Source organism: Roseovarius sp. E0-M6 (assembly GCF_037083845.1).
GTDB lineage: Bacteria > Pseudomonadota > Alphaproteobacteria > Rhodobacterales > Rhodobacteraceae > Roseovarius.
The window spans coordinates 447,040-502,297 of the sequence record NZ_JBAPLA010000001.1; the positions used below are offsets into that span (position 1 = coordinate 447,040).

Sequence of the window (55,258 nt, forward strand, 5' to 3'; positions counted from 1 at the left end):
GGGCCGGGCCTTGGGTCTTCGAACGGCTGCTTGCGCGGTTCATCATGCAGGATGTCATGCCCGGACGCGGCTTTGTAGTCGTGATCGTGGTAGGATTGAACGTGGATCGGAGAGGGCAGGTAATCGGACGCACCGGGAGCGTTGGATGTCATATCAATATCCTTTGAAAAATTCTGAAAATATCGGGAGACACGGCAAAGGTTTACTACGGCACAATAGGTGCAGGCTACGTTTATAGTTGACGTAGGGTCAATAGATTAAGCGAGGCCCTGCCTAAGCCCGATAACTCATGAGCAGCCGGGCAGATATGGGTCGGTCCTATCTCGCTTGTGCCGCCAGCGCGGTTGCCAGATCGCCATAGCCGGTGAAGCGGTATTCATAGTCGAGCCCCAGCCTTGCCGCGCATTCCTCGGCCTTGGCCCGGAGCGCCGGGTCGTCGGTCTGGGCCTGATAGACGAGCTTGGTGTAGTGGCCGAAGATCATGTCGCGAAGCTCGGGGTGTTTGTCGAGCCCCATCGGTTTCCACACGAAGGCATCGAACTGTTTGACCAGAAAATCGGTCAGATAGAACGCCGTGATTTCATCCGCGTGGGCGGCGAAAGCATCATTACCTTCGAAAAAGGAATAGCAGTGGGGCCCCGCGATCATCTCAACCCCAAGCTCGGCGCATTTCGCCTCGAGCAGGCCACCGGTGCCACAATCGGCATAGACCACGAATATCGTCTCATACCTTTCGTGATTTTTACGAACCGTGTCTTCGACCGCCTCGACGATCTTTTCGGGATAGAGGTGATACTTCGCGGGCAGGCATTGCAGCACCATGTGATCCCAGCCGTTGGCCTTTTTCAACGCGAGGATTTCGCGCGCCAAGGCACCGCAGGCCACCAGAAGGATGCGGCCACCGCCGGATTCCGTGAAACCGGCCTCGGTCAGTTTCTCATCAGGGGGTAGCAAGGCGCACCGCCGTGCCGTAAGCCACCAGTTCCGACGCACCGCGGGTGATCGCGGAGGTTTCCAGCCGCACCGCCACGACCGCGTTCGCGCCAAGGACCTTCGCCTCTTTGAGCATCCGGTCGATGGCTTGTTCGCGCGCGCCGGCGATAAGCGAGGAATAGCCCTGAAGCTCTCCGCCCACGATCTGCTTGAGCGCCGCGACGATATCGGTTCCCACATGTTTGGCGCGCACCGTTGAGCCGCGCACGAGGCCGAGTGTCTCGACGATGTCGCGGCCCGCGATTGTCGGAGTTGTCACATAGAGCATGTCAGTGTTCCATCTTGTCGTAATGATCGTCTTCGGCGTTGCCAACGCGCTCGGCGATGATGCGAAAAACGACATATCCCACCAGCGCGGCGGGGATCAGGACCAGCCACCCGAAGGGCAGGCTGAACGATGCGGCGATGAGCGTGCCGACCCAGACCGTCGCCGCGGCGGCGGCCATCACGCAGACGATGATGAGAACGAGCTTGTCCAAAGGCATGATACGATTCCTCCGCCCTTCTAGATATACACGCATGCGCCACAAAAAAACCCTGCCGTGGCCGGCAGGGTTCTGATCGTCCATGTCGGCAACGGAGTCAGCCCGTAGCGCCCTGATTGTGCTTGCGACCGCAAAAGTCCTTTGCCGTTTCCACCGCAACGGCGGCGTCGCGGCAATAGGCGTCGGCGCCGATGGCCTTGCCGAACTCTTCGTTGAGCGGCGCGCCGCCGACCAGCACGATATAATCATCGCGCAGGCCTTGTTCGACCATCGTGTCGATAACCACCTTCATGTAAGGCATCGTGGTGGTCAGCAGGGCCGACATACCGAGGATGTCGGGCTTTTCAGTTTCGAGCGCCTCGAGATAGTTCTCGACCGGGTTGTTGATCCCGAGATCGACCACTTCGAAGCCGGCTCCTTCCATCATCATTGACACGAGGTTCTTGCCGATATCGTGGATGTCGCCTTTGACCGTGCCGATGACCATCTTGCCGACGCGGGGCGCGCCGGTTTCGGCCAGAAGCGGTTTGAGGATGAACATGCCACCCTTCATCGCGTTGGCAGCGAGGAGCACTTCGGGAACGAAGAGGATCCCGTCGCGGAAATCCTTGCCGACGATGGTCATGCCACCGACAAGCGCCTTGGTCAGAATGTCGTAGGGTGCCCAGCCGCGTTCGAGAAGGATGTTCACGCCTTCTTCGATCTCTTCCTTGAGACCGTCGTAAAGATCGTCGAACATCTGCTGGACAAGTTCTTCATCGTCCAGTTCCGAGAGGATGATGTCGTCTTCTTCGTCTGACATGAGCGGTTATCCTGATTCTGGGGCGCAAGCACGCGCAGTGTATATCGCGTCACGTTTCGTCAATTTGCCTGTCTGCGACTGTCCAATTACCGACACTTGTCGCAATGGCTGCGACTTGTCACGCGCAAACATGGCAGTTTGAGTTGGGAAATTTGCATGATTATAATGCAGTTATTGCATGTGTTCCCTAAATGTTCTTATATCGGGCCATGTCCAGTGCCACAGTTGATCCAGAATTGAAGCGTCGGGGCCGCGGCGCGACCAGCAATGCCGTTGGCCGGTTCGAGAGTGTCGCACGGCACTTTGAGGACGATGGATGGGACCGCGCACCCGAGGCGCGGGTTCTGCGCACCACGACAAGTGTTGAGCGACCGCGCAGCATCATCAGCTACAACCGGTCGCCCGACCTTCCCTTTGACCGGTCGATCAATCCCTATCGAGGCTGTGAGCACGGCTGCATCTATTGCTTCGCACGGCCAAGCCATGCGTGGCTTGGCCTGTCGGCGGGGCTTGATTTCGAAACCCGCCTGATCGCGCGGCCCGATGCGGCCGAGGTTCTGAGGCGGGAATTGTCACAGCGGCGCTACGAGGTTGCGACCATCGCGATGGGCACCAATACGGACCCGTATCAACCGATCGAGCGCGCGCATGAAGTCGCGCGCAACTGTCTTCAGGTTCTTGAGGAGTTCGGCCACCCGTTAGCCGTCGTCACAAAAGGCGCGTTGATCGAGCGGGACATCGACATTCTATCGCGTATGGCCGAACGGGGATTGGTGCGGGTCGGTATATCGGTGACGACGCTCGACCCTGCGCTGTCGCGCAAGATGGAGCCGAGGGCGCCCGCACCGGCCCGGCGCCTTGCCACCATTGCCCGGCTGAATGCTGCGGGTATCCCGGTGCGCATCATGACCTCGCCAATCGTCCCGGGCCTGACCGATCACGAGCTTGAGGCGATGCTGAGCGCGGGGCGCGATGCCGGGGCCAGCTCGGCAAGTTGGATCATGCTGCGGCTGCCACGCGAGGTTTCGCCGCTTTTTCAGGAGTGGCTTGAGACCCATGTGCCGGATCGTGCGGATCGAGTGATGGGGCTCGTCCGTCAGATGCATGGCGGCAAGGACTATGACGCGAACTGGGGGCGGCGGATGCGGGGCACGGGCCCCTATGCGAAACTGATAGCGGCCCGTTTCGAGGTGGCGCGGCGTCGGCTGAAGCTTGCTGCCGCTTTGCCTCCGCTCCGCAGTGACCTGTTTCGTGTGCCGCCAAAGGCGGGTGATCAGATGGAGCTTTTCCCGGCCTGATATGCCCGGTCAGCGTTTTGGCGGCTTGGCCCACCAGGCAAGACCGAAAAGCGTCGCAACGGTGAGTCCGGGGATAATCAGGAGGATGGTCGCGTCTTCTCCCCGAAGGGTCCAGGGTGCGTTGATCCGGCACGTTTCCGACCCGGAGCTTTCGAAGCCGCAGGCGAGGCCGTGGAGATAAAGATAGCCATAGACCCACAGGCCAAGCGCCGCGAGACCTAGAAGCAGGAGGGCGATGAAGAGGGCCCGGCGCATGCCGCTCAGCCCCGGCGGCGCCCGCGTCGCTTGCGGGTTGGTGCGGCGTCGTCTTCGCCTGTGCCGTCAGCATCCGACGAGAAGGCGCCAAGCCGGGCTACAATCTCTTCGAGCGCGGGAATGTCGCCTTTGGGCCGGGTTTCCAGCGCCTCGCGCATTTTCGAGAGATGTTCCGGCATGGTGCCACAGCACCCACCAATGATCCGCGCGCCGGCATCGCGCGCGAGGCAGGCATAATCCGCCATGAGGTCGGGGGTGCCATCGTAATGGATGTGACCGTCAACGTATTTCGGAATGCCAGCGTTGCCCTTGGCGATGATCGGCCGTTCGGTGCCTTGCGCCACAAAGCCCAGAACGGTGCGCATCAGGTCCGAGGCGCCGACGCCGCAATTGGCTCCGAAGGCCAGCGGCTTGTGATCAAGCTTTTCGACCATTTCCGCCAGATCGGCCGAGGTGAACCCCATCATGGTGCGCCCGGCGGTGTCAAAGCTCATGGTGCCGCACCATGGCATGTCGGCAAGGCGGAATGCCTCGGCGGCTGCGCGGTATTCCTCGGGGGCCGAGATGGTTTCGACCCAGACCACATCGGCGCCACCTTCCTTCAGGCCATCGGCCTGTTCGTGGAATTGCTCGACCGCGATCTCGTGGGTGAGGTTGCCGATCGGCGCCATGATTTCACCCGTGGGGCCCACGGAGCCGGCGACGACGACCGCGCGGTCGGACCGGTCGGCCACATCACGGCCGAGTTCCGCGGCGACGCGGGACAATTCACGCACGCGCTTTTCCGCGCCGTGAAGTTTGAGCCGTGAAGCGGTGCCACCGAAGGAATTGGTGAGGAACAGGTCGCTGCCTGCATCGACGGCCAACTGATAGAGCTTGCGGATGCGGTCAGGGTGATCGACATTCCACAATTCGGGTGCATCGCCGGACTGAAGCCCCATGTTGAAGAGGTTGGTGCCGGTTGCACCATCGGCGAGAATCCAGTCACGCGTGTCGAGAAGATCGCTTAGTGAAGTGCCCATATACCTGTCCTGCCGAGTGTCGAAGGGTTTGGTCTTCTTTTTTCACGTTCGCCGTGGCGGGGCAATTCCATAATCCTCATGATCATGGTGAAGGACGCGGGTGTAAAATGCGCGCGCGGCCCGCATGCCATTGCGGGTCCGCCCCCGAATTCGGGATGCGGACGCCCTTCCGGCAGGGTTCAAAAGGCAAGGCGCAGGGCGCCCGCGGATTATTCCTGCTCTTTGATCAACTGGACTTTGGCCACGCTGATGAGTTCGTTCATCTTGGCGCGGATCGTGTCCGGGTCGGCGCGATCACCCAGATCGGCGGCGACCTTGCGCACCACGTCCTCGTGGCCGGCTTCCTCGAAATCGGCCTTGACCACCTCGCGTGCGTAGGCGTCGGCGTCGTCGCCGGTCTTGCCCATCAGTTCGGCGGCCCAAAGCCCCAGAAGCTTGTTGCGCCGTGCCTCGGCCCGGAACTGCATTTCCTGATCGTGGGCATATTTGTTCTCGAAGGCGTTCTCGCGGTCATCGAATGTCGTCACGGGGCTGCTCCCTTTGCGTCGTGCTGTTGGCTGCTTCTCCAGATATGACGCCAGAGGCCGCCTCGCACAAGACCCCAAGGCTTGTTGACAGGCCTCCGAGACGCTCCCGCCATCTTGCAGCACAACCGCCCTTGCACTAAGGAAGGCGGTAATCGCCGGGGATTCCCCGGAGCCGACCGACGGAGTGGACATGGCGCGGCGCAAGAAAATTTACGAAGGCAAGGCGAAGACCCTGTACGAGGGCCCCGAACCGGGGACGATCGTCCAATATTTCAAGGATGACGCCACCGCCTTCAATGCCGAAAAACGGGACGTGATCGAAGGCAAGGGAGTGCTTAACAACATCCTGAGCGAATACTTCATGACCGGCCTCAACAATGTCGGCATCCCCACGCATTTTCTCAAGCGTCTGAACATGCGCGAACAGCTTGTCCGCGCCTGTGAGATCGTGCCGCTTGAGGTGATCGTGCGCAACTTTGCCGCAGGGTCGATGGCCAAGCGGCTGGGCATGGACGAGGGCACACAGCTACCGCGCCCGATTGTCGAATACTGCCTCAAGGATGATGCTTTGGGCGATCCGCTGGTCACCGACGAGCATATCGCCGCCTTCGGCTGGGCCAGCCAGCAGGACATGGACGACATTCTGAGTCTCGCGCTCAGGGTAAATGATTTCATGAGTGGCGTGATGTTCGGCGTGGGTATCAAGCTTGTTGATTTCAAGATCGAGATCGGTCGCGTCTATGACGGCGATTTCATGCGCCTTATCGTGGCCGATGAGATAAGCCCCGACAGCTGCCGCCTATGGGATATCGAAACCGGTCAGAAGCTTGACAAGGACGTGTTCCGCCGCGATCTGGGCAGTCTCACGGATGCCTATACCGAGGTGGCCAAGCGGCTGGGCGTGATGCCCAAAGGGGTGACGCCGATGGCGAAGCCCACGCTGATCAACTGAGCCTGCGTCCCGCCGGGCTTGGGCAAGAAATCTGCGGTGGGGCCCACCGCGCAATCTGGGGATGAGCAGATGAAAGCACGCGTGCATGTCATGCTTAAGAACGGCGTTCTCGATCCGCAGGGCGAGGCGGTGCGCCACGCGCTGGGAAGCCTTGGCTTTGACGGGGTCGAAGGGGTGCGTCAGGGTAAAGTGATCGAACTGGATCTTGCGTCCGGCACGACAGAGGCCACGGTGCGCGAGATGTGCGAGAAGCTGCTCGCCAATACCGTTATCGAAAGCTACCAAATCGAGATGGTCGGCTGATGCTGGCGGCCCGCCTCACTGGCTGGCGCACGCCGCTTGAGGTGACCGAGACGCCCGCCCCCCGGGCGCCCGAGGGTGGTGTCGTGCTGCGGGTGCTGGCATGTGGTGTCTGTCGCTCGGATTGGCATGTCTGGACAGGCGCGGACCCCGACGTGGCGCTTCCGCATATTCCGGGGCACGAATTCTGTGGAGAGGTGATTGCGGTCGGGCCGGGTGTGCGGCGTTGGCGCACGGGTGACCGGGTGATCGCGCCTTTCATCCTTGCCTGTGGTCAGTGCCATGACTGTGCCGCCGGACATCAGACCATTTGTGCCGATCAGGCACTTCCGGGGTTCACTCAACCCGGTGCTTTTGCCGAGCAGGTGGCCGTTCCCTTCGCCGATGCCAACCTTGCCGCGCTGCCCAATGGGATCGCGCCGGATCTGGCCGCGGCTCTGGGCTGTCGGGCGACCACCGCATGGCAGGCGCTCACCGGACGGGCCAAGCTTTGCGGTGGCGAATGGCTCGCCGTGTTCGGGGCCGGTGGCGTGGGCCTCTCGGCGCTGTTGCTGGGGCGTGCGCTGGGCGCGCGGGTTGCGATGGTCGATGTGGTGCCAGAGCGGCTGAGTTATGCGCGTGATCTGGGCGCCGATGTCACCATCAATGCCAACGAAACGGACGCCCCACGCGCTGTGCGTGAGGCCACCGGCGGCGGCGCACATGTCGCGATAGAGGCGCTGGGCATTGCCGAGACCACCGAGGGCGCGCTCTTGAGCCTGCGCAAGCTGGGCCGCATGGTGCAGGTGGGTATGCCCGCGGGCGATCATGCGCGAATGACCCTGCCGATGGACGCCGTCTATTCAGGTCAGCTTGCGGTATATGGCACACGGGGCATGCCCAGCCATCGCTACCCCGATCTCTTCGCGCTCATGGCCGGGGGACATGTGGACCTGTCGCCGCTGATCGCGCGGCATGTCGCGCTTTCCGATGCCACCGCCGAGCTTGCGGCTTTTGACGCGCCCGCCGCGCCGGGCGTCGCTGTCATAACCGATTTTCTGCACTGAAGGAGCCTCTTCCCATGCACGCAGCCATTATCGTTTTCCCCGGATCGAACTGTGACCGTGATCTTGCCGTGGCCTTCGAAAAGGCCGGCGCCAAGGTGTCGATGGTCTGGCACAAGGATACCGCGCTTCCTGATGGGGTTGATCTGATTGGCGTTCCGGGCGGGTTTTCGTTTGGGGACTACCTTCGTTGCGGCGCGATTGCCGCCAATTCGCCCATCTGCCGCACGGTCAAGGCACATGCCGACAGGGGTGGATATGTCCTGGGTGTTTGCAACGGATTTCAGGTCCTGACCGAGACGGGGCTTTTGCCCGGTGTCCTGTTGCGCAACGCGGCGCTGAGATACATCTGCAAACCCGTGAACCTTCGGGTTGAAACTGCGCAAAGCGCGTTCACCGAAGGCTATGAAAAGGGCAGCACGATCACGGTGCCCATCGCCCATCATGATGGCAATTATTTTGCCGACGACGAGACACTGACACGTTTGAATGCCGAGGACCGCGTGGCCTTCCGGTATGTGGAAAACCCCAACGGGTCGCGCGACGACATCGCCGGTATCCTGTCAGAGAATCGTCGGGTTCTGGGTATGATGCCGCACCCCGAGCGGATGGCCGAGCCGGCGCATGGCGGCACTGATGGGGCGGCGATGTTCCGCGGCCTCGTAGGTGCGCTTGCCAAGGCGTGACGCCGCCGTTGTCCCGCACGTTCTGGAAACCTGTCGCACCCGTCCTGCGAATTGCTGTAGTATGCCGCCCATGACGATGAGCGCTGAACCGGTGACACGCAAGAAAACGCGCACGACAGGCTGGCGTGTAAGGCTGGCCCTTGTCGTTTTGACCGCGCTGGCCGTGGTTACGGTGATCGTGACCAACCGCCTGTTGACCGACCGGTTCACCGAAACCACACGCAACCGGGCCGAACTTCGGCTGGTGCTGTATTCCGGCAACCTTCTGAGCGAGCTGCGGCAGAATGCCATCGTGCCACAGCTTCTTGCGCGGGATCCTACGCTGATCACGGCCCTCAATTCCGGCGATTATCAGCAATCGACTCAGCGGCTTATCTCGTTTCTGGACGAAATCGGGGCGGCGTCGCTCACCTTGCTCGACCGGGACGGGCGCAATGTGGCGTCGACCAACCGCAAATCCCTTGGGGGATCGCACAAGCAAGCGCCTTACTTTGTCGATGCAGTGCGTTCGAAAGACACTGTTTTCAAGGTTTTGCAGCGGGAAACCGGCCGATATGATTTCTATTACTCGCGCCGGATCGAAAGCCAGGGGAGCCTTGTCGGAGTGATCCTCGTGGAGGTTGACCTTGCCAAGTTCGAACGCGCTTGGGCCGGGATATCGGATGCCGTTCTGGTTACCGATTCCGAGGGGCGGATCATTCTTTCGACCGAACCGCGCTGGCGTGGCCTCACCGAGGCCGAGGCGCTGGCCCGGCAAACGCCCCTTGGTGCAATCGAGCGGGCTATTCAGGCGACCGCAGACTGGACCGCACTTCCCGCCGATGCCTATCTGAGGGGCGAGGCCGTGATGCGCGTGGAGGGCCGGGTCGCGTTCCGGGGGTGGCGGATCGCGAGTTTCACCAACTATGCGAGCGTGCGGGAAAAGGTGAACGGCTTTCTCGCGCTCGAGATCATGGGGTTTGCGATCTTTCTTGCGCTGGCCTTCTATTTCCTGAACCGCAAAACTGCGGTGCGGGCGGCGCTGTTTCAGCGCGAGTCGGCAGAGCTTCGCGCATTGAACGCCCGCTTGCAGCGGGAAATCGCCGAACGTGAACGGGTTCAGGAGAACCTGGCCGTGGCCGAACAGACGCTGGCGCAAAGCTCGAAACTGGCGGCGCTTGGTGAGATGTCGGCGGCGGTCAGCCACGAGTTGAACCAGCCGCTTGCCGCGATGAAGACCTATTTGGCCGGTGCGCGGCTTCTGCTTAACCGTAACCGCCCTGACGAGGCCCTTTCGTCGTTTCAGCGGATCGACGACCTGATCGGTCGGATGGGCGCGATCACCCGTCAGCTCAAGAGCTATGCGCGCAACGGCGGAGACCAGTTTGCCCCTGTAAACATGGCCGATGCGATCAATTCTGCGCTGGGGCTGATGGAGCCGCAATTGCGCCAGAGGCATGTGCGGATCACCCGGACATTGCCGGATCATCCGGTGATGGTGATGGGCGACCGGGTGCGTATCGAGCAGGTGATGATCAACCTTTTGCGCAATGCGATGGATGCCACACAAGGGGTCGAAGACGCACGTATCGACCTGCTTCTTGCCGCAGGCGAGACCGCAACCCTGACGGTGCGCGACAACGGTCACGGAATTCAGGATATCGACAACCTCTTCGAGCCCTTCTACACCACCAAGGCCCCTGGCGACGGTGTCGGGTTGGGGCTTGCCATTTCGTCGGGCATCGTCAACGACCTAGGAGGTCGCCTGACGGCGCGGAACGCCGCGGACGGGGGGGCTGTATTCGAGATGCAACTGCCTATCTTGCCAGAAGAGACGCGAGCAGCGGAGTAGACCAGATATGCCCAAGGCCATGAAAATTGCCATCGTGGACGACGAAAAAGACATGCGGCAGTCGATCAGCCAGTGGCTGGCGCTGTCCGGTTACGACACCGAGACCTTCGCCAGCGCCGAAGACGCGCTCAAGAAGCTGGGTCCTGATTATCCCGGTATCGTGGTGAGTGACATCAAGATGCCCGGCATGGACGGGATGCAGTTTCTCAAGAAGCTTATGGGCGCGGATTCGACCCTGCCGGTGATCATGATCACAGGGCATGGCGATGTGCCCATGGCCGTCGAGGCGATGCGTGTGGGGGCCTTCGATTTTCTGGAGAAACCCTTCAACCCGGACCGCATGAACGAACTTGCCAAGAAGGCGGCCAATGCCCGGCGGATGACTCTGGACGCGCGTGCGCTCAGACGCGAGTTGTCCGACGGCGGGCAACTGATCAAAAAGCTTATCGGCTCGAGCCCGGTGATGGAACGTCTCAAGGAGGACATCCTCGATCTGGGGCAGGCCGATGGCCATGTCCTGATCGACGGCGAAACCGGCACCGGCAAGACGCTCGTGGCGCATGCGCTGCATGCGGTGGGGGCCCGCGCGGGCAAGAAATTCGTGCTCGTCTCCTGTGCCGCGTTCGAGGAAGACACGCTGATGCGGCGGCTTTTCGGGCCGATGCAGCCCGACGACACCCGGCTACCGGCAGTCGAGGAGGCGCGGGGCGGCACACTCGTGCTTGAGGATATCGAAGCCCTGAGTGATACGGCGCAGGCAAGGCTTCTGACCTTCATGAATGACGAAGGCACGCCGCCCGAGACGCGCATCATCGCCATTTCCAACCTTCAGGACGAAGGCCGCACCAGCGAAGACGCGCTCCGCTCGGACCTGTTTTACCGACTCGCCAGCCTGCGGATCACTGTGCCGCCACTGCGGCAGCGGGGCGAAGATATCCTGACGCTTTTCACCCGGTTCGCCGATGAGTTCGCCGACGATTACGGCTGTGACGCCCCGCAGGTGAGTGCGCAGGAGGCGGCGCAGCTTTTGCAGGCACCGTGGCCGGGCAATGTCAGACAGCTTTTCAACGTGGCCGAGCGCGCGGTGCTGCAATCGCGGCGCGGCAGTGGCACCATCGTGTCGCTGTTGATGTCGGACCATCAGGAGATGCAGCCGGTGATGACCACCGAGGGCAAGCCGCTCAAGGAATATGTCGAAGCGTTCGAGCGGATGCTGATCGACAACACGATGCGGCGCCACAAGGGCAGTATCGCCAGCGTCATGGACGAACTGTGCCTGCCGCGCCGGACCCTGAACGAGAAGATGGCGAAATACGGGCTGCAACGGTCGGATTACCTCTGACCGCTTTGCCGCGTGGCCCGTGGCGCTATAGATCGTCGAGCCAGATCGGATTGGTCCAGGCGCGGTGCCCTGCGCGGTCGATCACCGTGACGCGGAGCCACGGGCTGTTGGCGAAGCGATCAAGACGCAGGCGCGCGCTGGTCATAGATGTGCCGTGAGTGGCCTGCGCCGCCGATCCCTGACCCGCCACGATGAGTGCGGACGCGGCCGAGCATTCGACAGCGATGTGATTTTCCTCGATCCTGACCGAATGAAGTTCGGGGCCTTGAGAGGAATAGAAATCACCGGCCTTGAGCGCGGTCAAAAGCTGATCCGGGTCGTTCTGTTGCGCCTTGACCATGACCCAGCCGCCGAAATGATCGGGTTCCGAGAAATGCGCATCATCGGTGGCACAGAGGGTGAGGCGACGGCCCTCGGTCAGCAACAGATCAAGCGTGTGGAGCCCGTCAGGACGGTCGCAGCCCGTGGCACAACCGTGATTGTAGATTTCGACCGCGTGTGCGGCCTCGATACTGCGCGCATCCGCAAGCGTGAGCCCTGACCATTGCGGGTGCGCAATGGCCACGAAGGCACCCGCGTCGCGCGCACGCGCGGCAATCTCGGGGCCGGTTTCCTGTCCGTCCACAGGCAGGAACGAGGGTGAGTCGGGCGGCGCGAAATCCGCCGGAAGCCCCACGGCGAGGATGTGCCAAAGCTCTCCGTTTTCCTGAGCACCGGAATGCAGTTCCGCCCCGAGGATCGTGGTGAAGCTCTCGTCGCGAAAGGGCAGTGTGTCGGTCACGGGAAATCGGTACTGGCCGAGAAAGTGATCCGTGAGGGCGATGAAATCATAGCCCTCGGCGCGGTAACGGCGGCAAACCTCGTCGGGGTCAAGCACGCCGTCCGACCGCGTCGAATGGGTGTGCAGGTTGCCGCGCCAGAACCGGCCGGGGGATGTGAATGCACTGAGCTCCATGAGGCGCGTCCTTTTATGCCTGATAGGTGATCTGCCCGTTGCAGATGGTCGTGATGGGGCTGGCTTGGGCCACTTCGTCGGGCGCCAGCATGTCGAGGTTGCGTGACATGATCACGACATCTCCGAACAAGCCGGGCATCAACTGTCCTTTGCTGTTTTCGCTGAACTCGACCCAGGCGGCGTCGCGCGTATAGGCGGCCAGCGCCTCGTCCAGGGTTTGACGCTGATCGTGGCCCCAATCCTCGCCCAGAGCATGCGGGGCGATGGCCCCCTGAATTGTTGGCATCACCGGCACCGGGACCACCGGCCAGTCGGTCGAGAAAATGAGATGTGCGCCACTGTCGCGAATTTCGCGCCATGCGAAGGCGTGGGGCCGCTGATGAGGGTGCAATGTCTCACCGGGTCCGTAGGCCGGAAAAAACCCCGCGCGCGGCGAATGTAGCGGCTGCATCGAGGCCACGACGCCGAGCTTGGCAAAGCGCGGAAGATCGTTGGGGTGAAGCGATTCGATATGCTCGATCCGGTGGCGGCTGTCGCGCGGGCCGTTGACGCGCGCGGCATTCTCGTAGGCGTCAAGCACTTGCCGCACCGCGCCGCACCCGACACAATGGACCGACACCTGAAGGCCCATTGCATCGGCCCGCGCAACAAGGTCATTCATGTGATCGGGGGCGAAAATCTGTTGCCCGGTGCCCGGATGGTCCGGGTAGGGCTCGGTCATCAGGGCGGTGCCACTGTCGAGCACGCCATCGGCAAACAGCTTGAGCCGCCGCGACCAGAGCCATTCAGAGGCATAGCGCCCCATCTCATGTGCTTCCTCGATGCGAGTGACCGGATCGACATTGGTGATGTGCAAAGGCACCTCGCCGCGCACGATGCGGTGGCCGTCGTCCAGAAGTTCTTGAAGCAGTTCAAGCTGATAGAGATTTCCATCCATGTTGTGAAAGCTGGTGATGCCGTTCTGTGCCAGATGCTTGAGACCGCGCAGTATCGCGGCCTTGTCCTTGGCCCGCGCGGCAGCATCAGGGCGCGGTTGTGGGTCGCGTCCGACCGTCAGGCCAAGATATTCGCGCCCGCCGGTGGGCATATGCGCCAGAAGTGGCTGAAACGCCGCGAACTCAAAAAGCGCGCCGGTGGCGGTTCCGTCGCTGGCCATTTCCACCGTGCTTCCGGCGGGCATGTCCGCCCCGTGCAGAAGGTCGGCCATCTTGAGCGCGGCGGTATTGGCCCAGACCGTATGGTGATCGGCGGCCATGATCGCCAGTGGCCGGTCCGCGATGATCGCATCGAGTGCGTGCCGCGTGATCGGGGCGCCGCCAAGCAATGTGTATTCGGTGCCGACCCCGAAGATCAGAGGCATATCCGGCTCTTGAGCGGCGCGCTCACGGATCAGGGTCGCCGCGCTCTCCGCGGTCGAGATCCCGGCGAGATTGAGAAGGTCAAGTTCAACCGCGCCGCTAAAGAGGTGAATGTGACTTTCGATGAAACCGGGCAGGACGGTGCCGCCCTGCGCATCGATCATCGTCGTCTCGGGCCCTGCCAGCGCGGTGATCTCATCCTCATCCCCAACGGCCGTGATGCGCCCGCCACTGATGGCCAGCGCGCGGGCCGTGGGCTGTGCCGTGTCAAAGGTCTTGAGGTGGCCGTTGATGATGATGAGGTCGGCTGACATGGCGTGAATGCTCCTTCTTGACGCGTCAGGACGCACTGTGCTGCGCGCTCACGCATGGTGCAAGCCGTTAGCGGGCGCGCAGAGCCTCGTAGACGTCGGCGATGCCGTTCGCTTCGGTTTCGATGCTGAAGCGTGTTTCGGCAAGGTGGCGTGCGGCCTTTGCCATCGCGGCGTGGCGTTCGGGATCGGACAAGAGCGTGTCGAGAGCCGCCACAGCACTTTCGGGTGTGTCGTCTAGCGTGATCAGTCCCGCCTGACCTTGGGCCGAGAAGCTTTGGTAATAGCCCGCATCGGTCGCGACGAAGGGCACGCCCGAAGCCATCCCCTCAAGCGGCGCCATGCCGTAGCCTTCATAGCGTGGCAGTTGAACCACCGCGCTTAGGCCACTCAGGAGCTTTGGAAGCTCGGAGGCCGGAACTTCACCGGGAAACAGAATGCGATCAGAAAGACCCGCTGCGTCGATTTTGGATTTGAGATCAGACAGATACGCATCGTATTTTCCACCCGCACGACCGATCACAAGAGCGGTGATATCCCTGTGGTCGGGCAGAAGGCGAAGCATCGCATTGACGAATCGGTCGGTGCCTTTTTCGGGGCGAATACGGCCTATGGTGGCAATGCCGCGCGCCCCGCCAAAGCCGCTCTCTGCCCATGCCGTGGCGCGGTCCGGTGCGGGCTGAAACGCGGCGCAATCAACACCATGAGGCACCACAGCGGCCACGTTCGGGACATAGTCCGCCGCTGCTTCGGTGGTGGCGATCACCGCGTCCATCCGCGCAATGAGCCAGCGGGGGAAGGCGGAATGGCGCCGCTGTGCCGCCGAGGTGAAGATGATGCGGATGGGAAGGCGCAGCACGTCACGGGCCCAAAGCGCGGCGCGCATTTCGGGGTTGCGACGAACATGCCAGAGCGTGACCGATTGGCCCGGCGGTGGCTGCCGCGAGAGGCGCGTGGCTTCGGCCCGTGAAATCGGCGTGGGACAGCCGGGCAGGGGATGCCCCGCCAGCGCCAGATCATAGCGGCCAAGATGCGCGCGCGTCACGCCTGCGGCGGTGGCCGAGACGCCGGTGAAATTGCGATTGAAATTGGTGACGATCAGTTCCGGCAAGATGCTTGGCCCCCAAGCAGCGTGGTCGTGAGCCGCGTGGCGATTTCGTCCAGAAACCCGGTTTGTCCGGCGGCAAAGGAACGCGCGTTTTCTCGTGCGCTTTCAAGTGTCTGAGGCTTTTCAAGAAGCTGTGCGACATAACGGGCCATATCGTCCTGCTTTGTCACTTCGGTAACGCCGCCATGCGCGTGAAACTCGGCATAGGCTTGGGCGAAATTGGCATAGAGCGGGCCGTGCAGGACCGCAGCTCCGGCATGGGCCGGCTCGTATGGGTTGTGACCGCCAACGGGGGTGAGCGACCCGCCCAAGAACACGATGGGTGAGAGCATATACCAAAGCCCGGTCTCGCCCATGGTGTCGGCAAGATAGACTTGGGTTTCGGGCTCGAAATCGCCATCGGTACTGCGTCGGTGCCATGTCGGTATCGCGTCGGTGCCTGCCGCCATGATCGCCTCGGCGCGTTCGGGGTGGCGCGGCACGAGGATCAAAAGAAGATCGGGATGTGTCTTGAGCAGGGTTTTATGCGCGGCGAGCACGATCTCTTCTTCTCCGGGATGCGTAGAACTTGCCACCCAGAGGGGGCGATCCCCAAGTTGCGCGCGCAACGCGGCAAGGCTCTTGGCGTCATAAGGGGCGGGGCCCGAGGCAGCCTTGAGATTGCCGCCCGTCTGTGCCTGCTTCAAGCCAAGCGCGTGCAGATGCGCCTCGGTGCGGGCGTCCTGACAATGGATCAGGCGGAAATGCCCCATGATATGGCGCGCCGTGCCGGCAAAGCGCCGCCAGTTGCGGGCGGAATTGTCCGAAATGCGCGCATTTATCAGTGCGAGCGGCACGCCCGAGGCGTCGGCCTCTTCGATCATGTGCGGCCACAGCTCGCTCTCGACAAAGATACCTGCTTCGGGATGCCAATGCGCAAGGAAGCGGCGCATCGCCGTGCGTGTGTCAAGCGGCGCGAACTGATGCATGGTGCGGGGTGGAAGCCGATGAGACAGCACCGCGCCGGACGTGGCCGTGCCCGACGTGATCAGGAAATGCAGCGTGGGATCAACCGAGCCCATATGCGCGATCAGTCGCAGCACGGACAGGCTTTCGCCGACACTGGCCGCGTGGAACCAGATCAGGGGGCCATCAGGGCGGGCGAGGGTGGCGCGACCCTGCCGTTCGCGAAAGCGCGCGGGATCGGTGCCGCCGAGTTCAAGCTTGCGGCGCACGCGTTTCCACGCGACCGAGGCCAGAAGCGGTGTCAGCGCCGAATAGAGAGAAAGGGCCAGAGGCCGCCGCCGCGCCCCGGGCATCAGCCGCCCGTATGGCTCATGTGACGCGGCATCGCGCCGCTGACATCCTGCCGGGAATAATCGAAGTCATGGCCTTTGGGCTTGAGGGCGATCGCCGCGCGAATGGCCTCTTCCAGCGGAGCGTCCGAGCCGGGATGGTTGCGCAGGGCCGGGCGTAGATCGGCCATGTCCTCCTGTCCCAGACACATGTAAAGCTCACCCGTGCAGGTCAGACGCACGCGGTTGCAGCTTTCGCAGAAATTATGCGTGAGCGGGGTGATGAAGCCCACGGTCTGCCCGGTTTCCTCAAGCTGCACATACCGGGCCGGCCCGCCGGTGCGCAGCGGCAGATCGGTCAGCGTGTATTCCTCGCTCAGGCGGGCGCGCAGGTCGCTCAGTTTCCAATACTGGTCGATACGATCCTCGTTGCCGATATCCCCCATTGGCATCACCTCGATGAAGGTTAGGTCCATGTCGCGATCGGCGCACCAGCGGGTCAGTGCGAAGAGTTCGTCCTCGTTGAAGCCCTTGAGCGCCACGGTGTTGATCTTGACCCTCAAGCCGGCGCGCTGTGCCGTGTCGATGCCCTTGAGCACCTGCGGCAGGCGGCCCCAGCGTGTCACGTCCGCGAATTTCTGCTCATCCAGCGTGTCGAGCGAGATATTCACACGCCGGACACCCGCCGCGTAAAGATCGTCGGCGAACCGGGCGAGTTGGCTGCCATTGGTGGTCAGTGTCAGTTCGCGCAGCGCGCCACTTTCGAGGTGCCGGGACATGGCCCGAAAGAACGTCATGATCTCGCGCCGGACCAGCGGTTCACCGCCGGTGATGCGCAGCTTCTCAACCCCGAGGTTTATGAAGGTCGAGCACATGCGATCGAGCTCCTCGAGCGTCAGAAGCTCTTTCTTGGGCAGGAAGGTCATGTTCTCGGACATGCAATAAACACAGCGAAAATCGCACCGGTCCGTGACCGAAACCCGAAGGTAGGAAATCGCGCGCTGAAAGGGGTCTATGAGTGGTGCTGTCATGGGCAAAACGTAAGGGTCCGCGCATGGGACCACAAGGGTGTTCTTGTCCGTTGCGGTGTCAGGGATCAGACCATAAGCTTATCTGTATGAAACAGATCGTAGTGATGTGCATGATACTTGCCTTGGCGGGATGTTCAGAGTTGGGACTGCGGCTTCCGGGGACTCAGGCTGAACCGCCGGGAGAGGCCATTGATCCCGCGTTAGCCTCCGCTCCGCCCGCGCCGGACGCGGCAGCCATAAAGCCCGCGGGTAACACCGCTGAAGCCCTTGATGCCACCAGCCCAGAGGAACGCGCAGAGGCTGCGTCTGCTTCGGGCGGTGCAACGCTTGGCCGCACGACCGTGTCACTGGGTGATGTGGCCGAGTCCGGTTTTTGGCTCAAGACGCCGCTGGCCGATGCGCCGGGGCCGGGGCGGATCGAGAATCCGGCAACGGGCAAATCGGCCAAGGTTGAACTGATCCCGCTAGACGGCCCCGACACGGCGGGCAGCCGCGTGTCGCTGTCGGCCATGCGTCTGATCGGAGCGGAACTGACGGACCTGCCCGAGGTGATCGTGTATCGCAACTGAGCGGTGACGTGACCTGAAGCTGTGTCCGGGCGGCGGGCGCTCACGCGCGTTTGGGCATGTGCTTCTGAGCTTCCTTGCGGGCGAACGGCTTCATGTGGCTGGCGTTCTCGGCGAGGAACGTCTCGACACGGTCCGGCGCGTGCTTGGACAGATCACGCAGCCACCAAGCCACTGATTTCTGAATGATCCATTCAGAGTCCCGCACATAGATCGCCGCCCATCCCAGCACACGTTCGCGAATGGCAAGCTCTTGCGGCTTGGGGTGGTTCTGTTTGGTGTAGGGAAGGGTGATGATCATCGCGGCGCGGCGTATCCAATGCGATCCGCTCAGCGTCCAGGTTTCGATCTCGTCGATGCGGTCGGGGCTGGCGACAAGGCGCTTTTGACCCGCCATCATCGCGTGATCCGCGATGGCCCAGCTATCGAAATCCGGCAGCCACGACACGATGAGGCGCCACACATCCTCATCGGACGCGATCCGCGCCTGCGTCAAAAGCTTGGCGGCAACAAGCCGGGTTTCAAACGCGTTCATCTTCCATAGCCCATCCGCGAGGGCCACGCGTTCGGGCACATCCAGCGTTTGGCGCCATTCTTTTGCCAGATCGTTCAGCGCGGTATTGGGCACGCCGATATAGCGGCGCGGCACCTTGTGATGCGCGGCCATACCCTCGGCGCGGCCGGGTTCGGCCAATGCTTCGATACGGGCAAGTGCGGCGTCAGGTGTCATTCGACGGTGACGGACTTGGCAAGGTTGCGTGGCTGATCCACATCGGTGCCCTTGGCGACCGCCGTGTGATAGGCCAAAAGCTGGGCCGGGATCGCGTAGACGATAGGGGCAAGCACCTCTTGGACAGTGGGCATCACGATTGTCTCCCAGACGCCATCGCTCGCTTCGGCGCGGCCCGCCTCGTCGGTCACGAGAAGCACCTTGCCACCGCGTGCCATGACCTCCTGCATGTTGGAGATGGTCTTGTCGAACAGGCTGTCCTTGGGGGCCATGACGACCACGGGCATCTTTTCGTCAATGAGCGCGATGGGGCCGTGCTTGAGCTCACCAGATGCATAAGCTTCGGCGTGTATATAGCTGATTTCCTTTAGTTTAAGAGATCCTTCAAGCGCGAGCGGATACATGAGGCCCCGTCCGAGGAAAAGCACGTCCTTGGCCTTGGACAGCTTTTGCGACACGGCGGCAATCTCGTCTTCCGCTTCGAGCGCGACGTTGAGCACCGACGGCAGGTTGCGCAGGCCCGCGATCAGGTCCGCCATTTGGTCCGCATCGAGGCGGCCGCGGGCGTGTGCGGCTTTGATCGCCATGAGCAGCAGCACGGTCAGCTGACAGGTGAACGCCTTGGTCGACGCAACGCCGATCTCGACCCCCGCCAGAATGGGCAGGGCGACGTCGCTTTCGCGCGCGATCGAGCTTTCGGGGACATTGACCACCGACAGAATGGTATCTGCCCGCCCGGCGCAATAGCGCAACGCCGCGAGCGTATCGGCGGTTTCGCCCGACTGGCTTACGAAAAGGGCGGCTGTGCCATCGGTCACCGGGGGCTGACGGTAGCGGAATTCAGAGGCTATATCGACCTCGACGGGCAGCCCGGCCAATTGCTCGAACCAGTATTTTGCCGTGAGACAGGCATAGAACGCGGTGCCGCAGGCGACCATCGTCATGCGGTTGATGGCGCGGAAGTCGATGTCGGCCCCAAGCACGATCTCGCTTGCTTCGGGATCGATGTAATGGCTCAGCGCCTCGGAGATGACCACGGGCTGTTCGGAAATCTCTTTTGCCATGAAATGCTTGTGGCCTGCCTTGTCCACCGACGTGTTGTCGATGCGGATCGTGCGGACCTCACGGTTGGCCAGTTCGCCCTGTGCGTCCACAATGCGCACGGTCTGGCGGGTGACAACCGCGATGTCGCCCTCCTCGAGATAGGAAATCCGGTCGGTCATGGGAGCGAGCGCGATGGCATCGGAGCCCACGAACATCTCCCCCTCACCATATCCGATGGCCAGCGGGCTACCCTTGCGCGCGGCGATCAAAAGATCCTCTTCGCCGTCGAAAAGGAAACACAGCGCATATGCACCTTCAAGCCGCGCGATGGTGGCATGGGCGGCCTCCTCGGGGCTTTTGCCCTGTGCGAGCATGTGGTTGGCCATGAGCGCGACCGTCTCGGTGTCGGTTTCGGTTTCGTGGCCGATGCCCGCCTCCGACAACTCCGCCCGCAATTCCCGGTAATTCTCGATGATGCCGTTATGCACGACGGCCACCGGCCCGGCACGGTGGGGGTGCGTGTTGCCGAGTGTCGGCGCGCCATGGGTGGCCCAGCGGGTGTGCCCGATGCCCGCTTTGCCAGCGAGCGGTTCGTGCACCAGAAGATCAGACAGGTTCACCAGCTTGCCGACCGCGCGGCGAAGGTCAAGCCGACCATCGTTTACCGTGGCAATTCCGGCGCTGTCATAGCCGCGATATTCAAGCCTCTTGAGGGACTCGACGAGCAGGGGGGCGACTTCGTGAAGGCCCAAGACACCGACAATTCCGCACATTATGACTCTCCTGAAAGGCGTTTTTGCTTTTTCAATTTAAGAATTTCGAACAATTTTCGGGCCATACCGGGTTTTTCAACCTGTTCGGGACGGGCGATGGCAAGTGCCCCTTCGGCCACGTCGCGCGTGATGACCGACCCCGAGCCGGTCATCGCCTCGTCCCCGATTGTAACGGGGGCCACAAGCATCGTGTCGGACCCTATGAAAACACGGTCGCCGATCACGGTGCGGTGCTTCATCACGCCGTCGTAATTGCAGGTGACGGTGCCGGCGCCGATGTTCGAGTCTGTGCCGACACTCGCATCGCCGATATAGCTCAGGTGATTGACCTTGGCGCCTTGCGCGAGTGTTGCGTTCTTGATCTCGACGAAATTGCCGATGCGTGTGCCCGCAGCCAGATCGGTGCCGGGGCGCAGGCGCGCATAGGGACCGACCACCGCGCCTGCCGCCACGCGGCACCCTTCGAGATGGGAAAAGGCGCGAACCTGAACATTTGCATCTATCTTGACGCCGGGACCGAAGACGACATGCGGTTCCACCACCGTATCGCTTTCGATCTCGGTGTCATACGCGAAGAACACGGTGTCGGGCGCGGTCAGTGTCACGCCCTTATCCATCAGGGCGCGGCGTTTGGCGGATTGGAACACCTCTTCCGCCACGGCCAGATCGGAGCGGGAATTGACGCCGAGGGTTTCGGCCTCGTCACAGGCGATGGCCGTGGCCGAAAGCCCCCGTGCGCGCGCCACCTCGACGATGTCGGTCAGGTAGTATTCGCCGGAGGCATTCTCGTTGTCCACCGCGTCGACAAGAGAGAAAAGCGTCTCTGTTCGCGCCATGACCACGCCCGAATTGCAGAAGGTTATGGCGCGTTCACGCACGCCCGCATCCTTGAATTCGACAATCTTCTCAAGCGTATCACCCTGCATGACGAGCCGTCCGTAGCGGCCCGGATCGGCCGCTTCGAACCCCAGAATGACCACGTCGTGCCCGTCGCGGGCCTTGGCCATGCGGGTAAGCGTCTCGGGGCTGATGAAGGGTGTGTCGCCATAGAGCACCACGGCATCGCCCGCATGATCCTTTAGGGCGTTGCCCGCCTGTGCCACGGCATGCGCAGTGCCAAGCTGTTCAGTCTGAAGCACAATGTCGGCGTGCGTGTCGAAGTCTTTGGTGGCATCCGCGACCGCCTCGGATCCGTGACCCGCCACCACGACCGTGCGGTCGGGCGACAATGCCCCGCCAGCGCGCAACGCATGGTGCAGCATCGGAGCGCCCGCGATCCGGTGAAGAACCTTGGGATGGTCGGATTTCATGCGCGTGCCCTTGCCGGCGGCCAGCACGATCAATGCGATGCTCATGAGGATTCCCGTAATTGCAAAATTTTCTCTCGGTTTAACGGCTGGTGGTGCGGTTGCAAGCCGGTTAAGGATCAAATGAGATTGCGAAGTGTGACAGGGATGGGCGAAATCATGCTGAGTGGCATCAGGCAGGCATCACGCTGATGGGCAGGGCGGTCATTTTTGATCTCGACGGGACGCTCGCGGATACCAGTGGCGATCTTATCGCTGCCGCCAATGCGTGCTTCCGGTCCATTGGTGAGGCTGATCAGCTTGACCCGGTGCGCGACGCGGGAATCGCATTGCGCGGGGGTCGTGCCATGCTGACACTCGGGTTCGAGCGGCTGGGCCGGGGCGGCGATATCGCGCTGGTGGATCGCCACTACAAGCCACTTCTTGACCACTACGAGACCGCGATCGACGCCTATACGACCTTCTACCCCGGTGCATTGGACAGTGTGGCGGCGCTCAGATCGGATGGCTACAAGGTGGCGATTTGCACCAACAAACCGGAATACCTGGCCAAGCTTTTGCTGACCCGTCTGGGTGTGACCGACGCTTTCGACGCCCTGATCGGTGCTGACACGCTTCCTGTGCGCAAGCCCGACCCCGAACCCCTCCGCGAAGCGGCGCGGCGCGCGGGCGGTGATCCGACGCGGGCTGTGCTTGTCGGCGATACCGTGACCGACCGGGACACCGCGCGCGCCGCTGGCGTGCCGTCGATCCTTGTGAGCTTCGGGCCGGGCGGGGAGGATATCCTCGCGCTTGAGCCCGAAGCGACCATTGGCCATTTCGACGAGTTGGCCGGCGTCGTGCGCCGCTTCATCGGCTAATGCGAAACCCGACATCGGAGAAAACGAAAACGCGGTCGGGTGATTGACGCGGACCGCGGGCGGTTGCACTCTCGAACGATGAGCGAAGTTTTCAAAGGCGTGTTCACCCAGCAGGAGCCGATCCCGGAGGACGGGATTGCCGCGGCTCTTGACGTGATGCGAAGCGGGCGGTTGCACCGCTATAATCTCGTCGGCGACGAGGTGGGAGAGGTCGGAGAGCTTGAGCGCGAATTCGCGGCGGTGACCGGAGCGCGGTTCGCGCTGGCGGTGGCGTCGGGGGGGTATGCCCTTGCCTGCGCGCTGCGCGCGGTCGGGGTGAAGCCGGGTGAGCGTGTGCTGACCAATGCCTTCACGCTGGCGCCGGTGCCGGGCGCAATCGCGAGCGTGAATGCCGTGCCGGTTTTCGTGGGGGTGACCGAAAACCTGACCATCGACCTTGACGATCTTGACGCGAAGGCCGGCGAGGCGCGTGTCCTGATGCTGAGCCATATGCGCGGGCATCTTGCCGACATGGATCGCCTCATGGATATCTGCACCGCGCACGGGATTATCGTGATCGAGGATTGTGCTCACACGATGGGTGCGGCGTGGAAAGGGCGGCCCTCGGGCCGTGGCGGCCTGATCGGGTGCTATTCGACCCAAACCTACAAGCACCTCAACTCGGGCGAGGGTGGATTGCTCGTCACCGATGACGAGGAGGTCATGGCGCGCGCGGCGATTCTGTCGGGGTCTTACATGCTGTATGGCCGTCACGGCACGGTGCCCGACGAAGAGGTTTTCGAGCGGGTGAAATACGACACGCCCAACGTCTCGGGCCGCATGGACAATCTTCGCGCCGCAATCCTGCGACCGCAACTCGCACGGCTCGACGCGCAATGCCAGAAGTGGAATGACAGGTATCGCGTGGTCGAGGACGGGATTGGCGGCACGCCGGGCCTGACCGTGATCGAGAGGCCCGAGGAAGAAAGCTATGTCGGCTCGTCCATCCAGTTTCTGCTGTTGGACTGGAGCGATGACGCCATCGAAGATGTGCTCAGTCGTTGTGCCGCGCGCGGTGTCGAACTGAAGTGGTTCGGCGGTGCGGAACCAAAAGGATTCACGAGCCGCTATGACAGCTGGCGCTATGCTCCGTCGCGCGCCATGCCCGAAACCGACCGAATCTTGAAAAGTATCGTTGATATGCGGCTGCCATTAACCTTCAGTCTTGAGGATTGTGCGCTAATCGCGCGGATCATCCGGGCCGAGGTGGGCGCCGTCTGGCAGGGGCAGGGCGCGGTCAGGCGCCCCGCCTGATCCTTTGAGGCTTAGAAGGTCACCACGCCGTGTTCGCCCACATCGGGCTTGCCGCCACCGAGACCTGCCTTGCTGAACTCGTAAAGGGTCTTGGCCATTCCGTCCGTGGACCAAAGCTCGGCCTTGGTGGGTCGAAAGCTCACAAGGCAGATGTCTTCGTCCTCGCGCCCTTCATCAAACCATGCCGCCGCCATGGGCGACCAAATATCGTCAAGCTTCTCGGGGTTTTCCTCGGCGGCGAGAATGCCGTCGATCCAACCATATAGATGGCCGCCCGACGACGCGACGATATGGCGCGCGGCCTTGCCCGCCTTGGCGGCGTCGGCCACATCCGTGCCGTCCGCCGTGATGAACCAAAGGGCGTGATCGTCGGGACGGGGGGTATGTGCCATCGGGCGTGGATCGCCCCCCTCGGGTGACAACATGCCAGCCCGAATATTGGTCATGCGCTCCCAGAATATGGTCTTGAGGTCGTCGCTCATCGCCTTGCTCCTTTTCGTGTCTGCTTTGAACGCCCAACGTGCGGAGCAGCCTATGGTTCCGGGCCCCGATGTCGGCATTGACGAAAGCCTGCGCGAGGCATATAAATGAACAAGTGTTCAATAAATTCCGGAGGCCGGAACCATGTTCAATGCGGCGATGCAATTTGATCTGGGCGAGGACGTTAATGCCCTGCGCGAGATGGTCCACCGCTGGGCGCAGGAACGGGTCAGGCCAATGGCCGCCGATATCGACCGTGATAACGTGTTCCCTGCCGAACTTTGGCGCGAAATGGGTGAGCTTGGCCTGCTCGGCATCACCGTTTCCGAAGAGTATGGCGGCGCCGACATGTCCTATCTCGCGCATGTCGTGGCGGTTGAAGAGGTTGCCCGCGCCAGTGCCTCGGTCAGCCTGAGCTATGGCGCGCACTCAAACCTGTGCGTGAATCAGATCAAGCTGAACGGGACCGAGGCGCAAAAGGCAAAGTATCTTCCGGGCCTTGTCAGCGGTGAGCATGTAGGCGCGCTGGCCATGTCCGAGGCGGGCGCCGGGAGCGACGTCGTATCGATGAAACTGCGCGCGGAAAAGCGCAACGATCATTACCGGCTGAGTGGCAATAAATACTGGATCACCAACGGCCCTAATGCCGATACGCTTGTCGTCTATGCCAAGACCGACCCCGAAGCAGGGGCAAAGGGAATCACCGCGTTCCTCATCGAAAAGGACATGACGGGATTCTCGACTTCACCGCATTTCGACAAGCTGGGCATGCGTGGCAGCAATACCGCCGAGCTGATCTTTGACGGCGTGGAAGTGCCGTTCGAGAATGTTCTGGGCGAAGAGGGGCGGGGCGTTGCCGTTCTGATGTCGGGGCTAGATTACGAGCGCGTCGTTCTGGCCGGAATCGGGACCGGCATCATGGCCGCCTGTCTGGATGAAATCATGCCCTACATGGCCGAGCGCAAACAGTTCGGTCAGCCGATCGGGAGCTTCCAGCTTATGCAAGGCAAGATCGCCGATATGTATACGGCAATGAACAGCGCGCGGGCCTATGTCTACGAGGTGGCCAAAGCCTGTGATCGCGGCGACGTGACCCGTCAGGACGCCGCCGCCTGTTGTCTTTATGCCAGCGAACAGGCCATGGTTCAGGCGCATCAGGCCGTTCAGGCCATGGGCGGTGCGGGCTTTCTCAACGATGCGCCCGTCGCACGCATCTTTCGCGATGCCAAGCTCATGGAGATCGGCGCGGGGACAAGCGAAATCCGTCGGATGCTGGTGGGGCGGGAACTGATGGGGGCGATGGCCTGACCCCGCACCCCACGGGCCCGAACCTGAAGGGAGTCCGAAAAATGAGCGATGTCAAAGAACTGACCGCACTATATGTAAACACCTCGCTGAAAAAGGTGGCGGGCAACAGCCACACGCGTCTTTTGATGCAGGCGTCTGGTGACATCATGGAAAAGAACGGCGTCACGGTCGAGCATCTGCATCTGCTGGATCATACCGTGCCACCCGGTGTTTATCCCGACATGACCGAACATGGCTGGGACAGCGACGACTGGCCCGCGATCTGGGAAAAGGTGAAGGCGGCCGATATTCTGGTTGTCGGCAGTCCGATCTGGCTGGGCGAGGAAAGCAGCGTCTGCCGCGTCTTGATCGAGCGGCTTTACGGGATGAGCGCCGAACTCAACGACAAGGGGCAGTCGGTCTTTTACGGCAAAGTGGGCGGCACCGTCGTGACCGGCAATGAGGACGGGATCAAGCATGTCGCCATGACCCTTGGCTATGCGCTCAGCCATCTGGGCTATACCATCCCGCCACAGGCCGATTGCGGCTGGATCGGAGAGGCCGGGCCGGGGCCCTCCTATGGGGACGACACCGATGGCGGCCCGGTGGGGTTCGACAATGATTTCACTCGCCGCAATACCACGATCATGACCTGGAACCTCATGCATCTGGCGCGGATTTTAAAGTCTGCCGGAGGATACCCGAACGAAGGCAACGACCGCCGGGCCTTCGAGGCGGGGTGCAGGTTTGATTACGAAAACCCGGATTACAGAGCATGAGTGTTTCACGGGGTGCCGCATTCATGCCGCTGGCCATGCGCGCCACGGCGCCGGGCTTTTCGGCGGACCTCGTTGCGCGCGGCTGAATGCGGATTTTTGACCGGAGCGATCGGACATGACACTGACAAGATGCGAGATCCCTTGCCGTGATCAGCAGGCGCCCGGCCCGCTCAGAGACCGGGACGCGCGGCAATGCTGAACCGAGCAGATACATATGAAACCCTGCGAGCGGGCTTTGCCTGGAACCTGCCCGAAAGGCTCAACATGGCGGCGCAGGTGTGTGACGATTGGGCCGCGCGTGACCCTGGGCGCACGGCGATCATCGACCTTACCAAGGGCCGGCACGACGTGAGCTATGGTGCGTTGCGCCGGATGGCCGATGGGCTTGCGCATGATCTCGTGGTTCGGGGCGTCCGCCCGGGCGACCGGGTGGGTGTGCTCCGCAGTCAGGGGGCCTGGTGCGCGGCGGCGCATATCGCGATCTGGAAAATCGGCGCGATTTCAATACCCTTGTTCAAGCTTTTCATGCGGGATGCTTTGCTCAGCCGGGTGGGTGATGCGGGCGCGCGTCTTGTCGTGACTGATCCCGAGGGGGCGGCCATGCTTGACGCTCAGCAGGCGGTCATTCCCGAGGATGTGCCGCTCAGTGATGCCCCGTTCGAGACCATGGAAACCGGGCCCGAAACGCCGGCGGTTCTGATCTATACGAGCGGCACCACCGGCAGCCCGAAAGGCGCCCTGCATGGGCACAGGGTTCTGACCGGGCATATGCCGGGAACCGAACTTTTCTGCAATTTCCTGGGGCAAGAGGGTGATTGCCTCTGGACTCCGGCGGACTGGGCCTGGATCGGCGGGCTGTTCAACATCCTGATGCCGGGCCTTGCGTTGGGGGTGCCCGTGGTGGCGGCGCGCATGACCAAGTTCTCGGTCGCGGAGTGCCAGAAGATCATCCAGGATGGCTCTGTAAACAATGTGTTTTTTCCACCTACGGCCCTGCGTATGCTCAAGGCGGAAGACGCGCGGGTCGCGGGGCTTCGCAGCATCGGCAGCGGAGGAGAGCCGCTGGGCGCGGAGATGCTCGAATGGGGGCGCAAGGCATTTGGCCTGACCATCAACGAGTTCTACGGCCAGACGGAATGCAACCTCGTGGCCTGCTCATGCTCTGATCTTTTCGCACCGCGACCAGGGTGTATCGGGCGCGTGGTTCCGGGGCATGACGTGGCGGTGATCGATGCCGATGGCGCACCGACCGAGGCCGAGGGGGATGTGGCGGTCCGGCGCGGATCAGCCTCGATGATGCTCGAATACTGGAACCGGCCCGAGCAAACTGCCGATAAATATCGTGGCGATTGGATGCTGACCGGCGATCGCGGTATTTGGGAGGGCGATTTCCTGCGCTTCGTGGGGCGCGAGGATGATGTGATCACCAGCGCGGGCTACCGCATCGGTCCCGCCGAGATCGAGGATTGTCTGCTCACTCACGAGGCCGTCGCGACCGTGGGGGTTGTGGGAAAACCCGACCCGCTGAGAACCGAGATCGTCAAGGCCTATGTCGTGCTGAGAGGTGGCGTGAACCCATCCGAAAGCGTGGCCAAAGATTTGCAGGAGTGGGTCAAAGATCGACTTGCAAGATATTCATATCCAAGAGAAATCGACTTTCTGGATGTGCTTCCGATGACGGTGACCGGCAAAGTGATCCGCAAGGAGCTTAAGGCGCGTGCCGTAGCGGAGGGGCGGCCATGATAACCGCCCCTCTCACATATGGTTCAGAACTTCATCACGTAGGCGGCACCGATGACCCACGGGTCGATCTTGACCGTGCCGATGCTGGCGCCGTTCACCTTCACGTCGGTTTCGATGTCGATGTAGCGCACATCAAGACGCAGTGCGCCCCGGTCGCTGACCTTGTAGTCGACGCCGGCATGGGCCGCGATGCCCCAGGAATCATCAAGATCGAGGCGCTGACCGGCCAGTGCGCCGACACCGGTGTCGTCAAAGAACGTCGTATAGTTGACGCCAAGGCCCACGAATGGGGTCAGGTTGCTCGAGTTCGTGAAGTGATACTGAAGCGACAGGGTGGGCGGCAGGTGCTTGGTCCGGCCAACCTTGCCCGCGCCCTGAAGCTTGATGTCATGTTCGAACGGCCACGCAGCCAGAAGCTCAACGCCGATGTTGTCGGCGACGAAATATTCGACTGTCACGGTGGGGCGGATGTTTTCGTCAACCGTGATCTGTCCGGCGGTCGTGGTGCTGCTGGAGTCGCGCGGCATCACCGAGTGTACGCCGAGACCCAAGGTGAAATCCCCCTTGGATTGGGCGAAGGCAGGCGCGGACAGCGCCGCGAGCGCGGCCGTGCAGGCCAGAATCTTGAGCGTCTTCATTTTTTGTCCCTTCTGTTCAAGCTCGCGGGGATTCTGCCATGCGGCATGTTTCACGGCCTTGATTCAAATCAGTTTGGGAAAATAATTCCGCAGCGCAGCATTTTGAGGCGCGACCGCTATGATCACACAATCCGAAAGGACGGGGTTTCATGAAACTCGAAAGCAAGATTCTCACCGGGTCAGAGGATTTCTCCGCCAATCGCGCGGCGCATCTTGCCGCTCTGGACGTGGTGCAAGAGGCGGCAGCGATGGCCGCTTTGGGCGGTGGAGAGGCCGCGCGCACCCGACATGAGGAGCGTGGCAAGATGCTGCCGCGTCGCCGGGTGGCCAACCTGCTTGATCCCGGCAGCCCGTTCCTCGAGGTGGGGGCCACGGCCGCACACGGGCTTTATGACGGGGCCGCGCCTTGTGCCGGTGTCATTGCCGGGGTGGGCCGGGTGCAGGGCCGCGAGGTCATGGTTGTTTGCAACGACGCCACGGTGAAAGGCGGCACCTATTACCCGATGACCGTCAAGAAGCACCTGCGCGCCCAGGAGATCGCCGAGGAATGCCGCCTGCCCTGTATCTATCTGGTGGATAGTGGCGGTGCGAACCTGCCCAATCAGGACGAGGTGTTCCCGGACCGCGACCATTTCGGACGGATTTTCTACAATCAGGCCCGGATGAGCGCGAAGGGCATCCCGCAAATCGCCGTGGTGATGGGCAGTTGCACCGCCGGGGGCGCCTATGTGCCCGCGATGTCGGACGTGACGATCATCGTGAAGGATCAAGGCACGATCTTTCTGGCCGGTCCGCCGCTGGTGAAGGCGGCAACGGGCGAGGAGGTGACCGCCGAGGATCTTGGCGGTGGCGACGTTCACACCCGGCTTTCGGGCGTGGCCGACTATCTGGCCGAGGATGACGCGCATGCTTTGGCGCTGGCGCGGCGCGCCGTCGGTCATCTGAACGGAGGCGGCATGGCGGCCTCCGGCATTCAAATGCAGTCACCCGAGCCACCCGCCTATGATCCCGAAGAGCTTCTGGGGGCGGTGCCTGCGGACCTGCGCACGCCCTATGACATCCGCGAGGTGATTGCCCGGGTGGTGGACGGCTCACGCTTTGACGAGTTCAAGGCCCGCTTCGGAGAGACGCTGGTCACGGGGTTCGCACATATCGAGGGGTGTCCGGTGGGTATCGTGGCCAATAACGGCGTGCTCTTTTCCGAAGCCGCCTCGAAGGGTGCGCATTTCGTAGAATTGTGCAGTCAACGCAAGATTCCGCTGGTGTTTCTACAGAACATTACCGGCTTCATGGTCGGCCGAAAGTATGAGAACGAAGGCATCGCGCGCCATGGCGCCAAGATGGTGACGGCGGTGGCCACAACGTCGGTCCCCAAGGTGACCATGGTCGTGGGCGGAAGTTTTGGCGCGGGGAATTACGGGATGTCGGGCCGGGCCTATCAGCCACGCTTCATGTGGTCATGGCCCAACAGCCGGATCAGCGTGATGGGCGGGGAACAGGCGGCGGGCGTGCTGGCCACCGTCAAGCGCGACGCCATCGAACGCAAGGGCGGCACGTGGGCGCCCGAGGAGGAGGCCGAGTTCAAGCGCCCCACCGTCGAGATGTTCGAGCGCCAGAGCCACCCGCTCTATGCCAGTGCGCGACTGTGGGATGACGGCATCGTCGATCCACGCAAAAGCCGGGAAGTTCTGGCGCTGTCGCTCAGAGCCGCGCTGAATGCGCCCATTGAGGAAACGCGCTTCGGCGTGTTCAGGATGTGAGGGAAACATCGCCGACACCAAACCGTTTCCAATGATGAGACATTGGACGTCACCGAGGATGAGTTCATGCCAGCAGAAATCGACGTCATCGTCGCTGATATCACCACGCTCGAAGTTGATGCCATCGTCAATGCCGCCAACAAGCAGCTGAAAGGTGGCGGTGGCGTTGACGGGGCGATTCATCGCGCGGCAGGCCCCGGGCTGCTTGAGGAATGCAAAGGCCTGAATGGCTGTGAAACCGGCGATGCGAAAGTCACCGGCGGGCATGATCTTCCGGCGTCGTGGGTGATCCATGCGGTGGGTCCGGTATGGGGCGGGGACAAGGCGGAAAAGGACGCGCTTCTTGCCTCGTGCTACCGCGTCGCGCTGGAAAAGGCGGACGGGCTCAAGTGCAAAACACTGGCCTTTCCGGCGATTTCGACAGGTGTTTACGGATTTCCGCCAGACCGTGCGGCACAGGTGGCCGTGGACACGCTATGCGAGGTGCTGCCGGACTGTGAAAACATGAAAAAGGTGATCCTGTGCTGTTTTTCGGATGAGAGCGCCGGGCATCACCGAAAGGCGCTCGCATCCTGCGAGGCCGACAAGAAAGAGGGCTGAGATGTTTGACACGATCCTGATCGCCAATCGAGGCGAAATTGCCTGCCGGGTGATCGAAACCGCCCGCGCCATGGGCGTGCGCACGGTGGCCGTCTATTCGGACGCCGACCGGGCCGCGAAACATGTCGAGATGGCGGACCATGCGGTGCACATAGGCGGCGCCGCCCCGGCCGACAGCTATCTGCGGGGCGATGCGATCATCGACGCCGCGCGCGCGACCGGCGCACAGGCGATCCATCCCGGCTATGGGTTTCTCAGTGAGAACCCCGATTTCGTCGACGCGGTCGAGGCGGCGGGCCTGACATTCATCGGCCCCTCGGCGCGCGCGATCCGGGCGATGGGCCTCAAGGACGCTGCCAAGAAGCTTATGGAAGAAGCTGGCGTGCCTGTGGTGCCGGGGTATCACGGTGCAGAGCAGGATGCCGAAATGCTCGCTGATCGGGCGCAGGAGATCGGCTATCCAGTGTTGATCAAGGCCGTGGCGGGCGGCGGTGGCAAGGGGATGCGCCTTGTCGAGCACCCCGAGGATTTTGCCGACGCGCTGATCAGTGCGCAGGGTGAGGCCGCGACCGCCTTTGGCAACAAGGAGGTTCTGATCGAGAAGTATATTCAGCAGCCGCGCCATATCGAGATGCAGATTTTCGGTGACGGAAAGAATGCGGTGCATCTGTTCGAGCGCGACTGCTCGCTTCAGCGGCGCCACCAGAAGGTGATCGAGGAGGCCCCGGCGCCGGGCATGCCCGAAGAGGTGCGCGCCGCGATGGGCGCCGCCGCTGTGCGCGCCGCCGAGGCCATTGGTTACAAGGGGGCGGGCACCGTTGAATTCATCGTGGACGGATCGGACGGCCTACGGACCGACGGGTTCTGGTTCATGGAGATGAACACCCGGCTTCAGGTCGAACATCCGGTGACCGAGGCGATCACCGGCATTGATCTGGTGGAATGGCAATTGCGGGTCGCCAGCGGTGAGGCGCTGCCCGCCCGGCAAGAGGATCTGACGATCACCGGCCACGCCTTCGAGGCCCGCCTTTATGCCGAGGACGTGCCGAAGGGGTTTTTGCCCGCGACCGGACATCTTGGACATCTGCGGTTTCCGGTCGGGGTGCGGGCCGACAGCGGCGTGCGCACGGGCGACGAAATCAGTCCGTGGTATGACCCGATGATCGCCAAGATCGTGGTGCATGGCCCGACACGGGCCACCGCGCTGCGCCGGCTCGATGCGGCGCTCGACCGGACAGAAGTGGCTGGAACGGTGACGAACCTTGCCTTTCTTGGTGCGCTGGCCCGGCACGAGGGATTCGCGCGTGGTGACGTGGATACCGGGCTTATCGCCCGCGATCTGGACGCTTTGGTGCGCGAGGCCGATCCGGCGGCGTCCGATGTGGCGTTGGCCGCGTTGGCCGCGCTGGGGCTTCTGGATGCGCAGGAATCCACCACCGGCTTCACGCTCTGGGGGCCGCTCAACCGCCAGATCCTGTTGCGGCGGGACGAGGCGGATATCACGGTCACCGTGCGGTCGCACAGCGCGGATGCGCATGACGTCGCGATTGATGGCGATGTGGTCAAGGCGCGCCGTATCGGCGACCGCTGGCAACTTGATGGCGCGATCGCACCAGAGGTGACGGTGACCGATGGTCTGGTGAGCGTCTTTCGCGGCTATGGGATAAGCTTTGATATTGTCGATCCGCTGAAGCGTGCCGCCTATGCGCATGGCGACGCGAGCCTGATCGAAGCGCCAATGCCCGGATTGGTCAAGGTGATGCTCGCCCAACCGGGGCAAAGCGTGCGTGAAGGGGACCGGCTTGCTGTTCTTGAGGCGATGAAGATGGAGCATTCGCTGCTGGCCGCGCGCGACGGCGTCGTGGCCGAGGTGCTTGCCGAGACCGGCGCGCAGGTGGCGGCGGGTGCGCCGCTTGTCCGGCTGGAGGATGACGCATGAGCAGGGAGCACCTAACGTGACCCACACGCCCAAACTGCCCACCCCAGAGGAGACTGGCCAATGATCACATTGCACCATGTGCCCTTTTCACGCTCATTCCGTGTGCTTTGGCTTCTTGAGGAACTGGGCCTTGATTACGAGGTCAGGAGCTATTCCATCCGTGACGGGTCTTTGCGGACGCCTGATTTTCTGTCGCTGTCTCCGGCAGGGCGGGTGCCCGCGCTCGATTTTGGAGAGGGCACGGTGATCTGTGAAAGCGGGGCCATCGTGCAATACCTGTGTGAAACCTATCCTGACGCAGGGCTTGCCCCCGGTCCGGGGCCGGCTGACCGCGCCCGCTATCTCGAGGCGCTGGGCTTTGCCGAGACGATGGCAAGCCTTATCGAGTTTTTGAACCTTCAGCACGTGTTCCTGCGCGATCCGGCCGATGCCTCACCCGTGGTGATCAAGCTTACCACAGCGCGGCTGCGCGCCACGCTGACCGGGATGGAGGCCATGCTCGAAGGGCGTGAGTATCTTCTGGGCGAGAGGTTCTCGGCGGCGGACGCGATGATGGGCTTCAACCTTTTCGCGGTGCCTTATTACGTGAAGATGGAGCCGTTTCCCCGACTGCGCGGCTATTCCGAACGGCTGGCGTCGCGCGCCGCGTTCCGCGCCGCCCGCGCAAGGGACGGAGAGCAGGACTTTTATGACCGGGATTTCTATCCCGTGCCTGAGGTGTGACGATGACCAAGGTCGAGATATTCGAAGTCGGACCCCGCGACGGCCTTCAGAACGAAACACGCGAAATCCCTGTGGCCGAAAAGATCGCTCTGATCGATTGCCTGAGCGAGGCGGGGTTCGCGCGGATCGAAGTCGCGAGCTTCGTCAGCCCCAAATGGGTGCCGCAAATGGCCGGCTCGGGCGCGGTTCTTGCCGGGATCAAACGCGCGTCCGGCGTGTCCTATGCCGCACTCACCCCGAACATGCGCGGCTTTGAGGATGCGCGCGCGGCAGGAGCGGACGAAGTGGCGATCTTCGGCTCCGCATCCGAAGGTTTTAGCCGCGCCAATATCAACGCGAGCATCGAAGAAAGCCTCGCACGGTTCAGACCTGTGGCCGACGCGGCGCAGGCGGCATCGATACCTGTGCGCGGATATGTGTCCTGCGTGGTTGAATGCCCGTTTGACGGCCTCGTTCCCCCCGAACAGGTGGCGCGGGTTGCGCGCGCGCTCTTTGATATGGGATGCTATGAAATCAGCCTTGGTGACACGGTCGGGCGCGCGACGCCGGATGGGATTGATGCCATGTTGCGCAGCGTGACCTCGGTTGTTCCGGCCAATCGTCTGGCCGGACATTATCACGACACCGGGGGACGGGCGCTCGATAATATCGAGACGTCGCTCGGGCATGGGCTCCGGGTGTTCGACGCCGCGGTCGGTGGTTTGGGCGGGTGCCCCTATGCGCCCGGCGCGGCGGGCAACGTGGCGACCGAGGCGGTGCATGATCGCCTTACCGCCTTGGGGCATGAGACCGGGCTTGATCCTGCGGTGCTCAGCCGTGCGGCCGAAATGGCCCGCGCGATGCGCACCGGATGAACCCGATGAACGACGACACGCGACAGGAGGCGGCATATGTACGAGACCATCACCGTTGAACACGACGGGCGCGGAGTGGCGACACTCTGGCTTGACCGGGCCGAGAAGCACAATGCGATGTCTGCGCGAATGATCGCAGAGTTGCACGAGGCCGCGGATGCGCTGGGCCGTGATGCGGAGGTTCGCGTGATCATTCTGGCGGCGCGCGGCAAGACGTTCTGCGCCGGGGGCGACCTTGGCTGGATGCGCGAGCAGTTCGAGGCCGCCCCCGTAGCAAGATCACGCGAGGCTGCGAAACTCGCTTATATGCTTCAGGCACTCAACACATTGCCCAAGCCCCTTATCGGGCGGCTGCACGGCAATACCTTTGGTGGCGGCGTCGGCCTTGCCAGTGTGTGTGACGTGGCCATCGGGGTTCAGGGCATGCACATGGCCCTGACGGAGACCCGGCTGGGCCTGATCCCGGCCACGATCGGCCCATACGTAGCGGCCCGCATGGGCGAGGCGAATGCGCGGCGTGTCTTTATGTCGGGCCGCCGGTTCGGTGCGGACGAGGCGGTGCGGCTGGGCCTTCTGGCGCAGACGGCGCCGGAAACCGATCTCGACGCTGCAATCGAGGCCGAAGTCGCGCCTTACCTGTCCTGTGCGCCCGAGGCGGTGGGGCGGGCCAAGGCGCTTCTGCGTGCCCTTGGTCCCCGCATCGATGAGCCGATCATCGCGCATACGATGGACGAATTGGCCCGCTGTTGGGCGGGTGAGGAGGCGCAGGAAGGAATTGGCGCGTTCTTTGACAAACGCAAACCGCAGTGGGCAGACCCGGATCAGACCTGAGGATAGGCGGCCTGAAGGCGGCGCATCATTCGGCAATAAAGACGGAAGGCCAGTCCGTTCGCTCCCAGCCTGATCGCGGCAACACATGGCAGGATCGTGCCCCAGTAAAGCGCTCGAAAACGCCGCGCGCCCTGAGCATCCCGCGCGATGGCGGCGCAGATGCCCGGCGCGGTGCGGTAATATTCGGCAATGAGCGTCGCACCCTGCGGATGCCGCGCAAGCCACCCGTCCCGGAACCGTCGCAATGCGCGCAACTCGGCGCAATCATCGCCGCGCCCCATTTGGGTGCAACAGGCGGTGGTCAGAAAGCAGGGCTCAAAGTCTTCGGGCGTGCCACACACATCGAGCGGCCGCGACAGAAGCCTTTCGTTTCCGTCCCTGATCAGATCGTCGACCGCCTGACGAAGGCCCGTGGTGTCAAGGTCATAAACCGCGAAGCGGGCCCACGTGTCCTCAAACCGGTCGTAATAGCCCACATGAACCTTGGGGCGGTCGGTCTTGAACAATTGGCTGAACACCGTGGCCGCTTCATGTGCCGGAGTGCGCCGTTTGCGACTCCAGCCAAGGGTAGAGGTGGGGGTGTCGCTCAGTTCGGCTTTGGTGCAGGTCAGCGCTTCGTTTTCGTCGCAGGACAGTTTGGGGATGTGATCCCAAATGACGTATTTTTCATCGCCGGTATCCGGATTCTCTATAAGGAGGAAGCTGCTGACCGTTTCTGGCCCCTCGGGCTGAAGGCGTGGCGTGAACAGGGGCAGGATGTCATCAGTCTTGTAATTGACAAGTGGCACGTAATCGCGGTTCAGGGAGTCAAAAACCGCATCGGGCCGCCCTGTGCGCAGATTTAACCTCAGGCCCGAAGACATGTGTTTGAGGCGGATATAGGCCGCCAGCCCCTCAAGAGTATCGGCACTGTCATATTGTGCTCGCATACGTAGACCGAGCCGCCAGCCGCGATGGTCGCGCTCGAGGTCGCACACGGTCTTGTCGATCTTGGCAAAAACCGGGGTGGCGCCGGTGGCAAGGCCTGTGGCGGCGAAACCTTTCAGGAGGCGACGACGGGTGAACAACATAGTGCAAAACCTTTGGCTGCTTTGAAATCGACCTTGAGATTAGCAATTTGATCGGACCGATCAACAGTCGCCAGAAATTAGCCGGATCGCCCCGGCGCCGGGGTGGAGGCTGAAAAACCGGCCCAAGCCTTCAAAAGCGGTGGCAAAACCGCGCGCCTTGGTTGACCCTGCCGGGGGCCAACGCTAAACCCGGAACAAGACCCATGCAGCCATCTGACGGCGCAGCCCTCGGGGGCGCGCGCGTGAAAGGAGCCACACCTTGGACGAGTTGCTGAGAGAATACCTTCCGATCCTCGTGTTTCTGGGCGTTGCCGTAGGACTTGGGATTGTTCTGATCCTTGCTGCTGTCATCGTCGCGGTGCGGTCTCCCGACCCCGAAAAGGTCAGCGCCTATGAATGCGGGTTCAATGCCTTTGACGACGCGAGGATGAAGTTCGATGTGCGCTTCTATCTTGTCGCGATCCTTTTCATCATCTTCGATCTGGAAATCGCGATGCTGTTTCCGTGGGCCGTGGCGTTCAAGGACATCAGTATGTTGGCGTTCTGGTCGATGATGGTGTTCCTTGCGGTGCTGACTGCGGGGTTCGCGTATGAGTGGAAGAAGGGGGCCATGGAATGGGAGTGAATGACAACGACAAGGCGCTTGTCACCAAGACGATGGGCGACGGCGTGCAGAGCGACCGGGTGAAATCCGGCCCCTCCGTTCCCGAAGCCTATGGTCAATACGGAGCCGGCCCTGATCCGGACGTGACCACGCAGGCCCTGAACGCCGATCTTCAGGACAAGGGGTTCCTGCTGACCACCACCGATGATCTGATCAACTGGGCCCGCACAGGCAGCCTGCACTGGATGACATTCGGGCTGGCTTGCTGCGCGGTCGAGATGATGCACACCTCAATGCCGCGCTATGATGCCGAGCGGTTCGGCGTCGCGCCGCGCGCCTCTCCGCGACAATCGGACGTGATGATCGTGGCGGGCACGCTCACCAACAAGATGGCGCCGGCCCTGCGCAAGGTCTATGATCAGATGCCCGAGCCGCGCTATGTGATCTCGATGGGATCCTGCGCCAACGGTGGCGGTTACTACCATTACAGCTATTCGGTTGTGCGTGGATGTGACCGGATCGTGCCTGTCGATATCTACGTGCCCGGCTGTCCGCCCACCGCCGAGGCGCTGCTATACGGCATCATGCAGCTTCAGCGCCGCATTCGCCGCACCGGGACCATCGTGCGCTGAGGCGCGGGGGAGGGGATGACACAATGAGTGACGCCATGACCGAACTGGGCGAGTATCTTGAGGCCAAGCGCAATGATTGCGTGCTGGGCTGGCATGTTGACAACGGGGAGCTGACCGTCGATGTGGCACAGCCCAACATCGTGGGGCTCGTGGATTTCCTGAGAAGTGATCAGACCTGCCGCTTTTCGACATTGGTCGATATCACGGCGGTCGACTATCCCGAGCGGTCCAAGCGGTTCGAGGTGGTCTATCATTTCCTCAGCATGTATCAGAACCATCGCATCCGCCTGAAGGTTGCTGCGCGCGAGGAAGATCTCGTGCCCTCGATCACCGGAATTCACCCCTCGGCCAACTGGTTCGAACGCGAGGTGTTCGACATGTTCGGCATCCTCTTTTCGGGCCACCCGGACCTGCGCCGCATCCTCACCGATTACGGCTTTCGCGGGCACCCGCTGCGCAAGGATTTCCCGACCACTGGCTATACCGAAGTTCGCTATGACGAAGCGCTCAAGCGCGTCGTGTATGAGCCGGTGAAGCTCGTGCAGGAATACCGTCAGTTCGACTTCATGAGCCCGTGGGAAGGGGCGGAATACATCCTTCCGGGCGATGAGAAGGAGGAGGCGAAATGATGGGAGGCTACAACATGGGTGGCGGCATGGGTGGCGGCGGCATAATCATCATGCTGATCTTTGCTGCCTTGGTTGTCATCCCTTTCTGGAGGCTCTTGCCGAAATTCGGCATTCCGAACTGGGTGAGCCTCGTTTCGATCATCCCGCTCGGGGCGCTGATCCTGCTTTGGGTCATGGCATTCCGCGACAAGCTTGACGGAGGACGTGGCTAATGGACGGTTCGAAATTCGAAGACGCTCTGACGGGCGAACAGCGGATCCGCAACTTCAACATAAACTTCGGCCCGCAACACCCTGCGGCGCATGGGGTGCTTCGCCTTGTTCTCGAACTTGACGGAGAGATCGTCGAGCGGTGTGACCCGCATATCGGTCTTTTGCATCGCGGCACCGAGAAGCTGATGGAAAGCCGCACCTACCTGCAAAACCTGCCTTATCTGGACCGGCTCGACTATGTGGCGCCGATGAATCAGGAGCATGCCTGGTGTCTGGCCATCGAACGGCTGACCGGTGTCGAGGTGCCGCGCCGGGCACAGTTGATCCGCGTGCTCTATTCAGAAATCGGACGTATCCTCAGCCACCTTCTGAACGTCACGACGCAAGCGATGGACGTGGGGGCGCTGACCCCGCCGCTCTGGGGGTTCGAAGAGCGTGAAAAGCTGATGATCTTCTACGAGCGGGCCTGCGGCGCGCGTCTGCACGCGGCCTATTTCCGCCCCGGCGGGGTGCATCAGGACCTGCCGCCGGACCTTATCGACGATATCGAGACATGGGCCGAGGAATTTCCCAAGGTTCTGGCGGATATCGACGGGCTTCTGACCGAGAACCGCATCTTCAAACAGCGCAACGCCGATATTGGCGTCGTGACCGAGAAGGACATCCTCGATTGGGGGTTCTCGGGTGTGATGGTGCGCGGCTCGGGGCTGGCATGGGATTTGCGCCGCGCGCAGCCCTATGAATGCTATGACGAATTCTCCTTCCAGATCCCGGTGGGCAAGAACGGCGATTGCTATGATCGCTACCTCGTGCGGATGGAAGAGATGCGCCAGTCGCTCTCGATCATCCAGCAGGCGGTCGAGAAGCTTCGCGCGCCCGAAGGGCAGGGCGATATCCTCTCGCGCGGGAAAGTCACTCCGCCGTCCCGGTCCGACATGAAGACCTCGATGGAGGCGCTGATCCATCACTTCAAGCTTTATACCGAAGGGTTCCATGTGCCGGAAGGCGAGGTTTACGCCGCCGTCGAGGCGCCCAAGGGGGAATTCGGTGTCTACCTCGTGGCCGATGGCACGAACCAGCCCTACCGGGTCAAGCTACGCGCGCCGGGCTTCCTTCACCTTCAAGCGATGGATCATGTCGCGGGCGGCCATCAGCTCGCTGATGTGGCGGCAATCATCGGCACGATGGATGTTGTCTTCGGGGAGATCGACAGGTGATGGATGTCGCGGCATTTACCCTGATCCTGTGCCTGACCGCATCGGGGCTTTGCATCTGGCGCCCTGTGCGGCCCGCGCGTCGCCGCGCGGGCAGGGGCCGCGCATGAGCGTGCGTGCGGCCATAACTGCGGCGGCGCTGGCGATCGCGGCCGGAGGCCCGGTTCACGCAATGGATAGCTCGGGCCATGATACGGTCCTCAACCTTGCGCGAGAGAATGGCTGTATTCTGCGCGATGCCGATGCTGCATTGACCGACGCTGGGTATTCCGATGCTGAAACGCGTGAACGGATCATTCTCACCCTTGTTGATCAGCGCAAGGCATCCCGTATTGGCGATGCGCTCATGGTGCGCGGAGCGGCCTGTCAGCAAGGGCCCAAGCCCGGCTTGCGGGATCGGTTTCTGGCGGGGTTCGGCACCAATGCGGACTGCGCACTTGCAGCGGCCGATCTTGATCGGACGATGCTACGCTATGCGCTGACCTCCCAAGACGTGGCGCTGTTGCGCGCGGAAATGGAGGGCGGCAAGGATCTGATCGCCTCGGCGGACGGAACCGAACTTCGCCTTAAGCCCGCACACTGCGAGCGCGCACAGGATCTGGCCAAGACTGTCGTGCCCGATCACCGTGACGCAACCGTCGCCTTCATGGCGGCGCATGACTGCCGGATCGGCACGCGCGATCTTGAGGTTGAGATTGCCGAGGCGGGACTTGACCCCGTGGCGACCGAGATCGCGATTGAAGCGCTCGTCACCGACGGCGACGCCATTTATTACGGAAACGAGGAAACACTGATCCTGCTGTGGGAACGGTGCCAATGACCCCGATTTCGGCCAAGACACCAACGCAGGGCCTCCGCGCCATGCGCAACGATCGCACAGGAGAGGACGCGTAATGCTTCGCCGTCTGTATCACGAACAACCCGAAACCTTTGCCTTTACCGATGCCAACAGGGCGTGGGCCGAGGGGCAGATCGCCAAGTTTCCCGAAGGCCGTCAGGCCAGCGCCATCATCCCGCTTCTGTGGCGCGCACAGGAGCAGGAAGGCTGGCTCACCCGCCCCGCCATCGAAGCGGTGGCCGATATGCTCGACATGGCCTATATCCGGGCGCTCGAAGTGGCATCCTTTTACTTCATGTTTCAGCTTCAGCCGGTGGGCTCGGTGGCGCATGTTCAGATCTGCGGCACGACGTCCTGCATGATCTGCGGGGCAGAAGACCTGATCGGTGTCTGCCGCGAGAAGATCGCGCCCAATCCGCACGAGCTTTCCGAAGATGGCAAGCTGAGCTGGGAAGAGGTGGAATGCCTTGGCGCCTGCGCCAACGCGCCGATGGCCCAGATCGGCAAGGACTATTACGAAGACCTGAGCGCCGACCGGATGGGAGAGATCATCGACGCCCTGCGCAACGGAGACGCGCCGGTGCCCGGCTCGCAAACCGGCCGTTACGCCTCAGAACCCGCGTCGGGGCTGACGTCGCTCATCGAATTCGACAGCGGCAAGACACAGTATAACGCAAGCGTGCAGCGCGCTGTGGATCAAGACGATACGATCAAGCGGATAGATGGCAGCGAAGTGCCGCTTCTGACGCCGTGGCGCGACATGGGCGTCAATCACGCGCCCGCCGCTGCGGGCGAATCGACAGGCGGGCGGTTCTCGAAATCACCGGCCAAGACCGCAAAGCGCACCGAGAAGAAGGTCAAGGACCACCCCGCCGCCAAGGAAGAGCCGCAACGCGAAGTCTCGGACAGTGCTGCGAAAAAGCTTGAGAAAAAGGGCAAGGGGCGTCCGGCCTCGAAGACCGAAACCAAAACCGAGGCCAAGGCCGCCAAGACCCCGTCAAGCCTGCCCAAGGCAAGCAAGGCCAAGCCCGCCGAAGATGTGCCCGCCGGGGCGGACAAGCAGACCGATCAGATCAAGGGCAAGAAGCCCCGCACGATGAAAGCGCCGCGCAAGGCAGGGGCGGACGATCTTAAGATGATCAAGGGTGTCGGCCCCAAGCTCGAAGGGCTGCTGCACGATCTCGGCTTTTACCATTTCGACCAGATCGCAAAATGGAGCGACGCCGAGGTCGCTTGGGTCGATGACAATCTCGAGGGATTCCGCGGCCGGGTGAGCCGTGACAATTGGGTCGAGCAGGCAAAACTGCTGGCCGAGGGCAAGGAGACGGAGTTCTCTTCCCGGGTCAAAAAGGGAGGCGTCTACTGACAGGGTCGGTCGGGCGCGTTAGGGGGAACCAAGAATGACAAATAACACTCCATCGAATTCCTGCACGTTCGTGTGCTGGCTTGTCGCCGCACTGATCGGGCTGATCTGCGCCTATCTCATCTGGTCAAGTGTCGGAACGCTTGCCGCGCTTCTGATCGCTATCGTTCTGGGCGTTCTGGCCGGTCTCGCGCTCACCCAGCTTTTCTGTCGTAAGGGTCAGGATGCAATCGGGCAGTCCGCGCCATCGTCCGGCGAAGCGCGTCAGGCGACCAATCAGGTGAACAAGGACAAAACAGACGCCGCGCCCGTGGGCACCGCCTCTGCCACCGCCGACACCGAGGCCGGCGCAGCCCCGAGCGCGCTTGAGCCCGTGGCGGTCAAGGCGGCGAAGGTCGCAGACGCCCACAAGGGGTCTGACGGTAACGACGATGCCGCACCCGCCAAAACCCAAAAGACCGCCGCACCCAAGAAACCGCCAAAGTCCAAACCGCCAAAGTCCAAACCGACGTCAGCCGATAACGGATCAAAGCAGCCTGCCAATGATGCGATGCCCGCCGTGGCCACAGCCAGTGGTGCCTCCGTTCCGCCGCCCGCGACCAAGACGGTGCCCAAATCCGACACCGGCGATGTGGGCGCCATGCCGTCGCAGGACGAGGGCACGCGCCCCGAGGCCCTGAGCGCGCCGCGCGGTGATGGTGCCGACGATCTCAAGAAAATCAAGGGCGTAGGCCCCAAGCTTGAGGTGCTTCTCAACGATCTGGGCTTTTACCATTTTGACCAGATCGCCAAATGGAACGATGCCGAGGTCGCTTGGGTCGATCAGAATCTCAAGGGGTTCAAGGGCCGCGTGAGCCGTGACAAATGGGTGTCTCAGGCCAAGACCCTCTCGGCGGGGGGCGAAACGGACTTTTCCAAGAAAGTGGAGGACGGCGATGTCTATTGACGGACGGACTGCATGAGCAAAGACGACACACAAGCCCGCAAGGGGCGGCAAGCCGCCCTTGTCATCGCGATCACCGCGGTGGCTTGGGTGCTTGCGGGTCTGATCGGGGCGGAATACGGCTGGAGCCAGCGGCTTCTGGTTCTGTTCGACCTGATGGCGCTGGCCGGGTTCGTGTTCGCATTCTGGATCATCTTTCAAATCTGGCGTCTGCGTCAGAACAATCAGGGATAGGGGCGTCATGCTGAAGGACGAGGACCGCATCTTTACCAATCTCTACGGTATGCATGACCGTAGCTTGAAGGGCGCGCAATCGCGGGGTCACTGGGATGGCACTGCCGGCATCCTTGACAAGGGCCGTGACTGGATCGTCGATCAGATGAAGGCGAGCGGTCTGCGCGGCCGGGGTGGCGCGGGGTTCCCCACCGGGCTGAAATGGTCTTTCATGCCCAAGGAAAGCGACGGGCGGCCTGCATATCTGGTGGTCAATGCCGATGAATCCGAGCCCGGAACCTGCAAGGACCGCGAGATCATGCGCCACGATCCGCATACCCTGATCGAGGGGTGTCTGATCGCGAGTTTCGCGATGAACGCGCATGCCTGTTATATCTACATCCGGGGCGAATATATCCGCGAACGCGAGGCGCTTCAGGCCGCGATCGACGAAGCCTATGATGCAGGGCTTGTCGGGCGCAACGCCTGTGGGTCTGGCTGGGATTTCGATATCTATCTGCATCATGGCGCCGGGGCCTATATCTGCGGCGAGGAAACCGCGCTTCTCGAAAGTCTCGAGGGCAAGAAAGGCATGCCACGGATGAAACCGCCCTTCCCGGCGGGGGCAGGGCTTTATGGCTGTCCGACCACGGTGAACAACGTGGAATCGATCGCCGTCGTGCCCACGATCCTGCGGCGCGGTGCCGAATGGTTCGCAGGCTTCGGACGTCAGAACAACGCGGGCACCAAGGTGTTCGCGGTCTCGGGTCACGTGAACAACCCCTGTGTGGTCGAGGACGCCATGTCGATCAGCTTTGAGGAGCTGATCGAGAAACATTGCGGTGGCATCCGTGGAGGGTGGGACAATCTCAAGGCGGTGATCCCCGGCGGGTCTTCGGTGCCATGTGTGCGCGGCGAGAAGATGAAAGACGTGATCATGGATTTCGATGCCCTGCGCGAGGTCGGCTCAAGCCTTGGCACCGCCGCGGTGATCGTGATGGACAAGGACACCGACATCATCAAGGCGATCTGGCGGCTGTCGAAATTCTACAAGCACGAAAGCTGTGGCCAATGCACGCCCTGCCGCGAGGGCACGGGCTGGATGATGCGGGTCATGGGCCGGCTCGTGAAGGGGGACGCCGAGGTCGAGGAGATCGACATGCTCTTTGACGTTACCAAGCAGGTCGAGGGCCATACGATCTGTGCTCTCGGCGATGCGGCGGCTTGGCCAATTCAGGGGCTTATCCGTAATTTCCGCGACGAGATCGAGGACCGCATCAAGCACAAGCGCACGGGCCGCGTGAGCGCGGTGGCCGCTGAATGATGCGCGCGGCGCTCATATCCGCTGCGCTGTGTGTCGGTGCCGGTTCCGCTTTGGCCGAAACCGTCCGATCGGACGATTACGAGGCGCAGGCCGCGCGTCACAAGGTTGAAATGACGGCCCGCAGCGGCAAGACGATCGCGGCCGAACAGGTCGTCGTCACGGTGACACGCCGCGATGGCGCGGCAATTTCTGACGGCGAAACAGCGCAGGCCACAGCTTTCGCGGTTGATGTCGCCTGTGACGGAGCCAAGCCGATGGTCGTGCTTCCGGTGGCGCGCGCCGCGGGAGATATGCGATACGATGTGCTGTGCGGGGCGAAGGGATGACGACATGACAAGTGTATTCGGACCATACGCGCACGCCATTGCTGCAATGGCGGGCATGGGCCTTCTGACCCTGATCATGAGCCCGCTCTCGGCGATGAAGAAAACGCGCCTCGGCCTCGCCCCAGGAAGCTCGCCCGAGCCGGATTACTCCAGTGCGACCTATCGCTGGCACCGGGCCTATGGCAATGCCGCCGAAAGCACGGGCACCTTTGCGCTTGTCACCGGGGCGGCGATCCTGGCCGGTGGCGGCGCGATATGGGTCAACTGGCTCGCCACGCTTTATTTGCTCAGCCGGATCATTCTGGCGGTCGTGCATGTGCGCGGCATCGGCAAACCCGACATGAGCATCCGCTCTTTCACCTATGTGTTCGGCTGGGCCATGTGCGTCCTGCTGGCGCTGACCGCTATTATCGCGGCATTCTGAGAAAAGGACGGCCCGAATGCTCAGACAGACCTGCCTCATACTGGCCATGACGGGCGCGCTTGTCGCCACCGGGTGCGCGAAACCCGGCGAGCGGGTGCGCTTTGACGGGAACTATTACCCGGCCAAGGCAAAAAAGGTCGGCGAGCGGCATAATTTCGTCGTGACCGTGCGCCGTGTCGATCAGGGTATCGACGGCGCGCGTGAGGCGGGCCGCTATGAAGGGACCGATTACTGCGTCAAGCTTTTCGGCGACTCGACCATCGCGTGGAATCCCGGACCCGATGACGCGGCCTCGCGTATCGTGGCCGACAATGGAAATCTCGTGCTCAGGGGCACCTGCAACAAATGGTAGCGTGTTCACGCATATGGGCGGAAAACCCCCGGTGTTATTGCATAACAACGCGGGCGACCACCACCTGTTTCCCAGCCGGCCAAGCGTATTGCGCGGGCCCGGTTCGCTTGGGTAAAAGGAGACCAACATGCGTATGATCACAACTGCCGTTCTCAGCTTCGCACTTGCTGCGGGCTCGGTCGCGGGTGCCTCGGCCAAGGTCGGGCTTCCCAATGAAAAAGACATCAATGCAGGGTTGTTGGCGGTGGCCGCCGCTGACAAGATTCGCCGCGAATGCAACAGCATTTCGGGCCGCTTCTTTCGGGCGCGATCCTATGTGAATGGCCTCAAGTCGATGGCCAGGGATCGTGGCTACACCGAAAATGAAATCGACGCCTATGTGAACAACAAGGCGCATCAGCGGGCGATGCGCGAACGGCGCAATGCCTTTTTCAAATCCAAAGGCGCGAGCAATCTGGACGCACAAAGCCTGTGCGTTCTGGGCCGCGCGGAAATCTCCAAGAAGAGCGTTATCGGGTCTCTTCTCAAAGCAAAGTGAATACCAATGTCTGACCTTCGCAAGCTCATCATCGACGGGACCGAAATCGAGGTGGACGGGGCCATGACCCTGATCCAGGCCTGTGAAGAGGCGGGGATCGAAATTCCCCGCTTCTGCTATCACGAGCGGCTCTCGATCGCCGGGAACTGTCGGATGTGCCTTGTGGAGGTTGTTGGCGGTCCGCCGAAACCGGCGGCAAGCTGTGCCATGCAGGTGCGCGATCTGCGCCCCGGACCCGAGGGGCAGCCGCCTCAGGTCAAAACCAATAGCCCGATGGTCAAGAAGGCGCGCGAAGGGGTGATGGAGTTTCTGCTCATCAACCACCCGCTTGATTGCCCGATCTGCGATCAGGGTGGCGAATGCGACCTTCAGGATCAGGCGATGGCTTACGGCGTTGATTTCAGCCGCTACCGCGAGCCGAAGCGCGCGACCGAGGATCTCGACCTTGGCCCGCTTGTGGAAACCCACATGACGCGCTGCATTTCCTGCACCCGCTGCGTGCGCTTCACCACTGAGGTGGCGGGCATTCACACGATGGGTCAGACCGGCCGGGGCGAGGATGCCGAGATCACCGCCTATCTGGGCGAAACGCTCGATTCGAATCTTCAGGGCAATATCATCGATCTGTGCCCCGTCGGCGCGCTGGTGAGCAAACCCTATGCCTTTACCGCCCGCCCGTGGGAACTGACCAAGACCGAGAGCATCGACGTGATGGATGCGCTCGGGTCAAGCATCCGTGTGGATTGCAAGGGCCGTGAGGTCATGCGCTTCCTTCCGGTGAACCATGATGGGGTCAACGAGGAATGGATTTCCGACAAGACTCGGTTCGTCTGGGACGGTTTGCGCCGTCAACGGCTTGACCGACCTTACATCCGCGAGAATGGCAAACTCCGCCCGGCAAGCTGGCCCGAAGCACTGGGGCGTGCCGCCGAGGCCCTGAAAGGCGCCGAAAAGCCCGTGGGCCTTGTTGGCGATCTGGCTCCGGTCGAGGCGGCCTTCGCTCTGCGGCAGCTGATCGAAGCGCAGGGCGGTGTGACCGAATGCAGGACCGACGGCGCGAAACTGCCCGCCGGCAATCGCTCCGCTTATGTTGGAACGGCCCGGATCGAGGATATCGACGACGCAATGTTCATTCAGATCATCGGCGCGAATCCCCGCACCGAGGCGCCGGTCCTCAATGCGCGCATCCGCAAGGCATGGACACGCGGCGCTCAGGTCGAACTTGTGGGCGAGGCGGTGGACCTCACCTATGACTACGCCCATGTCGGCACGGACCGCGCCGCACTCGATAGCCTTGTCGGCATGAAACACAAAGAGGTTCAGGACAAGCCCAGCATCGTGATCGTCGGGCAGGGCGCATTGCAGGAGGCCGATGGCGAGGCCGTGCTGGCCGCCGCCATGAAGCTTGCTGATGAAACCGACTCCAAGCTTCTGATCCTTCACACGGCGGCAAGCCGCGTGGGCGGGATGGATGCGGGCTGTGTCGCCGAAGGTGGTATGTCTGCGGCGATGGAGGGGGCCGACGTGGTCTATAACCTCGGCGCCGACGAGATCGAGATTGCCCGCGACGATGCGGGCGGGCCCTTCGTGATCTATCAGGGGAGCCATGGCGACCGTGGTGCGCACCGCGCCGACGTGATCCTGCCGGGCGCGGCCTATACCGAAGAGCAGGGCCTCTTCGTGAACACCGAAGGTCGACCGCAGCTTGCCCTGAGGGCCAGTTTCGCACCCGGCGAGGCCAAAGAGAACTGGGCGATCCTGCGCGCCCTCTCCGGCGAAATGGACGCAACCCTGCCATTCGACAGCTTGGCGCAACTGCGGCAGGCCCTTGTGGGGGACGTGCCCCATCTTGCCAAGGTGGATCATGTGCCGGGAAACGACTGGCAGCCGCTTGCCTTGAAAAAGCTTGGCAAAGGCAGCACGCCTTTCCGCAACGCGGTCGCGGATTTCTACCTGACCAATCCAATCGCCCGCGCCAGTGAACTCATGGCCGAGCTGAGCGCCAACGCCCGGTCCCGCACCGAAACCCCGGTCGCCGCCGAGTGATGCGCCTCCGCGCCCACATACCCTTTTCAGGTCTGGCCTTGTTGGCCGGGCTTGCCGCCTGTGATACGGCGGGACAGGGCGGTGAGGACGTGACGCGGTTCGCGCCGGAATATGACGGGGTGCAGACACGGCTTCTGGACAGCGATATCGTGAACTTCCACGTCGTGATGCGGGGCGCGCGCACCACCGGAGACGTGGATCAATATGCCGCCTGTGCCGCTGCCCAGTACGCACTGATCCGGGGATACGGGTTTGCGCGGCATTTGCGAACGAATGTGGCCAAAGAGGGTGGCGTCTGGCGTGGTGATGCGGTTTATACGATCTCGGCTGCGCTACCTCGCGGCATAAAGACACTCGACGCGGAAGTCGTCGCCGCAAATTGTGCGGAACAGGGAATACCGATGGTATGAGGGACTGATGGGAGAATTTCTGATAACGCCCTTGGGCACATTCGTGATCATCCTTGCGCAATGCCTTGCTGTGCTGGGCTTCGTGATGATCAGCCTGCTGTTCCTCGTGTATGGCGATCGCAAGATCTGGGCCGCGGTTCAGATGCGCCGGGGCCCCAACGTTGTTGGTGTGTTCGGCATTCTGCAATCCGTGGCGGACGCGCTGAAATACGTCCTCAAGGAGGTGGTGATTCCCGCCGGGGCGGATCGCCCTGTCTTCCTTCTGGCGCCGATGCTCAGTTTCGTGCTCGCGGTGATCGCATGGGCGGTCATCCCATTTAACGATGGCTGGGTTCTGGCCGATATCAACGTGGCCATCCTCTATGTCTTCGCCATGTCCTCGCTCGAGGTTTATGGCGTCATCATGGGCGGATGGGCGTCGAACTCGAAATATCCGTTCCTCGGCAGCCTGCGCTCGGCCGCGCAGATGATCTCTTACGAGGTGTCGATCGGCCTGATCATCATCGGCGTCGTGATCTCGACCGGGAGCCTGAATTTCGGCGCCATCGTCGCGGCTCAGGACGGAAGCTGGGGCATGTTCAACTGGTATTGGCTTCCGCACCTGCCGATGGTTTTCCTGTTCTTCATCTCGTGCCTTGCCGAAACCAACCGCCCGCCCTTCGACCTCCCCGAGGCGGAATCCGAACTGGTGGCGGGCTATCAGGTGGAATATTCCTCGACGCCCTTCCTGCTATTCATGGCCGGTGAATACATCGCCATCCTGCTGATGTGCGCGCTGACCTCGCTGCTTTTCTTTGGCGGCTGGCTCAGCCCTGTTCCGGGACTGCCCGACGGCGCGTTCTGGATGATCTCGAAGATGGCGTTCTTCTTCTTCATCTTCGCGATGATCAAGGCGGTCACACCGCGCTATCGCTATGATCAACTGATGCGCATCGGCTGGAAAGTGTTCCTGCCACTGTCACTGGCTTGGGTCGTGATCGTGTCCTTCCTCGCCAAGTTCGAGGTTCTGGGCGGCTTCTGGGCCCGCTGGGCGATGGGGGGCTGACGCGCGATGGGTGTGGATTATGTCCTGTTCGATCGGCTTGTCGAGTTCTCCACGCGGGTCCAGCCACGGGGACGGACTGTCATGCTGGGTCGGCAGAAGTTCAAGATCCGCAGCAACCTGCGCAAGCATTACGAGACATCGCTCAAGCGCAACGGCATCGACGCGAAGCGTTTTGATTTCCTGCAAGAGGACGCGTATGCCGAAACCCTGATGCGCAAGCTGGGGCTGGGTGAAATGGAGTCGATGGATTTCTCGAATTACGGGGGCGCCACGATCCTGCATGACCTGAACAAGAAGCCCGCACGCAAGTTGGAAAAGAAATTCGATTTCATCTTTGACGCGGGCACGATCGAACATGTTTTCAATGTGCCCATGGCCCTTGAGGGCGTGTTTCGCATGCTCAAACCGGGCGGGCGGTTCATATCGGCCAACGGGTTCAACGGGTGGTACGGGCACGGCATGTACCAATTCAATCCCGAATTGGTCTGGACCTTCTGGAAGCGCGCCTGCAATTGCAACGTCATAGATTGCCGCGCGCTTCCGGAAAATCCCGAAGGTGATCATGGCCCCGTCATACTTGAGGACCCGGCCGACAGCGGGCGGCGCTTGAAGCTCAAGAACAAGATTGGCCCGGGCCGGACCTATCTGTACTACGAAGTTGAAAAGACGACCGAGTCGCATCTACCGGATTTCGCGCTTCAGAGCGACTATGAAACCCGTTGGAACGGCTATGACAACGCCGGTGCGACACACCTCGAACTGGACGGGAGAAGCTGACCATGACGCAGATCGACTATGGACGCGCGGCAGGCTACTTCCTGCTGACAGATGTTTTCAAAGGCTTGAAGCTTGGGTTGAAGTATTTCTTCGCCCCGAAGGCCACGTTGAACTACCCGCATGAGAAAGGCCCCCTGTCGCCGCGGTTCCGCGGCGAACACGCGCTGCGCCGGTATCCCAACGGTGAGGAACGCTGCATCGCCTGCAAGCTCTGCGAGGCCGTGTGCCCGGCGCAGGCGATCACCATCGACGCTGAGCCGCGCGATGACGGCTCGCGCCGCACCACGCGCTATGACATCGACATGACGAAATGCATCTATTGCGGCTTCTGTGAGGAGGCTTGCCCGGTCGATGCCATCGTTGAAGGGCCGAATTTCGAGTTCGCCACCGAGACTCGTGAAGAGCTTTACTATGACAAGGCAAAGCTTCTGGAAAATGGCGACCGGTGGGAAGCCGAGATTGCCCGCAATCTGGAAATGGACGCGCCCTACCGATGACCGATTCCAAAAACCCCTTTGCCGATATGATGCGACAGGCGCAGGAGATGGCGAAAGCCTTCAATCCCGCGCTCGAGTCGTATTCGCCAAAAGGGTTTGAAACGCTGTGGCCGACCATGCCCAAGGACATGATGGAAATGTCCTTTGGCAAAGGGGTGAGCGAGGATGGGCTTGACGCCAAGACGCGGCTGTTGTTGACGCTGGCCGGGCTCACCATGCTGGGCGCGCAAAGCGATATGCAGCTGCGTATGACCGTGCGCCATGCCCTCGAGGCGGGCGCAACAGAGGACGAAATCGCCGAAACCATCGCCCAGATGGCGATGTTTGCCGGCATCCCGTCGATGACCCGCGCCATGGACTACGCGCGCGAAGTTTTCGACGAACGCGATACGAAGGAACAAGACACATGACCGTCTTTTCACTTGCCTTTTATCTCTTCGCGATCTGCGTCGTCGTAGGCGGCCTTTTCACCGTGGTGAGCCGCCATCCGGTTCACTCGGTCCTTTGGCTCATCCTCGCCTTTCTGAGTTCGGCAGGGCTCTTCGTTTTGCTCGGGGCCGAATTCGTCGCGATGCTACTGATCATTGTCTATGTCGGCGCTGTGATGGTGTTGTTCCTGTTCGTCGTGATGATGCTCGACGTTGATTTCGCCGAGCTGAAGGCGGAAATGGCGAAATACATGCCTCTCGCGCTTTTGATCGGGGTGATTCTGCTGATGCAGTTCGGACTGGCCTATGGCGCATGGGACTTCGCCGAGGGCGCGAAGGCCGCCAGCGCCGCGCCGCGCCCCGAGGGAACCCACAACACCGCCGCGCTCGGCCTGCTGCTCTATGACAAGTACATTCTACTGTTTCAGCTTGCCGGTCTGATCCTGCTCGTGGCGATGGTGGGGGCGATCTCGCTCACGCTGCGACACCGCACCGATATCAAGCGTCAGAACGTGCTGGCGCAGATGTATCGTGACCCGGCCAAGGCGATGGAACTGAAGGACGTGAAGCCAGGGCAAGGGCTGTAGGCCCGCCCCCCCGGACATGACCGGGGCCTCCCGGCCAGATGGGTCGGGGCAGGAGATCAAGAGGTCCCGGGAAAGTCCGGGACGCGACGCAAAGAAAACGAACGGGGCGACCCGGAGGGACGACATGATTGGTTTGGAACATTACCTGACGGTGGCGGCGACGCTCTTCGTCATCGGCATCTTCGGGCTCTTTCTTAATCGCAAGAACGTGATCATCCTCTTGATGTCGATCGAGCTGATGCTGCTGTCGGTGAACATCAACCTTGTGGCGTTCTCGAGCTTTCTGGATGACATGGTGGGGCAGGTCTTTACGCTCTTTGTTCTGACCGTTGCCGCCGCCGAGGCCGCCATCGGCCTTGCGATCCTTGTCTGCTTCTTCCGTAACCGCGGCACCATCGCGGTCGAAGACGTGAACGTGATGAAAGGCTGAGCCAGATGATTTTCAAGACCATCCTCTTCGCGCCTCTCATCGGGGCGATCATCGCGGGCTTTGGCTGGCGGCTCATCGGCGACAAGGGCGCGCAATGGGTCACCACCGGGCTTCTCTTTCTGTCCTGCCTGCTCAGCTGGGTGGTTTTCCTTCAGGGCGCACATCAGGACGATGCGCTGCACGTGCTCGACTGGATCCGCTCGGGCAGCCTTGATACCGCATGGTCGATCCGCGTTGACCGGCTGACGACGATCATGCTCATCGTGATCACGACGGTCTCGGCGCTCGTGCATCTTTATTCGATGGGCTACATGGCCCATGACGAGAATTTCGGCGACACCGAAAGCTATCGCCCCCGTTTCTTCGCTTACCTGTCTTTCTTCACCTTCGCGATGCTGATGCTGGTGACGGCCGACAACCTTGCCCAGATGTTCTTTGGCTGGGAAGGGGTGGGCCTCGCGTCATATCTTCTGATCGGCTTCTACTTCCGCAAGCCAAGCGCGAATGCCGCCGCGATGAAGGCGTTTATCGTCAACCGGGTGGGGGATTTCGGTTTCGCGCTCGGTATCTTCGCGTTGTTCTATCTTACCGACTCGATCCGCCTTGATGATGTGTTCGCCGCCGCGCCCGAACTGGCCGAAACTCAGCTTACGTTCCTCTGGACCGATTGGAACGCGGCAAATCTCATCGCCTTCCTTCTCTTCGTGGGCGCGATGGGCAAGTCGGCACAGCTTTTCCTGCACACATGGCTGCCCGACGCGATGGAAGGCCCGACGCCCGTGTCGGCGCTCATTCACGCGGCGACGATGGTGACGGCCGGGGTGTTCCTTGTCTGCCGGATGTCGCCCATCATGGAATACGCGCCCGAGGCGATGAATTTCGTGGTCTTCCTTGGGGCGTCGACGGCGTTCTTTGCCGCGACCGTGGGCCTCGTGCAGAACGACATCAAACGTGTGATCGCCTATTCGACCTGTTCACAGCTTGGCTATATGTTCGTCGCCGCAGGTGTCGGCGTCTACTCGGTGGCGATGTTCCATCTGCTGACCCACGCCTTCTTCAAGGCGATGCTCTTTCTCGGGGCGGGCTCAGTCATTCACGGGATGCACCACGAACAGGACATGCGCAACTATGGCGGCCTGCGCCAGAAGATGCCCTATACGTTCTGGGCGATGCTGATCGGCACGCTGGCCATCACCGGGGTGGGCATCCCGCTCACTGGTTGGATCGGCTTCGCGGGTTTCGCGTCGAAGGATGCGGTCATCGAGTCGGCCTATGCAGGCACAGACGGTGGATATGCCTTCTGGATGCTGGTGATCGCGGCGCTCTTCACGTCGTTCTACTCATGGCGGCTCATGTTCCTGACCTTCTGGGGCAAGCCGCGCGGCGACAAGCACACGCACGAGCATGCGCATGAAAGCCCTACGGTGATGCTGGTGCCGCTGGGTGTGCTTGCGCTTGGCGCGGTCTTTGCTGGCGCGATCTGGTATGGAAGCTTCTTCGGCAAGACCAACGAGGTGGTGAAATTCTTCGGGGGCACCTATGGCGAACCGACGCAGGAACTGGTCGAGGCCGTGGCCGAGCGTAGTCCGAAGGCGTCCGAGCTTCATTATGTCATGGAAAGCGATCCGGGTGAGGCCGCGATTTACATCGCGCCCGAGAACACCATCCTGCACGAGGCGCATTACGTGCCGACCTGGGTCAAGCTGTCGCCCTTCATCGCGATGCTGCTGGGCCTTGCGACCGCCTACTGGTTCTACATCCTGAACCCGTCGATTCCGGGCCGTCTCGCGGCGAACCAGCGCCCGCTTTACCTGTTCCTCCTGAACAAGTGGTATTTCGACGAGGTGTATGACTTCATCTTCGTGCGCCCGGCCAAACAGCTTGGCAGGTTCCTGTGGCGCCGCGGTGATGGCAATGTCATCGACGGCACGATCAACGGCGTGGCAATGGGGATCATTCCCTTCTTCACACGCCTCGCCGGTCGCGCTCAGTCCGGCTACATCTTTACATATGCATTCGCCATGGTGATCGGGATCGCGGTTCTCATCACGTGGATGACTATCAGCGGGGGGGCCGAGTGATGTCCAATGTCCTGTCTCTCACGACATTCATCCCACTTATCGCGGCGGCCATCCTCGCGGTGTTCCTGCGCGGTGAGGATGAATTCGCGCAACGCGCCGCCAAATGGGTGGCGTTGGTGGCGACGGTGCTTACCTTCCTTGTCTCGATTGCCATCCTCGTGCAGTTCGACCCCGCCGATCCCGGATTCCAGATGGTCGAAGAGGCCGCGTGGCTTCTCGATATCAAGTATAAGATGGGCGTGGACGGGATCAGCATCCTGTTTGTCTTGCTGACCACCTTCATGATGCCCCTGACCATTGCCGCCTCTTGGGGCGTAAAAACCCGGGTCAAGGAATACATGATCGCCTTCCTGGTGTTGGAAACGCTCATGCTGGGTGTGTTCATGGCGCTGGATCTGGTGCTGTTCTACCTCTTCTTCGAGGCGGGCCTCATCCCGATGTTCCTGATCATCGGGATCTGGGGTGGCAAGGAACGGATTTATGCCAGCTTCAAGT

At 61.9% G+C, this 55,258-nt stretch carries 62 protein-coding genes (2 of these 62 running past the window's edge); 43 read left to right on the forward strand and 19 right to left on the reverse strand.

Going from position 1 to position 55,258, the window contains the following annotated elements; genetic code table 11:
* From V8359_RS02290 to V8359_RS02310, 5 genes are all read right to left on the reverse strand, one after another.
* Positions 1-152, reverse strand: the start of a protein-coding gene (locus tag V8359_RS02290; RefSeq protein ID WP_336427081.1) for a hypothetical protein. 1,549 nt of this gene lie to the left of the window's left edge; 152 of the gene's 1,701 nt are visible here — the first part of the coding sequence; its start codon is at positions 150-152; its stop codon lies beyond the left edge, outside the window.
* Positions 153-318: 166 nt separating this feature from the next.
* Positions 319-954: a DUF1638 domain-containing protein gene (locus V8359_RS02295; protein ID WP_336427082.1), complete on the reverse strand. Its 636-nt coding sequence runs from the start codon at positions 952-954 to the stop codon at positions 319-321.
* Positions 941-1,261, reverse strand: coding sequence for a YbjQ family protein (locus tag V8359_RS02300; protein WP_336427083.1), 321 nt, complete (start codon positions 1,259-1,261; stop codon positions 941-943). The genes V8359_RS02295 and V8359_RS02300 overlap by 14 nt, the downstream gene beginning before the upstream one ends.
* A 1-nt stretch (position 1,262) precedes the next feature.
* Complete coding sequence (locus tag V8359_RS02305) at positions 1,263-1,478, reverse strand: hypothetical protein (RefSeq protein WP_336427084.1); 216 nt, start codon at positions 1,476-1,478, stop codon at positions 1,263-1,265.
* A gap of 97 nt (positions 1,479-1,575) precedes the next feature.
* The gene (locus V8359_RS02310) at positions 1,576-2,280 is read right to left on the reverse strand and encodes a corrinoid protein (protein ID WP_336427085.1); all 705 of its coding nucleotides are present in this window, start codon (positions 2,278-2,280) and stop codon (positions 1,576-1,578) included.
* A gap of 209 nt (positions 2,281-2,489) precedes the next feature.
* On the opposite strand from V8359_RS02310, the gene V8359_RS02315 reads away from it, so the two are divergent.
* The gene (locus tag V8359_RS02315) at positions 2,490-3,578 is read left to right on the forward strand and encodes a PA0069 family radical SAM protein (RefSeq protein ID WP_336427086.1); all 1,089 of its coding nucleotides are present in this window, start codon (positions 2,490-2,492) and stop codon (positions 3,576-3,578) included.
* Positions 3,579-3,587: 9 nt separating this feature from the next.
* Here V8359_RS02315 and V8359_RS02320 read toward each other — a convergent pair whose 3' ends face one another.
* From V8359_RS02320 to V8359_RS02330, 3 genes are all read right to left on the reverse strand, one after another.
* A complete protein-coding gene (locus V8359_RS02320; protein WP_336427087.1) occupies positions 3,588-3,833 on the reverse strand; it encodes a methionine synthase in 246 nt (81 codons plus the stop codon).
* A gap of 5 nt (positions 3,834-3,838) precedes the next feature.
* Complete coding sequence (bmt, locus tag V8359_RS02325; protein ID WP_336427088.1) at positions 3,839-4,855, reverse strand: betaine--homocysteine S-methyltransferase; 1,017 nt, start codon at positions 4,853-4,855, stop codon at positions 3,839-3,841.
* A gap of 209 nt (positions 4,856-5,064) precedes the next feature.
* The gene (locus tag V8359_RS02330) at positions 5,065-5,382 is read right to left on the reverse strand and encodes a DUF1476 domain-containing protein (protein WP_336427089.1); all 318 of its coding nucleotides are present in this window, start codon (positions 5,380-5,382) and stop codon (positions 5,065-5,067) included.
* 190 nt (positions 5,383-5,572) lie between these two features.
* On the opposite strand from V8359_RS02330, the gene purC reads away from it, so the two are divergent.
* The 6 genes from purC (at position 5,573) to V8359_RS02360 (ending at position 11,536) form a co-directional block, all read left to right on the forward strand.
* Positions 5,573-6,334 carry a phosphoribosylaminoimidazolesuccinocarboxamide synthase gene (gene purC / locus V8359_RS02335; RefSeq protein WP_336427090.1) on the forward strand — a complete coding sequence of 254 codons (762 nt, stop codon included), beginning with the start codon at positions 5,573-5,575 and terminating at the stop codon, positions 6,332-6,334.
* Positions 6,335-6,403: 69 nt separating this feature from the next.
* Complete coding sequence (gene purS, locus V8359_RS02340) at positions 6,404-6,637, forward strand: phosphoribosylformylglycinamidine synthase subunit PurS (protein ID WP_336427092.1); 234 nt, start codon at positions 6,404-6,406, stop codon at positions 6,635-6,637.
* Positions 6,637-7,680 (forward strand): zinc-dependent alcohol dehydrogenase family protein, encoded by a 1,044-nt coding sequence (locus tag V8359_RS02345; protein ID WP_336427093.1) that lies wholly within the window; start codon positions 6,637-6,639, stop codon positions 7,678-7,680. Before purS ends, V8359_RS02345 begins: the two co-directional genes overlap by 1 nt.
* Positions 7,681-7,694: 14 nt before the next feature.
* The gene (gene purQ / locus V8359_RS02350) at positions 7,695-8,363 is read left to right on the forward strand and encodes a phosphoribosylformylglycinamidine synthase subunit PurQ (protein WP_336427094.1); all 669 of its coding nucleotides are present in this window, start codon (positions 7,695-7,697) and stop codon (positions 8,361-8,363) included.
* Positions 8,364-8,424: 61 nt separating this feature from the next.
* Positions 8,425-10,194, forward strand: coding sequence for a sensor histidine kinase (locus V8359_RS02355; RefSeq protein WP_442970303.1), 1,770 nt, complete (start codon positions 8,425-8,427; stop codon positions 10,192-10,194).
* A 7-nt stretch (positions 10,195-10,201) separates the two neighbouring features.
* Complete coding sequence (locus V8359_RS02360) at positions 10,202-11,536, forward strand: sigma-54-dependent transcriptional regulator (protein ID WP_336427096.1); 1,335 nt, start codon at positions 10,202-10,204, stop codon at positions 11,534-11,536.
* A 25-nt stretch (positions 11,537-11,561) separates the two neighbouring features.
* Here the strand turns inward: V8359_RS02360 and V8359_RS02365 are convergent, their stop codons facing one another.
* The 5 genes from V8359_RS02365 to moaA all read right to left on the reverse strand — a co-directional run bounded on the left by V8359_RS02365 (position 11,562) and on the right by moaA (position 17,573).
* Positions 11,562-12,491, reverse strand: coding sequence for a PHP domain-containing protein (locus V8359_RS02365; protein ID WP_336427097.1), 930 nt, complete (start codon positions 12,489-12,491; stop codon positions 11,562-11,564).
* Between the two features lie 13 nt (positions 12,492-12,504).
* Positions 12,505-14,163, reverse strand: a complete 1,659-nt coding sequence (locus V8359_RS02370) for an amidohydrolase (RefSeq protein WP_336427098.1) — start codon at positions 14,161-14,163, stop codon at positions 12,505-12,507.
* Positions 14,164-14,230: 67 nt separating this feature from the next.
* Positions 14,231-15,271 carry a glycosyltransferase family 4 protein gene (locus tag V8359_RS02375; RefSeq protein ID WP_336427099.1) on the reverse strand — a complete coding sequence of 347 codons (1,041 nt, stop codon included), beginning with the start codon at positions 15,269-15,271 and terminating at the stop codon, positions 14,231-14,233.
* Entirely contained in the window at positions 15,259-16,566 is a 1,308-nt protein-coding gene (locus V8359_RS02380; protein ID WP_336427100.1) for a 3-deoxy-D-manno-octulosonic acid transferase, read from the reverse strand. Before V8359_RS02380 ends, V8359_RS02375 begins: the two co-directional genes overlap by 13 nt.
* Positions 16,566-17,573 (reverse strand): GTP 3',8-cyclase MoaA, encoded by a 1,008-nt coding sequence (moaA, locus tag V8359_RS02385; RefSeq protein WP_336427101.1) that lies wholly within the window; start codon positions 17,571-17,573, stop codon positions 16,566-16,568. The genes V8359_RS02380 and moaA overlap by 1 nt, the downstream gene beginning before the upstream one ends.
* 86 nt (positions 17,574-17,659) lie before the next feature.
* On the opposite strand from moaA, the gene V8359_RS02390 reads away from it, so the two are divergent.
* Entirely contained in the window at positions 17,660-18,142 is a 483-nt protein-coding gene (locus V8359_RS02390) for a hypothetical protein (RefSeq protein WP_336427102.1), read from the forward strand.
* 40 nt (positions 18,143-18,182) lie between these two features.
* Here the strand turns inward: V8359_RS02390 and V8359_RS02395 are convergent, their stop codons facing one another.
* Genes V8359_RS02395 through glmU form a run of 3 tightly spaced genes read right to left on the reverse strand, consistent with a single transcriptional unit; the run spans position 18,183 to position 22,041 of the window.
* Positions 18,183-18,869 (reverse strand): DNA alkylation repair protein, encoded by a 687-nt coding sequence (locus V8359_RS02395; RefSeq protein ID WP_336427103.1) that lies wholly within the window; start codon positions 18,867-18,869, stop codon positions 18,183-18,185.
* Positions 18,866-20,686 (reverse strand): glutamine--fructose-6-phosphate transaminase (isomerizing), encoded by a 1,821-nt coding sequence (gene glmS / locus V8359_RS02400; protein ID WP_336427104.1) that lies wholly within the window; start codon positions 20,684-20,686, stop codon positions 18,866-18,868. Before glmS ends, V8359_RS02395 begins: the two co-directional genes overlap by 4 nt.
* Positions 20,686-22,041: a bifunctional UDP-N-acetylglucosamine diphosphorylase/glucosamine-1-phosphate N-acetyltransferase GlmU gene (glmU, locus tag V8359_RS02405; protein ID WP_336427105.1), complete on the reverse strand. Its 1,356-nt coding sequence runs from the start codon at positions 22,039-22,041 to the stop codon at positions 20,686-20,688. The genes glmS and glmU overlap by 1 nt, the downstream gene beginning before the upstream one ends.
* A 143-nt stretch (positions 22,042-22,184) precedes the next feature.
* On the opposite strand from glmU, the gene V8359_RS02410 reads away from it, so the two are divergent.
* Together V8359_RS02410 and V8359_RS02415 are read left to right on the forward strand one after the other, a co-directional pair.
* Positions 22,185-22,853, forward strand: a complete 669-nt coding sequence (locus V8359_RS02410; RefSeq protein WP_336427106.1) for an HAD-IA family hydrolase — start codon at positions 22,185-22,187, stop codon at positions 22,851-22,853.
* A gap of 78 nt (positions 22,854-22,931) precedes the next feature.
* Positions 22,932-24,146, forward strand: coding sequence for a DegT/DnrJ/EryC1/StrS family aminotransferase (locus V8359_RS02415; RefSeq protein ID WP_336427107.1), 1,215 nt, complete (start codon positions 22,932-22,934; stop codon positions 24,144-24,146).
* Between the two features lie 11 nt (positions 24,147-24,157).
* Here V8359_RS02415 and V8359_RS02420 read toward each other — a convergent pair whose 3' ends face one another.
* Entirely contained in the window at positions 24,158-24,628 is a 471-nt protein-coding gene (locus V8359_RS02420) for a pyridoxamine 5'-phosphate oxidase family protein (protein WP_336427108.1), read from the reverse strand.
* 142 nt (positions 24,629-24,770) lie between these two features.
* On the opposite strand from V8359_RS02420, the gene V8359_RS02425 reads away from it, so the two are divergent.
* The 3 genes from V8359_RS02425 to V8359_RS02435 all read left to right on the forward strand — a co-directional run bounded on the left by V8359_RS02425 (position 24,771) and on the right by V8359_RS02435 (position 28,435).
* Positions 24,771-25,934 (forward strand): isovaleryl-CoA dehydrogenase, encoded by a 1,164-nt coding sequence (locus V8359_RS02425; RefSeq protein WP_336427109.1) that lies wholly within the window; start codon positions 24,771-24,773, stop codon positions 25,932-25,934.
* A gap of 41 nt (positions 25,935-25,975) precedes the next feature.
* Positions 25,976-26,692 carry a flavodoxin family protein gene (locus tag V8359_RS02430; RefSeq protein ID WP_336427110.1) on the forward strand — a complete coding sequence of 239 codons (717 nt, stop codon included), beginning with the start codon at positions 25,976-25,978 and terminating at the stop codon, positions 26,690-26,692.
* 192 nt (positions 26,693-26,884) lie between these two features.
* On the forward strand, positions 26,885-28,435 hold the full coding sequence (locus V8359_RS02435; protein WP_336427111.1) for an AMP-binding protein: 1,551 nt from the start codon (positions 26,885-26,887) through the stop codon (positions 28,433-28,435).
* A 23-nt stretch (positions 28,436-28,458) separates the two neighbouring features.
* Here V8359_RS02435 and V8359_RS02440 read toward each other — a convergent pair whose 3' ends face one another.
* Positions 28,459-29,073 carry an OmpW/AlkL family protein gene (locus tag V8359_RS02440; RefSeq protein WP_336427112.1) on the reverse strand — a complete coding sequence of 205 codons (615 nt, stop codon included), beginning with the start codon at positions 29,071-29,073 and terminating at the stop codon, positions 28,459-28,461.
* Between the two features lie 149 nt (positions 29,074-29,222).
* Here V8359_RS02440 and V8359_RS02445 point away from each other — a divergent pair, with 149 nt between their 5' ends.
* From V8359_RS02445 to V8359_RS02470, 6 genes are all read left to right on the forward strand, one after another.
* Complete coding sequence (locus V8359_RS02445) at positions 29,223-30,833, forward strand: carboxyl transferase domain-containing protein (RefSeq protein WP_336427113.1); 1,611 nt, start codon at positions 29,223-29,225, stop codon at positions 30,831-30,833.
* A 66-nt stretch (positions 30,834-30,899) separates the two neighbouring features.
* On the forward strand, positions 30,900-31,433 hold the full coding sequence (locus V8359_RS02450) for an O-acetyl-ADP-ribose deacetylase (protein WP_336427115.1): 534 nt from the start codon (positions 30,900-30,902) through the stop codon (positions 31,431-31,433).
* A gap of 1 nt (position 31,434) precedes the next feature.
* A complete protein-coding gene (locus tag V8359_RS02455) occupies positions 31,435-33,372 on the forward strand; it encodes an acetyl/propionyl/methylcrotonyl-CoA carboxylase subunit alpha (protein ID WP_336427116.1) in 1,938 nt (645 codons plus the stop codon).
* Positions 33,373-33,432: 60 nt separating this feature from the next.
* The gene (locus V8359_RS02460; RefSeq protein ID WP_336427117.1) at positions 33,433-34,095 is read left to right on the forward strand and encodes a glutathione S-transferase family protein; all 663 of its coding nucleotides are present in this window, start codon (positions 33,433-33,435) and stop codon (positions 34,093-34,095) included.
* Positions 34,096-34,097: 2 nt separating this feature from the next.
* Positions 34,098-34,949, forward strand: coding sequence for a hydroxymethylglutaryl-CoA lyase (locus tag V8359_RS02465; protein WP_336427118.1), 852 nt, complete (start codon positions 34,098-34,100; stop codon positions 34,947-34,949).
* A 36-nt stretch (positions 34,950-34,985) separates the two neighbouring features.
* On the forward strand, positions 34,986-35,780 hold the full coding sequence (locus V8359_RS02470) for a crotonase/enoyl-CoA hydratase family protein (protein WP_336427119.1): 795 nt from the start codon (positions 34,986-34,988) through the stop codon (positions 35,778-35,780).
* On the opposite strand, the gene V8359_RS02475 is transcribed toward V8359_RS02470, so the two are convergent.
* Positions 35,771-36,850 (reverse strand): CFI-box-CTERM domain-containing protein, encoded by a 1,080-nt coding sequence (locus V8359_RS02475; RefSeq protein WP_336427120.1) that lies wholly within the window; start codon positions 36,848-36,850, stop codon positions 35,771-35,773. The two genes, V8359_RS02470 and V8359_RS02475, sit on opposite strands and share 10 nt — an antisense overlap.
* 259 nt (positions 36,851-37,109) lie before the next feature.
* Between V8359_RS02475 and V8359_RS02480 the strand changes: the two genes are divergently transcribed.
* The 24 genes from V8359_RS02480 to V8359_RS02595 all read left to right on the forward strand — a co-directional run.
* On the forward strand, positions 37,110-37,475 hold the full coding sequence (locus tag V8359_RS02480; RefSeq protein WP_336427121.1) for an NADH-quinone oxidoreductase subunit A: 366 nt from the start codon (positions 37,110-37,112) through the stop codon (positions 37,473-37,475).
* Positions 37,466-38,086 (forward strand): NuoB/complex I 20 kDa subunit family protein, encoded by a 621-nt coding sequence (locus V8359_RS02485; RefSeq protein WP_336427122.1) that lies wholly within the window; start codon positions 37,466-37,468, stop codon positions 38,084-38,086. The genes V8359_RS02480 and V8359_RS02485 overlap by 10 nt, the downstream gene beginning before the upstream one ends.
* A 23-nt stretch (positions 38,087-38,109) precedes the next feature.
* Positions 38,110-38,715 (forward strand): NADH-quinone oxidoreductase subunit C, encoded by a 606-nt coding sequence (locus V8359_RS02490; protein ID WP_336427123.1) that lies wholly within the window; start codon positions 38,110-38,112, stop codon positions 38,713-38,715.
* Positions 38,712-38,927 carry a hypothetical protein gene (locus tag V8359_RS02495; RefSeq protein WP_336427124.1) on the forward strand — a complete coding sequence of 72 codons (216 nt, stop codon included), beginning with the start codon at positions 38,712-38,714 and terminating at the stop codon, positions 38,925-38,927. Before V8359_RS02490 ends, V8359_RS02495 begins: the two co-directional genes overlap by 4 nt.
* A complete protein-coding gene (locus tag V8359_RS02500; RefSeq protein ID WP_336427125.1) occupies positions 38,927-40,144 on the forward strand; it encodes an NADH-quinone oxidoreductase subunit D in 1,218 nt (405 codons plus the stop codon). The genes V8359_RS02495 and V8359_RS02500 overlap by 1 nt, the downstream gene beginning before the upstream one ends.
* A 103-nt stretch (positions 40,145-40,247) precedes the next feature.
* Entirely contained in the window at positions 40,248-40,961 is a 714-nt protein-coding gene (locus V8359_RS02505) for a hypothetical protein (protein ID WP_336427126.1), read from the forward strand.
* A gap of 73 nt (positions 40,962-41,034) precedes the next feature.
* On the forward strand, positions 41,035-42,345 hold the full coding sequence (locus V8359_RS02510; protein WP_336427127.1) for an NADH-quinone oxidoreductase subunit E: 1,311 nt from the start codon (positions 41,035-41,037) through the stop codon (positions 42,343-42,345).
* Positions 42,346-42,379: 34 nt separating this feature from the next.
* Positions 42,380-43,288: an endonuclease gene (locus V8359_RS02515; protein ID WP_336427128.1), complete on the forward strand. Its 909-nt coding sequence runs from the start codon at positions 42,380-42,382 to the stop codon at positions 43,286-43,288.
* A gap of 12 nt (positions 43,289-43,300) precedes the next feature.
* Entirely contained in the window at positions 43,301-43,519 is a 219-nt protein-coding gene (locus V8359_RS02520) for a DUF5337 domain-containing protein (protein WP_336427130.1), read from the forward strand.
* A 7-nt stretch (positions 43,520-43,526) separates the two neighbouring features.
* Positions 43,527-44,822: an NADH-quinone oxidoreductase subunit NuoF gene (gene nuoF / locus V8359_RS02525; protein ID WP_336427131.1), complete on the forward strand. Its 1,296-nt coding sequence runs from the start codon at positions 43,527-43,529 to the stop codon at positions 44,820-44,822.
* Entirely contained in the window at positions 44,819-45,148 is a 330-nt protein-coding gene (locus tag V8359_RS02530; protein WP_336427132.1) for a hypothetical protein, read from the forward strand. The genes nuoF and V8359_RS02530 overlap by 4 nt, the downstream gene beginning before the upstream one ends.
* Before the next feature lie 4 nt (positions 45,149-45,152).
* Complete coding sequence (locus tag V8359_RS02535; RefSeq protein ID WP_336427133.1) at positions 45,153-45,572, forward strand: MAPEG family protein; 420 nt, start codon at positions 45,153-45,155, stop codon at positions 45,570-45,572.
* Positions 45,573-45,588: 16 nt separating this feature from the next.
* Positions 45,589-45,924: a hypothetical protein gene (locus V8359_RS02540; protein WP_336427134.1), complete on the forward strand. Its 336-nt coding sequence runs from the start codon at positions 45,589-45,591 to the stop codon at positions 45,922-45,924.
* Positions 45,925-46,051: 127 nt separating this feature from the next.
* A complete protein-coding gene (locus tag V8359_RS02545; RefSeq protein ID WP_336427135.1) occupies positions 46,052-46,462 on the forward strand; it encodes a DUF5333 domain-containing protein in 411 nt (136 codons plus the stop codon).
* Between the two features lie 6 nt (positions 46,463-46,468).
* Entirely contained in the window at positions 46,469-48,508 is a 2,040-nt protein-coding gene (gene nuoG, locus V8359_RS02550; protein WP_336427137.1) for an NADH-quinone oxidoreductase subunit NuoG, read from the forward strand.
* Positions 48,508-48,918: a hypothetical protein gene (locus tag V8359_RS02555; RefSeq protein WP_336427913.1), complete on the forward strand. Its 411-nt coding sequence runs from the start codon at positions 48,508-48,510 to the stop codon at positions 48,916-48,918. The genes nuoG and V8359_RS02555 overlap by 1 nt, the downstream gene beginning before the upstream one ends.
* A 7-nt stretch (positions 48,919-48,925) precedes the next feature.
* The gene (gene nuoH / locus V8359_RS02560) at positions 48,926-49,963 is read left to right on the forward strand and encodes an NADH-quinone oxidoreductase subunit NuoH (RefSeq protein WP_336427138.1); all 1,038 of its coding nucleotides are present in this window, start codon (positions 48,926-48,928) and stop codon (positions 49,961-49,963) included.
* Positions 49,964-49,969: 6 nt separating this feature from the next.
* A complete protein-coding gene (locus V8359_RS02565; protein ID WP_336427139.1) occupies positions 49,970-50,740 on the forward strand; it encodes a methyltransferase domain-containing protein in 771 nt (256 codons plus the stop codon).
* 2 nt (positions 50,741-50,742) lie between these two features.
* Entirely contained in the window at positions 50,743-51,237 is a 495-nt protein-coding gene (gene nuoI, locus V8359_RS02570; RefSeq protein WP_336427140.1) for an NADH-quinone oxidoreductase subunit NuoI, read from the forward strand.
* Positions 51,234-51,647: a carboxymuconolactone decarboxylase family protein gene (locus tag V8359_RS02575; protein ID WP_336427141.1), complete on the forward strand. Its 414-nt coding sequence runs from the start codon at positions 51,234-51,236 to the stop codon at positions 51,645-51,647. Before nuoI ends, V8359_RS02575 begins: the two co-directional genes overlap by 4 nt.
* Positions 51,644-52,252, forward strand: a complete 609-nt coding sequence (locus tag V8359_RS02580; protein WP_336427142.1) for an NADH-quinone oxidoreductase subunit J — start codon at positions 51,644-51,646, stop codon at positions 52,250-52,252. Before V8359_RS02575 ends, V8359_RS02580 begins: the two co-directional genes overlap by 4 nt.
* Before the next feature lie 124 nt (positions 52,253-52,376).
* On the forward strand, positions 52,377-52,682 hold the full coding sequence (nuoK, locus tag V8359_RS02585) for an NADH-quinone oxidoreductase subunit NuoK (protein WP_336427143.1): 306 nt from the start codon (positions 52,377-52,379) through the stop codon (positions 52,680-52,682).
* A gap of 5 nt (positions 52,683-52,687) precedes the next feature.
* Positions 52,688-54,763, forward strand: a complete 2,076-nt coding sequence (gene nuoL, locus V8359_RS02590) for an NADH-quinone oxidoreductase subunit L (RefSeq protein ID WP_442970304.1) — start codon at positions 52,688-52,690, stop codon at positions 54,761-54,763.
* Positions 54,763-55,258: the 5' portion of an NADH-quinone oxidoreductase subunit M gene (locus tag V8359_RS02595; protein ID WP_336427144.1), read on the forward strand. The gene runs 1,052 nt beyond the window's last position; only the first 496 of its 1,548 coding nucleotides appear in the window; the start codon lies at positions 54,763-54,765; the stop codon falls past the right edge of the window. Before nuoL ends, V8359_RS02595 begins: the two co-directional genes overlap by 1 nt.

Coding starts and splice junctions, on each gene's coding strand:
- V8359_RS02300 (WP_336427083.1), bottom strand. CDS start 1,261: ATGCTCTATGTGACAACTCCGACAATCGCGGGCCGCGACATCGTCGAG.
- V8359_RS02305 (WP_336427084.1), bottom strand. CDS start 1,478: ATGCCTTTGGACAAGCTCGTTCTCATCATCGTCTGCGTGATGGCCGCC.
- V8359_RS02310 (WP_336427085.1), bottom strand. CDS start 2,280: ATGTCAGACGAAGAAGACGACATCATCCTCTCGGAACTGGACGATGAA.
- V8359_RS02315 (WP_336427086.1), top strand. CDS start 2,490: ATGTCCAGTGCCACAGTTGATCCAGAATTGAAGCGTCGGGGCCGCGGC.
- V8359_RS02320 (WP_336427087.1), bottom strand. CDS start 3,833: ATGCGCCGGGCCCTCTTCATCGCCCTCCTGCTTCTAGGTCTCGCGGCG.
- bmt (WP_336427088.1), bottom strand. CDS start 4,855: ATGGGCACTTCACTAAGCGATCTTCTCGACACGCGTGACTGGATTCTC.
- purC (WP_336427090.1), top strand. CDS start 5,573: ATGGCGCGGCGCAAGAAAATTTACGAAGGCAAGGCGAAGACCCTGTAC.
- purS (WP_336427092.1), top strand. CDS start 6,404: ATGAAAGCACGCGTGCATGTCATGCTTAAGAACGGCGTTCTCGATCCG.
- V8359_RS02345 (WP_336427093.1), top strand. CDS start 6,637: ATGCTGGCGGCCCGCCTCACTGGCTGGCGCACGCCGCTTGAGGTGACC.
- purQ (WP_336427094.1), top strand. CDS start 7,695: ATGCACGCAGCCATTATCGTTTTCCCCGGATCGAACTGTGACCGTGAT.
- V8359_RS02355 (WP_442970303.1), top strand. CDS start 8,425: ATGCCGCCCATGACGATGAGCGCTGAACCGGTGACACGCAAGAAAACG.
- V8359_RS02360 (WP_336427096.1), top strand. CDS start 10,202: ATGCCCAAGGCCATGAAAATTGCCATCGTGGACGACGAAAAAGACATG.
- V8359_RS02365 (WP_336427097.1), bottom strand. CDS start 12,491: ATGGAGCTCAGTGCATTCACATCCCCCGGCCGGTTCTGGCGCGGCAAC.
- V8359_RS02370 (WP_336427098.1), bottom strand. CDS start 14,163: ATGTCAGCCGACCTCATCATCATCAACGGCCACCTCAAGACCTTTGAC.
- V8359_RS02380 (WP_336427100.1), bottom strand. CDS start 16,566: ATGCCCGGGGCGCGGCGGCGGCCTCTGGCCCTTTCTCTCTATTCGGCG.
- moaA (WP_336427101.1), bottom strand. CDS start 17,573: ATGACAGCACCACTCATAGACCCCTTTCAGCGCGCGATTTCCTACCTT.
- V8359_RS02390 (WP_336427102.1), top strand. CDS start 17,660: ATGAAACAGATCGTAGTGATGTGCATGATACTTGCCTTGGCGGGATGT.
- V8359_RS02395 (WP_336427103.1), bottom strand. CDS start 18,869: ATGACACCTGACGCCGCACTTGCCCGTATCGAAGCATTGGCCGAACCC.
- glmS (WP_336427104.1), bottom strand. CDS start 20,686: ATGTGCGGAATTGTCGGTGTCTTGGGCCTTCACGAAGTCGCCCCCCTG.
- glmU (WP_336427105.1), bottom strand. CDS start 22,041: ATGAGCATCGCATTGATCGTGCTGGCCGCCGGCAAGGGCACGCGCATG.
- V8359_RS02410 (WP_336427106.1), top strand. CDS start 22,185: ATGGGCAGGGCGGTCATTTTTGATCTCGACGGGACGCTCGCGGATACC.
- V8359_RS02415 (WP_336427107.1), top strand. CDS start 22,932: ATGAGCGAAGTTTTCAAAGGCGTGTTCACCCAGCAGGAGCCGATCCCG.
- V8359_RS02420 (WP_336427108.1), bottom strand. CDS start 24,628: ATGAGCGACGACCTCAAGACCATATTCTGGGAGCGCATGACCAATATT.
- V8359_RS02425 (WP_336427109.1), top strand. CDS start 24,771: ATGTTCAATGCGGCGATGCAATTTGATCTGGGCGAGGACGTTAATGCC.
- V8359_RS02430 (WP_336427110.1), top strand. CDS start 25,976: ATGAGCGATGTCAAAGAACTGACCGCACTATATGTAAACACCTCGCTG.
- V8359_RS02435 (WP_336427111.1), top strand. CDS start 26,885: ATGCTGAACCGAGCAGATACATATGAAACCCTGCGAGCGGGCTTTGCC.
- V8359_RS02440 (WP_336427112.1), bottom strand. CDS start 29,073: ATGAAGACGCTCAAGATTCTGGCCTGCACGGCCGCGCTCGCGGCGCTG.
- V8359_RS02445 (WP_336427113.1), top strand. CDS start 29,223: ATGAAACTCGAAAGCAAGATTCTCACCGGGTCAGAGGATTTCTCCGCC.
- V8359_RS02450 (WP_336427115.1), top strand. CDS start 30,900: ATGCCAGCAGAAATCGACGTCATCGTCGCTGATATCACCACGCTCGAA.
- V8359_RS02455 (WP_336427116.1), top strand. CDS start 31,435: ATGTTTGACACGATCCTGATCGCCAATCGAGGCGAAATTGCCTGCCGG.
- V8359_RS02460 (WP_336427117.1), top strand. CDS start 33,433: ATGATCACATTGCACCATGTGCCCTTTTCACGCTCATTCCGTGTGCTT.
- V8359_RS02465 (WP_336427118.1), top strand. CDS start 34,098: ATGACCAAGGTCGAGATATTCGAAGTCGGACCCCGCGACGGCCTTCAG.
- V8359_RS02470 (WP_336427119.1), top strand. CDS start 34,986: ATGTACGAGACCATCACCGTTGAACACGACGGGCGCGGAGTGGCGACA.
- V8359_RS02475 (WP_336427120.1), bottom strand. CDS start 36,850: ATGTTGTTCACCCGTCGTCGCCTCCTGAAAGGTTTCGCCGCCACAGGC.
- V8359_RS02485 (WP_336427122.1), top strand. CDS start 37,466: ATGGGAGTGAATGACAACGACAAGGCGCTTGTCACCAAGACGATGGGC.
- V8359_RS02490 (WP_336427123.1), top strand. CDS start 38,110: ATGAGTGACGCCATGACCGAACTGGGCGAGTATCTTGAGGCCAAGCGC.
- V8359_RS02495 (WP_336427124.1), top strand. CDS start 38,712: ATGATGGGAGGCTACAACATGGGTGGCGGCATGGGTGGCGGCGGCATA.
- V8359_RS02500 (WP_336427125.1), top strand. CDS start 38,927: ATGGACGGTTCGAAATTCGAAGACGCTCTGACGGGCGAACAGCGGATC.
- V8359_RS02505 (WP_336427126.1), top strand. CDS start 40,248: ATGAGCGTGCGTGCGGCCATAACTGCGGCGGCGCTGGCGATCGCGGCC.
- V8359_RS02510 (WP_336427127.1), top strand. CDS start 41,035: ATGCTTCGCCGTCTGTATCACGAACAACCCGAAACCTTTGCCTTTACC.
- V8359_RS02515 (WP_336427128.1), top strand. CDS start 42,380: ATGACAAATAACACTCCATCGAATTCCTGCACGTTCGTGTGCTGGCTT.
- V8359_RS02520 (WP_336427130.1), top strand. CDS start 43,301: ATGAGCAAAGACGACACACAAGCCCGCAAGGGGCGGCAAGCCGCCCTT.
- nuoF (WP_336427131.1), top strand. CDS start 43,527: ATGCTGAAGGACGAGGACCGCATCTTTACCAATCTCTACGGTATGCAT.
- V8359_RS02530 (WP_336427132.1), top strand. CDS start 44,819: ATGATGCGCGCGGCGCTCATATCCGCTGCGCTGTGTGTCGGTGCCGGT.
- V8359_RS02535 (WP_336427133.1), top strand. CDS start 45,153: ATGACAAGTGTATTCGGACCATACGCGCACGCCATTGCTGCAATGGCG.
- V8359_RS02540 (WP_336427134.1), top strand. CDS start 45,589: ATGCTCAGACAGACCTGCCTCATACTGGCCATGACGGGCGCGCTTGTC.
- V8359_RS02545 (WP_336427135.1), top strand. CDS start 46,052: ATGCGTATGATCACAACTGCCGTTCTCAGCTTCGCACTTGCTGCGGGC.
- nuoG (WP_336427137.1), top strand. CDS start 46,469: ATGTCTGACCTTCGCAAGCTCATCATCGACGGGACCGAAATCGAGGTG.
- V8359_RS02555 (WP_336427913.1), top strand. CDS start 48,508: ATGCGCCTCCGCGCCCACATACCCTTTTCAGGTCTGGCCTTGTTGGCC.
- nuoH (WP_336427138.1), top strand. CDS start 48,926: ATGGGAGAATTTCTGATAACGCCCTTGGGCACATTCGTGATCATCCTT.
- V8359_RS02565 (WP_336427139.1), top strand. CDS start 49,970: ATGGGTGTGGATTATGTCCTGTTCGATCGGCTTGTCGAGTTCTCCACG.
- nuoI (WP_336427140.1), top strand. CDS start 50,743: ATGACGCAGATCGACTATGGACGCGCGGCAGGCTACTTCCTGCTGACA.
- V8359_RS02575 (WP_336427141.1), top strand. CDS start 51,234: ATGACCGATTCCAAAAACCCCTTTGCCGATATGATGCGACAGGCGCAG.
- V8359_RS02580 (WP_336427142.1), top strand. CDS start 51,644: ATGACCGTCTTTTCACTTGCCTTTTATCTCTTCGCGATCTGCGTCGTC.
- nuoK (WP_336427143.1), top strand. CDS start 52,377: ATGATTGGTTTGGAACATTACCTGACGGTGGCGGCGACGCTCTTCGTC.
- nuoL (WP_442970304.1), top strand. CDS start 52,688: ATGATTTTCAAGACCATCCTCTTCGCGCCTCTCATCGGGGCGATCATC.